Source organism: Rhodococcus sp. IEGM 1409 (assembly GCF_030056735.1).
Taxonomy (GTDB): Bacteria; Actinomycetota; Actinomycetes; order Mycobacteriales; family Mycobacteriaceae; genus Rhodococcus_F.
In genome coordinates this window covers 458954-515989 of sequence record NZ_JASHKN010000001.1, presented here as the reverse complement: position 1 = coordinate 515989, position 57036 = coordinate 458954, and the positions used below count along the sequence as shown (strand labels likewise).

At 61.8% G+C, this 57036-nt stretch carries 53 protein-coding genes and 3 pseudogenes (2 of these 56 only partly in view); 34 read left to right on the top strand and 22 right to left on the bottom strand.

The genetic code is table 11. The annotated features are described in order from the left end of the window. Both QM716_RS02550 and QM716_RS02545 read left to right on the top strand, forming a co-directional pair. Positions 1 to 174, top strand: the end of a protein-coding gene (locus QM716_RS02550; RefSeq protein WP_283302185.1) for an LLM class F420-dependent oxidoreductase. 807 nt of this gene lie to the left of the window's left edge; the window shows 174 of its 981 coding nt (coding positions 808-981); its start codon lies beyond the left edge, outside the window; the stop codon is at positions 172 to 174. A 65-nt stretch (positions 175 to 239) separates the two neighbouring features. Then, positions 240 to 1040, top strand: coding sequence for a crotonase/enoyl-CoA hydratase family protein (locus QM716_RS02545; protein ID WP_283302184.1), 801 nt, complete (start codon positions 240 to 242; stop codon positions 1038 to 1040). A gap of 194 nt (positions 1041 to 1234) precedes the next feature. On the opposite strand, the gene QM716_RS02540 is transcribed toward QM716_RS02545, so the two are convergent. Next, the gene (locus QM716_RS02540) at positions 1235 to 2422 is read right to left on the bottom strand and encodes an ROK family transcriptional regulator (protein WP_283302183.1); all 1188 of its coding nucleotides are present in this window, start codon (positions 2420 to 2422) and stop codon (positions 1235 to 1237) included. 194 nt (positions 2423 to 2616) lie between these two features. Between QM716_RS02540 and QM716_RS02535 the strand changes: the two genes are divergently transcribed. The 4 genes from QM716_RS02535 to QM716_RS02520 are packed head-to-tail and all read left to right on the top strand — an operon-like array spanning position 2617 to position 6183. Next, positions 2617 to 2871 carry a DUF3263 domain-containing protein gene (locus QM716_RS02535; RefSeq protein ID WP_283302182.1) on the top strand — a complete coding sequence of 85 codons (255 nt, stop codon included), beginning with the start codon at positions 2617 to 2619 and terminating at the stop codon, positions 2869 to 2871. 53 nt (positions 2872 to 2924) lie between these two features. Beyond that, positions 2925 to 3242, top strand: coding sequence for a WhiB family transcriptional regulator (locus QM716_RS02530; protein WP_230814392.1), 318 nt, complete (start codon positions 2925 to 2927; stop codon positions 3240 to 3242). Between the two features lie 24 nt (positions 3243 to 3266). Further along, positions 3267 to 4664 carry a xylulokinase gene (xylB, locus tag QM716_RS02525; RefSeq protein WP_283302180.1) on the top strand — a complete coding sequence of 466 codons (1398 nt, stop codon included), beginning with the start codon at positions 3267 to 3269 and terminating at the stop codon, positions 4662 to 4664. 40 nt (positions 4665 to 4704) lie between these two features. Further along, positions 4705 to 6183 (top strand): FGGY-family carbohydrate kinase, encoded by a 1479-nt coding sequence (locus QM716_RS02520; protein WP_283302179.1) that lies wholly within the window; start codon positions 4705 to 4707, stop codon positions 6181 to 6183. Between the two features lie 22 nt (positions 6184 to 6205). Here QM716_RS02520 and QM716_RS02515 read toward each other — a convergent pair whose 3' ends face one another. Together QM716_RS02515 and QM716_RS02510 are read right to left on the bottom strand one after the other, a co-directional pair. Beyond that, a complete protein-coding gene (locus QM716_RS02515) occupies positions 6206 to 6976 on the bottom strand; it encodes an SDR family NAD(P)-dependent oxidoreductase (RefSeq protein WP_283302178.1) in 771 nt (256 codons plus the stop codon). A 17-nt stretch (positions 6977 to 6993) separates the two neighbouring features. Beyond that, positions 6994 to 7992: a sugar-binding transcriptional regulator gene (locus QM716_RS02510; protein WP_283303028.1), complete on the bottom strand. Its 999-nt coding sequence runs from the start codon at positions 7990 to 7992 to the stop codon at positions 6994 to 6996. Between the two features lie 201 nt (positions 7993 to 8193). Here QM716_RS02510 and eltD point away from each other — a divergent pair, with 201 nt between their 5' ends. The 8 genes from eltD (at position 8194) to QM716_RS02470 (ending at position 17204) form a co-directional block, all read left to right on the top strand. Then, entirely contained in the window at positions 8194 to 9267 is a 1074-nt protein-coding gene (eltD, locus tag QM716_RS02505) for an erythritol/L-threitol dehyrogenase (protein WP_283302177.1), read from the top strand. A 130-nt stretch (positions 9268 to 9397) separates the two neighbouring features. Further along, the gene (locus QM716_RS02500; protein ID WP_283303026.1) at positions 9398 to 10777 is read left to right on the top strand and encodes an ABC transporter substrate-binding protein; all 1380 of its coding nucleotides are present in this window, start codon (positions 9398 to 9400) and stop codon (positions 10775 to 10777) included. Positions 10778 to 10814: 37 nt separating this feature from the next. Continuing rightward, on the top strand, positions 10815 to 11780 hold the full coding sequence (locus QM716_RS02495) for a carbohydrate ABC transporter permease (RefSeq protein WP_283302176.1): 966 nt from the start codon (positions 10815 to 10817) through the stop codon (positions 11778 to 11780). Between the two features lie 4 nt (positions 11781 to 11784). After that, complete coding sequence (locus tag QM716_RS02490) at positions 11785 to 12651, top strand: carbohydrate ABC transporter permease (RefSeq protein ID WP_283302175.1); 867 nt, start codon at positions 11785 to 11787, stop codon at positions 12649 to 12651. Then, complete coding sequence (locus QM716_RS02485; protein WP_283302174.1) at positions 12651 to 13826, top strand: ABC transporter ATP-binding protein; 1176 nt, start codon at positions 12651 to 12653, stop codon at positions 13824 to 13826. The genes QM716_RS02490 and QM716_RS02485 overlap by 1 nt, the downstream gene beginning before the upstream one ends. Further along, positions 13823 to 14971 (top strand): ABC transporter ATP-binding protein, encoded by a 1149-nt coding sequence (locus QM716_RS02480; RefSeq protein WP_283302173.1) that lies wholly within the window; start codon positions 13823 to 13825, stop codon positions 14969 to 14971. Before QM716_RS02485 ends, QM716_RS02480 begins: the two co-directional genes overlap by 4 nt. A gap of 12 nt (positions 14972 to 14983) precedes the next feature. After that, positions 14984 to 16732 carry a dihydroxyacetone kinase family protein gene (locus QM716_RS02475; protein WP_283302172.1) on the top strand — a complete coding sequence of 583 codons (1749 nt, stop codon included), beginning with the start codon at positions 14984 to 14986 and terminating at the stop codon, positions 16730 to 16732. Next, positions 16725 to 17204, top strand: coding sequence for a ribose-5-phosphate isomerase (locus QM716_RS02470; RefSeq protein WP_283302171.1), 480 nt, complete (start codon positions 16725 to 16727; stop codon positions 17202 to 17204). Before QM716_RS02475 ends, QM716_RS02470 begins: the two co-directional genes overlap by 8 nt. Positions 17205 to 17208: 4 nt before the next feature. Here QM716_RS02470 and QM716_RS02465 read toward each other — a convergent pair whose 3' ends face one another. Beyond that, positions 17209 to 17925 carry an HAD family hydrolase gene (locus tag QM716_RS02465; protein ID WP_283302170.1) on the bottom strand — a complete coding sequence of 239 codons (717 nt, stop codon included), beginning with the start codon at positions 17923 to 17925 and terminating at the stop codon, positions 17209 to 17211. Positions 17926 to 18067: 142 nt separating this feature from the next. Here QM716_RS02465 and cycA point away from each other — a divergent pair, with 142 nt between their 5' ends. The 7 genes from cycA to QM716_RS02430 all read left to right on the top strand — a co-directional run bounded on the left by cycA (position 18068) and on the right by QM716_RS02430 (position 26266). After that, on the top strand, positions 18068 to 19531 hold the full coding sequence (gene cycA, locus QM716_RS02460) for a D-serine/D-alanine/glycine transporter (RefSeq protein ID WP_283302169.1): 1464 nt from the start codon (positions 18068 to 18070) through the stop codon (positions 19529 to 19531). A gap of 122 nt (positions 19532 to 19653) precedes the next feature. Beyond that, positions 19654 to 20415 carry a M23 family metallopeptidase gene (locus QM716_RS02455; protein ID WP_283302168.1) on the top strand — a complete coding sequence of 254 codons (762 nt, stop codon included), beginning with the start codon at positions 19654 to 19656 and terminating at the stop codon, positions 20413 to 20415. A gap of 125 nt (positions 20416 to 20540) precedes the next feature. Continuing rightward, the gene (locus QM716_RS02450; protein WP_283302167.1) at positions 20541 to 22046 is read left to right on the top strand and encodes a glutamate-cysteine ligase family protein; all 1506 of its coding nucleotides are present in this window, start codon (positions 20541 to 20543) and stop codon (positions 22044 to 22046) included. A gap of 141 nt (positions 22047 to 22187) precedes the next feature. Then, positions 22188 to 23081, top strand: coding sequence for a universal stress protein (locus QM716_RS02445; protein WP_283302166.1), 894 nt, complete (start codon positions 22188 to 22190; stop codon positions 23079 to 23081). 176 nt (positions 23082 to 23257) lie between these two features. Then, positions 23258 to 24298, top strand: a complete 1041-nt coding sequence (locus QM716_RS02440; protein WP_283303024.1) for an LLM class F420-dependent oxidoreductase — start codon at positions 23258 to 23260, stop codon at positions 24296 to 24298. Between the two features lie 359 nt (positions 24299 to 24657). Next, entirely contained in the window at positions 24658 to 25551 is an 894-nt protein-coding gene (locus QM716_RS02435; RefSeq protein WP_283302165.1) for a universal stress protein, read from the top strand. Positions 25552 to 25627: 76 nt separating this feature from the next. Further along, a complete protein-coding gene (locus tag QM716_RS02430) occupies positions 25628 to 26266 on the top strand; it encodes a response regulator (protein WP_019744786.1) in 639 nt (212 codons plus the stop codon). Positions 26267 to 26268: 2 nt separating this feature from the next. On the opposite strand, the gene QM716_RS02425 is transcribed toward QM716_RS02430, so the two are convergent. From QM716_RS02425 to QM716_RS02405, 5 genes are all read right to left on the bottom strand, one after another. After that, positions 26269 to 27960, bottom strand: a complete 1692-nt coding sequence (locus QM716_RS02425; protein ID WP_283302164.1) for a sensor histidine kinase — start codon at positions 27958 to 27960, stop codon at positions 26269 to 26271. 27 nt (positions 27961 to 27987) lie between these two features. After that, entirely contained in the window at positions 27988 to 28683 is a 696-nt protein-coding gene (locus QM716_RS02420) for an SRPBCC family protein (protein ID WP_283302163.1), read from the bottom strand. A gap of 19 nt (positions 28684 to 28702) precedes the next feature. Next, positions 28703 to 29035 carry a cupin domain-containing protein gene (locus QM716_RS02415; protein ID WP_230814377.1) on the bottom strand — a complete coding sequence of 111 codons (333 nt, stop codon included), beginning with the start codon at positions 29033 to 29035 and terminating at the stop codon, positions 28703 to 28705. Positions 29036 to 29119: 84 nt separating this feature from the next. Continuing rightward, a complete protein-coding gene (locus QM716_RS02410) occupies positions 29120 to 29611 on the bottom strand; it encodes a dihydrofolate reductase (RefSeq protein ID WP_283302162.1) in 492 nt (163 codons plus the stop codon). Positions 29612 to 29613: 2 nt separating this feature from the next. Continuing rightward, positions 29614 to 30414: a thymidylate synthase gene (locus QM716_RS02405; protein WP_283302161.1), complete on the bottom strand. Its 801-nt coding sequence runs from the start codon at positions 30412 to 30414 to the stop codon at positions 29614 to 29616. An 86-nt stretch (positions 30415 to 30500) separates the two neighbouring features. Between QM716_RS02405 and cobF the strand changes: the two genes are divergently transcribed. The 4 genes from cobF to QM716_RS02385 all read left to right on the top strand — a co-directional run bounded on the left by cobF (position 30501) and on the right by QM716_RS02385 (position 34609). Continuing rightward, the gene (gene cobF / locus QM716_RS02400; protein ID WP_283302160.1) at positions 30501 to 31241 is read left to right on the top strand and encodes a precorrin-6A synthase (deacetylating); all 741 of its coding nucleotides are present in this window, start codon (positions 30501 to 30503) and stop codon (positions 31239 to 31241) included. 75 nt (positions 31242 to 31316) lie between these two features. Further along, entirely contained in the window at positions 31317 to 32483 is a 1167-nt protein-coding gene (locus QM716_RS02395; protein ID WP_283302159.1) for a GGDEF domain-containing protein, read from the top strand. Positions 32484 to 32526: 43 nt separating this feature from the next. Then, positions 32527 to 33702, top strand: a complete 1176-nt coding sequence (locus QM716_RS02390; RefSeq protein WP_283302157.1) for a GGDEF domain-containing protein — start codon at positions 32527 to 32529, stop codon at positions 33700 to 33702. Between the two features lie 40 nt (positions 33703 to 33742). After that, positions 33743 to 34609, top strand: a complete 867-nt coding sequence (locus QM716_RS02385; RefSeq protein ID WP_283302155.1) for an Fpg/Nei family DNA glycosylase — start codon at positions 33743 to 33745, stop codon at positions 34607 to 34609. Here the strand turns inward: QM716_RS02385 and QM716_RS02380 are convergent. Continuing rightward, on the bottom strand, positions 34602 to 35477 hold the full coding sequence (locus QM716_RS02380) for a LysR family transcriptional regulator (protein WP_283302152.1): 876 nt from the start codon (positions 35475 to 35477) through the stop codon (positions 34602 to 34604). The genes QM716_RS02385 and QM716_RS02380 overlap by 8 nt on opposite strands. Positions 35478 to 35549: 72 nt before the next feature. Here QM716_RS02380 and QM716_RS02375 point away from each other — a divergent pair, with 72 nt between their 5' ends. Then, positions 35550 to 36782: an MFS transporter gene (locus tag QM716_RS02375; RefSeq protein ID WP_283302150.1), complete on the top strand. Its 1233-nt coding sequence runs from the start codon at positions 35550 to 35552 to the stop codon at positions 36780 to 36782. Between the two features lie 12 nt (positions 36783 to 36794). On the opposite strand, the gene QM716_RS02370 is transcribed toward QM716_RS02375, so the two are convergent. From QM716_RS02370 to QM716_RS02345, 6 genes and pseudogenes are all read right to left on the bottom strand, one after another. Beyond that, entirely contained in the window at positions 36795 to 37592 is a 798-nt protein-coding gene (locus tag QM716_RS02370) for a DUF427 domain-containing protein (protein ID WP_283302147.1), read from the bottom strand. A 90-nt stretch (positions 37593 to 37682) separates the two neighbouring features. Continuing rightward, positions 37683 to 37799, bottom strand: a pseudogene (locus tag QM716_RS02365) (nitroreductase/quinone reductase family protein); the annotation flags it as partial. Between the two features lie 282 nt (positions 37800 to 38081). Then, positions 38082 to 39860 carry a DEAD/DEAH box helicase gene (locus tag QM716_RS02360; RefSeq protein WP_283302145.1) on the bottom strand — a complete coding sequence of 593 codons (1779 nt, stop codon included), beginning with the start codon at positions 39858 to 39860 and terminating at the stop codon, positions 38082 to 38084. After that, on the bottom strand, positions 39860 to 40726 hold the full coding sequence (locus QM716_RS02355; protein WP_283302143.1) for an SDR family oxidoreductase: 867 nt from the start codon (positions 40724 to 40726) through the stop codon (positions 39860 to 39862). Before QM716_RS02355 ends, QM716_RS02360 begins: the two co-directional genes overlap by 1 nt. Positions 40727 to 40785: 59 nt before the next feature. After that, positions 40786 to 41688 carry a dihydrodipicolinate synthase family protein gene (locus tag QM716_RS02350; protein WP_283302142.1) on the bottom strand — a complete coding sequence of 301 codons (903 nt, stop codon included), beginning with the start codon at positions 41686 to 41688 and terminating at the stop codon, positions 40786 to 40788. A 33-nt stretch (positions 41689 to 41721) separates the two neighbouring features. Further along, a complete protein-coding gene (locus tag QM716_RS02345; protein ID WP_283302140.1) occupies positions 41722 to 42507 on the bottom strand; it encodes an aldolase in 786 nt (261 codons plus the stop codon). Between the two features lie 165 nt (positions 42508 to 42672). On the opposite strand from QM716_RS02345, the gene QM716_RS02340 reads away from it, so the two are divergent. Together QM716_RS02340 and QM716_RS02335 are read left to right on the top strand one after the other, a co-directional pair. Beyond that, on the top strand, positions 42673 to 43263 hold the full coding sequence (locus QM716_RS02340; RefSeq protein WP_283302138.1) for a helix-turn-helix domain-containing protein: 591 nt from the start codon (positions 42673 to 42675) through the stop codon (positions 43261 to 43263). Continuing rightward, on the top strand, positions 43260 to 43685 hold the full coding sequence (locus QM716_RS02335; RefSeq protein WP_283302136.1) for a hypothetical protein: 426 nt from the start codon (positions 43260 to 43262) through the stop codon (positions 43683 to 43685). The genes QM716_RS02340 and QM716_RS02335 overlap by 4 nt, the downstream gene beginning before the upstream one ends. Positions 43686 to 43692: 7 nt before the next feature. On the opposite strand, the gene QM716_RS02330 is transcribed toward QM716_RS02335, so the two are convergent. Genes QM716_RS02330 through QM716_RS02320 form a run of 3 tightly spaced genes read right to left on the bottom strand, consistent with a single transcriptional unit; the run spans position 43693 to position 48130 of the window. Next, entirely contained in the window at positions 43693 to 45165 is a 1473-nt protein-coding gene (locus QM716_RS02330) for a carboxylesterase/lipase family protein (RefSeq protein WP_283302135.1), read from the bottom strand. Further along, positions 45162 to 46691: a carboxylesterase/lipase family protein gene (locus QM716_RS02325; RefSeq protein WP_283302133.1), complete on the bottom strand. Its 1530-nt coding sequence runs from the start codon at positions 46689 to 46691 to the stop codon at positions 45162 to 45164. Before QM716_RS02325 ends, QM716_RS02330 begins: the two co-directional genes overlap by 4 nt. A 29-nt stretch (positions 46692 to 46720) precedes the next feature. Then, positions 46721 to 48130, bottom strand: a complete 1410-nt coding sequence (locus QM716_RS02320; RefSeq protein WP_283302131.1) for a dihydrolipoyl dehydrogenase family protein — start codon at positions 48128 to 48130, stop codon at positions 46721 to 46723. 82 nt (positions 48131 to 48212) lie between these two features. Here QM716_RS02320 and QM716_RS02315 point away from each other — a divergent pair, with 82 nt between their 5' ends. Both QM716_RS02315 and QM716_RS02310 read left to right on the top strand, forming a co-directional pair. Continuing rightward, positions 48213 to 48965: an SDR family oxidoreductase gene (locus tag QM716_RS02315; protein ID WP_283302129.1), complete on the top strand. Its 753-nt coding sequence runs from the start codon at positions 48213 to 48215 to the stop codon at positions 48963 to 48965. Then, positions 48965 to 50287, top strand: coding sequence for an NAD(P)/FAD-dependent oxidoreductase (locus QM716_RS02310; protein WP_283302126.1), 1323 nt, complete (start codon positions 48965 to 48967; stop codon positions 50285 to 50287). Before QM716_RS02315 ends, QM716_RS02310 begins: the two co-directional genes overlap by 1 nt. A 3-nt stretch (positions 50288 to 50290) precedes the next feature. On the opposite strand, the gene QM716_RS02305 is transcribed toward QM716_RS02310, so the two are convergent. Continuing rightward, positions 50291 to 50794, bottom strand: a complete 504-nt coding sequence (locus QM716_RS02305) for a COG4315 family predicted lipoprotein (RefSeq protein ID WP_283302124.1) — start codon at positions 50792 to 50794, stop codon at positions 50291 to 50293. A gap of 350 nt (positions 50795 to 51144) precedes the next feature. On the opposite strand from QM716_RS02305, the pseudogene QM716_RS02300 reads away from it, so the two are divergent. After that, positions 51145 to 51522: pseudogene (locus QM716_RS02300) on the top strand (ATP-binding cassette domain-containing protein); the annotation flags it as partial. After that, positions 51515 to 51841, top strand: a pseudogene (locus tag QM716_RS02295) (ABC transporter permease); the annotation flags it as partial. The pseudogenes QM716_RS02300 and QM716_RS02295, both read left to right, overlap by 8 nt. Here QM716_RS02295 and QM716_RS02290 read toward each other — a convergent pair. Next, complete coding sequence (locus tag QM716_RS02290) at positions 51804 to 52298, bottom strand: helix-turn-helix domain-containing protein (RefSeq protein ID WP_283302122.1); 495 nt, start codon at positions 52296 to 52298, stop codon at positions 51804 to 51806. The pseudogene QM716_RS02295 and the gene QM716_RS02290 sit on opposite strands and share 38 nt — an antisense overlap. Positions 52299 to 53239: 941 nt before the next feature. On the opposite strand from QM716_RS02290, the gene QM716_RS02285 reads away from it, so the two are divergent. After that, positions 53240 to 54052 (top strand): FAD:protein FMN transferase, encoded by an 813-nt coding sequence (locus QM716_RS02285; RefSeq protein WP_283302120.1) that lies wholly within the window; start codon positions 53240 to 53242, stop codon positions 54050 to 54052. 2 nt (positions 54053 to 54054) lie between these two features. On the opposite strand, the gene pgi is transcribed toward QM716_RS02285, so the two are convergent. Beyond that, positions 54055 to 55710 carry a glucose-6-phosphate isomerase gene (gene pgi / locus QM716_RS02280; RefSeq protein WP_283302118.1) on the bottom strand — a complete coding sequence of 552 codons (1656 nt, stop codon included), beginning with the start codon at positions 55708 to 55710 and terminating at the stop codon, positions 54055 to 54057. Positions 55711 to 55802: 92 nt separating this feature from the next. Between pgi and QM716_RS02275 the strand changes: the two genes are divergently transcribed. Next, a protein-coding gene (locus QM716_RS02275; protein WP_283302116.1) for an NAD-dependent succinate-semialdehyde dehydrogenase crosses the window boundary here: on the top strand, positions 55803 to 57036 show its 5' portion. 221 nt of this gene lie beyond the right edge of the window; 1234 of the gene's 1455 nt are visible here — the first part of the coding sequence; it begins with the start codon at positions 55803 to 55805; the stop codon falls past the right edge of the window.

Sequence of the window (57036 nt, the reverse complement as noted above, 5' to 3'; positions counted from 1 at the left end):
GTCTCCGACGCCATGGTGGCGACGGTGGGAATCGTGGGAACTGTGGCCGATGCTCGCGAGCAACTCGAGGCGTACCGAGCGGTGGGGGTGGACACCGTCGTAGCCGTGCCTTCATCCACTGATTCGGACCCGGCCGGGCAAGTGACCATGGAACTTCTTGCCGAGATGGCATGACGAATCCTCGACGAACTTACTCTCAGGTAAGTTCGTCGGGGATATGTCGAGTCGGAGGAGTTGCCGTGAGTGATCGTGTTCGTGTCGAGGTAGTGCAGTCGGTGGCGTACGTGACGCTGAACCGACCGGAGAAACTCAACGGTCTCGATCTGGACATGCTCGACGCGCTGGTGAATGCCGCTCGAACGATCGAAACTGATCGTTCGATTCGGGGCGTAGTTCTGCAAGGCGCGGGTGACGCATTCTCTGCCGGGTTGGACTTCGCTTCTGCGGGCAAGCAGCCGAGTCGGATGGCAAGGGCATTTGCGAAATTTCCCGGTCAGAAGACCAACCTGTTTCAACGCGCGTGCTGGGTGTGGCGTGAATTGCCCGTGCCGGTCATCGCGGTCGTTCACGGCCACTGTTTCGGCGGGGGACTGCAATTGGCGCTCGCCGCAGACTTTCGGTTCGCCACCCCCGATTGCACGTTCTCGGTGATGGAGGCGAAGTGGGGACTGATTCCCGACATGACCGGGACGGTCACGATGCGTGAACTCGCGGCAATGGACGTCGTGAAACGCCTCGCCATGACGGCCGAACTGTTCGATGGAAATCAGGCTCTCGAGTGGGGTTTCGTGAGCGGAGTCAGCGACAATCCGCTCGAGCCGGCACAGGAACTGCTGTCGCAGATCATGACTCGCTCGCCGGACGCCGTCGCAGCAACGAAGACGTTGTTGCACAAGACTTGGAACCGATCGCCTCGCTGGGCATTTTGGATTGAATCGCGGATCCAACTGGCTTTGATGAGGGGTAAAAACCACAAGATCGTGCGCACCGCGAACGGTGCGAAGAAGTTGCCGGAGTTCGCCATTCGAAAGTTCGGCTGACGAAACCCCGGCATCGCGGCGCCGTGCGGCGTCCACCTCGAGGTCGATCACAGCATCAGATCTCGTCCTGATCGGTCTTTGATGAGCATCGTTGCGACGAAGGACACCGCGGCCAACAGGGCTAGATAGATCGAGATGGCCAGAGTGCCACAAGAGATGATTATCCGGTGCGAAGCGTGCGAGAAATCAGTCGCTCAGTTTTGGGGCGACGCGGCAATGCGCAGGTCGATTTCCCGGGCGCTGAGGAGGTGGTCGAGGACAAGAACCGCGCAGCCGAGAATGCCTGACTGTGCGCCGTGGCTGACCGATGCGATCTGCAGCTTTCGAGTGGCAAGCGCCGTTGCATTGCCGTACACAGACTCTCGAAGCCCGGCGAGGAAGAGTTCGTCCGCCTCGGCCATGTCGCCGCCGATGATCAGGACCTCGGGATTGAGGAGGTTGACCGCGCCGGAAATGACGTCGCCGATCAGTCGACCGCTGCTTCTGATGAGTCGGCGTGCTTCGCTGTCGCCGTCCAGAGCGAGGCGGACAACGTCCCGCACGTGCCCGACGCTCCGGCCCTGATCTCGGAGGGCGTGCACGAGAGCCCAACCGCTGGCGACGGTTTCGACGCAGCCGACGTCGCCGCACCGACATTTCATGCCCCGTGCCGCAGCGGTCTTCGTGTGCCCGATCTCGCCGGAGGCTCCGAGTGAACCGCGTTGGAGGACTCCGCCCAAGACGATTCCCGCGCCCAGGCCGGTCGATGCCTTGATCATCAGGAGGTTGGGCGCGCTCTCGCGGCGTTCGCTCAGTTCGGCCAGAGCCATCACGTTGGCATCGTTGTCGGCAAACAGTGGTGCCATCGTCACCGATGCCAAGTAGGGGGCGAGGGCAACTCCGTCCCATCCCGCCATCATCGGAGAATCGAGGCTGGCTCCTGCGGCGACGTCGACGGTTCCCGGAATGCTCAGTCCTACCCCGATGACTTCGGTGGACTTCCGCTGGACCCGGGCCAGCAGTGACGAGAGATGCTCGGCAATTTCGGGCATCAGTTCGTCCGGGCCGACTCCGACCGACTTGTCGATGTCTTCCGCGGCGAGGATCGTGCCCGCCAGGTCGGTGACGGCAAGTTGTGCCCGCGATCGACCGATCGCCACGACGAGAACCACGCCGGACGAATTCGCGAACGTGAGAGTGGACGGCGGCCGGCCGCCCGTCGACGGACCCTCGTCGTCATCGGCGATCAAACCAAGCGATTGAAGTGCGGCAACCCTGGCCGATACTGCTGTCCTGGACAGGCCGGTGAGCTTCCCGATCTCGCTGCGAGTGGTCGCTGAACCGCTGCGTATCAGCGTGAATACCTCTCCTGCGGTAGCCGGAGTCGTGGACGGTCGGGTCATTGTCCTATTCAAGCATTCCTCGTCAGTAACTTCAGCGTGCGAAAGTTCGCTCACTTTGTACACAAAAAGACGTAAGTAAGTCTTGTGAAAAAGCAGAAGTAGGCATACTCTGTGTCTTGACTCACTGCCACGGGCGTCCGAGGAGACGAGTCGCAGTTTCTGTGAAGCAGGGCGCACAAACAGGGGAGAACCTGATGAGCCGCACCGATACACAAGAGATCGTCGAGTTCGCACTCAAGTGGCAGCATTTCGACGGTGGACCTGACGAAGAGATCTTTGTAACTTTCGGCCTCGCCCCGGACGAGTATTTCCGCAGGCTGCAGGCGATTCTCGACGACGGCGTCGCAGCGCTGACTCCGCCGGTCGCCGGCGAAATCGCTTCGGTCTGCGCACATCGGCTCGGCCGATCGGCGAATCGGCCAGGCGTCGACAAGTCCGCCGCCGCGTAACTCCCGAGTCACCCGAACACGTTTCACCCGAGTAAGGAATTGAGGTCGCCATCATGCACAAGCACCTTCCGATGCCGTACCCGACCGCCGAAGTGTGGGACTGGCAATTGCAGGGAGCATGCCGTGGGCACGACTCCGCGGTGTACTTCCACCCGGACGGCGAGCGTGGACACGCCCGCGAGAACCGTGAACGTAACGCCAAGAAGGTCTGCGGGACGTGCCCTGTACTCCAGCAGTGCCGCGAACACGCCCTGTCCGTCCACGAGCCTTACGGCATCTGGGGTGGAATGACGGAGACCGAGCGCGCAGAATATGTGCGATCGCTGCGTAAGCGCAGCAACCGGATGCCCGCGGTCGCCAACGCGAGCTGACGGTCCTTCGGAAAGGACTCCAGTGTGACGCTCGTTGCCGGTATCGATTCGTCTACCCAGTCGTGCAAAGTCATTGTCCGTGATGCCGATTCAGGTGAACTGGTTCGAGAAGGGCGAGCGGCTCATCCCGTTGGTACCGAAATAGATCCGGCACGTTGGCTCGAGGCGATGGACAATGCAATCGCAGCGGCGGGTGGGCTGGACGACGTTGCAGCCGTTTCGGTCGGAGCTCAACAGCACGGCATGGTGTGTCTGGACAACGGTGGCGAAGTCGTCAGGCCGGCGTTGCTGTGGAACGACACTCGTTCGGCGAAAGCTGCCTCCGATCTGGTCGAAGAACTCGGCGGATCGAAGGAATGGGCCGACGCCGTCGGAGTCGTTCCGGTCGCCGCGGTCACGGCAAGCAAGCTTCGATGGCTGGCAGATCACGAGCCGGCCAACGCCGATCGCACTGCTGCGGTGTGTCTTCCGCACGACTGGCTGTCCTGGAAATTGGGTGGGTCAGAGTCGTTGAAGGAGCTTGCGACAGATGCGGGCGACGCCAGTGGAACCGGCTATTACGCTGCCTCGACGCGCGAATACCGTACCGATATGTTGGCGTTGGCATTTCGCGATCGAACCCCACAGGTTCCTCGAGTTGCAGCGCCGAACGAAAAGATCGGGAGCACTCATTCCGGGGGAGTCATCGGACCGGGCACGGGTGACAATGCTGCAGCCGCACTGGGTTTGGGCGCAGTCCCCGGTGACGTGATCATCTCGATCGGAACTTCCGGCGTCGTTTCCGCTGTATCAGTCACTCCCACACACGATCCCAGTGGAAACGTGGCAGGATTCGCGGACGCAACCGGACTGCACCTGCCGCTGGTGTGCACTCTCAACGGCGCTCGCATTCTTGATGCGACGGCATCCATTCTCGGCGTCGATCACGCCGAACTGTCCAGGTTGGCGCTGACCGCGCCCCTCGGAAACGACGGTCTGGTCATGATTCCGTACTTCGAGGGTGAACGGACGCCCAACCGGCCCGATGCCACGGGATCCATGCACGGTTTCCGTTTGCAGAACTCGACGCCTGCGCACTTTGCACGAGCCGCAGTCGAAGGTCTCCTGTGCGGCTTGGCCGATGGCGTCGACGATCTGGTTCGTCAGGGTGTCGAGGTGAAGCGAGTTCTCCTCGTGGGAGGCGGAGCGAAGTCTCGTGCTCTCTGTGAGATAGCGCCGGCAATTCTCGGGGTGCCGGTCGTGATCCCCGCTCCCGGTGAGTACGTCGCCGAGGGGGCCTGCAGGCAAGCAGCATGGGCACTGTCAGGGGACGCGCAGCCGCCGGTGTGGCCGAAACCGGAAGAGCGGCGATTCGACGCCGAACCAGCTCCCCACGTGCGTGAGCGTTACGCGTCGCTGCGCGAACTCACCGAAGGCGTGTAACCACAGAGCCTGACACCGTTCGCTCGGTTAGGGTGACTCCGTGGACTTGTTGGTAGGTATAGACATGGGGACGGGCAGCAGCAAAGGGGTTCTAGTGACCCCTGACGGCGTGGTCCTGGCAACCGAGCAGATCGATCACCAGATCTCGATGCCCCGGCCCGGGTGGGCCGAGGTGGACGCCGAGAAGATGTGGTGGTCCGAGGTGTGTGAGATCTCGAAACGTCTTGTGGCGCAGGTTCCCACGAGTGCCAAGGTGGCCGGCGTATGTGTCAGCGGCGTCGGTCCGGCACTGGTGTTGTGCGACAGTGAACTTCGTCCTGTTCGTCCGGCTATCCTCTACGGAATCGACAGTCGAGCCTCAGCAGAAGTGGCCTCGCTGACCGAATTGTTCAGCGAGGAGGCAATACTCGATTGTGGTGGCAAACTCCTGTCGAGTCAGGCCGTCGGACCGAAGATCGAGTGGGTGCGCATCCATGAACCAGATATTTTTGCCGCGGCGACGCGATGGTTCGGTTCGAATTCGTACATCGCCGCAAAGCTGACCGGCGAGTACATTCAGGATCATCACACGGCCAGTCAGTGTGATCCGCTTTATTCGGTTCGAGACTTCAGCTGGAAATCCGATTGGCTCGATCGCATTCTGGGACATCTGGAATGTCCACGTTTGGTATGGCCGAGTGATGTTGTCGGACTTGTGCACGCTCGTGCAGCCGAGCAGACCGGACTACCGGCCGGAACTCCTGTTGTCGCGGGTACCGTCGACGCCTTTTCCGAAGGGTTCAGTGTGGGTGCCCGTCATCCCGGGGATCTCATGCTCATGTACGGGTCGACGATGTTCCTTGTGCAGGTGCTCGACAAGTTTCACAGCAACCCGGCATTGTGGACAACCGCAGGCGTTCAGAAGAATACTCTGGCACTTGCGGCCGGCACGTCCACCGCCGGAAGCTTGACCGGATGGCTTCAAAAGCTCACCGGTGATGCACCATTCGAACAGTTGCTCGCCGAAGCTGAGGCGGTGCCGGCCGGCGCCGAAGGGTTGTTGATCCTGCCGTACTTTGCCGGCGAACGTAGCCCCGTGTTCGACCCCAAAGCCAGAGGTGTTGTCGCAGGACTCTCATTGCGCCATGGCCGGGGGCATCTGTTTCGAGCTGCCTACGAGGGCATTGCCTTCGGAATCCGTCAGATACTCGAAATGTTCAGTGACACAGATGAACCCGTCCGACGCACGATCGCTGTGGGAGGTGGGGTCAAGAGTCGGGTCTGGACACAGGCGATCAGCGACATCAGCGGACACACACAGTTGGTTCCCGCTCAGACCATCGGCGCCAGCTACGGCGACGCGCTGTTGGCTGCGATCGGGACCGGACTTGTTGCGCCGGATACTGATTGGACGACTCTGTCGCACGAAGTAGTGCCGAATGCAGCCAACAGTGCGATGTACGAGGATTTGTATCAAACGTGGTTGACGCTGTATCCGTCGACGAAGGAACAAATCCACACCCTCGCTGAATTCGGCTGAACGGCCTGATGGCTGCGGCCGTTCAGCTTACGAGGTAACCGCCGTCGATGGGAAGATCGGTTCCGTTCACCATGGCGGCGGCGTCCGACGCCAGCCAGACGACGGCCTCGGACACCTCGTCCGGCATGGCAAAGCGGCCACTCGGGATACGATTCAACATAGGTGCAGCCTTGTCGTGCTCACCCCATACCGTCTGGCCCATCTCGGTGAGTACAACCGTCGGACAGACCGAGTTTGCCCGGACGCCGCGGCTACCCAGCTCCAAGGCAAGCACTTTGGTGGCCATCACCAAACCAGCCTTTGCGATGCAGTACGAATAGTGCTCGGGCAACGCGCGCAAGGCTGCTGCTGAAGCAACCGTCACGATGGCTCCGCCACCCGCATCGGCCATGGCTGAGCCGATCTTCGCGGCGAGCAAGGCCGGGGCACGGAGGTTGACGTTCAGAACCGCGTCGAAGTTGGGTTCGGTTATGTCGGTGACAAATTCGGGATACGAGATTCCAGCGTTGTTGACCAGCACATCGAGTCCACCGAATACCGCGAGAGACTCTTGTGCGACCTGGGTCGGTGCGTCGGGGGATGCGAGATCTGCAACGAGAATCTCGGCGCGCACGGCAAAATTGCCGCGGAGTCGGTCGGCCAGCGCTGTCAGTTCGGAACGGCTACGACCGGAGACGATTACGTCCGCGCCGGCTTGGGCAAAGGCGTGTGCGATTTGCGCGCCGATGCCTTTCGACGCTCCGGTGACAAGAGCGCGTTTTCCGCCGAGCGGGCGAGCTGACGCAGTAGGCATGACAAAGCCTTTCGAAGTTACTCGACCGCAAGTATCTGTTGTGCGGTGGTTGGGTCGGTGACAAGTTGATTGAAGTACCGGCTGCGTGCCCCGGCGATGATGGGAGCGACTTTCTCGGCGCCGACAGCCACGGCGATGCCCACCGGGATATCTTGCAGTGCAGACAGTTCGAGCGCAATAAGGCGTTCGCTACCGGGGAAGTCGACGGTGTTGCCGTCTCGATCGTAGAATCGAGAGCAGATGTCGCCCACGGCTTCCCGAAGCGATGACGACGTTATCGGAACGAACTGCGGAATGTCGGCGCGCAGTAGAGGTGGAGCGCCGATGCCCATGAGGATAGCCCGAGCTCGTGGCCACAGGCCGAGAACTCGCTGTATGGCCGGATCCTTGGTGAGGGTCGGATACAGATCGGGTCCTGGAAGCGCCGGCGCAAAAAGATAATTCGGGCGCCCGCCGATCTTGTTCGAGATCAAGCGGGTGATCTCGTTGGTCTGGTACCACTCTTCCGGTTGGTCGTTGCCACCAACAGTGGGAGCGACGAGGACTCCTGGAATGGGTGTCAGATCGTATTGCGCGACTTCGTATACCGTCCGCCCGGAGGACACGAGCAGTACGTCACCCGGCACGAGGCCGGCGCCGGCGAGGGCCTCGGCCGTCGCCGGGGCGAGTACCGAACCCATGACGTCGACCGTGCCCTTCTGCTGTGCCGGAGTGGGTAGAGGTCCAGACAGGTACACGCGATGTAGTCCGAGCTTGACGCGCAACCGCTCGGCCAGGCTTCCATGTGCTTCTTCCTGAGGCGGCACAACGTGGATGCGGACTATGCCCTGCCTTCGCGCCTCGGAAAGCATGCGACTGACGGTGGCGCGGCTGGTGCCGAGGGCTTTCGCCACTTCGGCCTGAGTGGCGTCTTCGTCGTAGTAGAGCTTGGCCGCGGTGTAGAGCAACGCGCGCGTGAATGTGCTGTTTGTGCTGGTCGGTACCGAACCAGCAGGCGTGGATGCAGGTCGTGGCATCGCGTCTGAGCTGCTGATCGGCATGACTGAAAGGTACCGCATGAACAGATGCTCACGCACCTAGTTCAGATGAACAATTGTGCTGGACATATGTAAATCGATCCGATACTGTGACCGCCGACACATGAAATTGTGTTCATATGCAGCTACTGGACCAGCGCATTGCGCCCCATCCAGACCTGATCCCAAGAGGAGACAAAGATGTCCGAGACGATGAAGGCGGTCATCTGCCACGGTCCGCGCGACTATCGACTCGAAGAAGTGCCGAAGCCTGTACCGGGCCCTGGTGAAGCGCTGGTTCGGGTCGAAGCAGTCGGAATCTGTGCGAGTGACCTGAAGTGCTACCACGGTGCAGCAAAATTTTGGGGCGACGAAAACCGTCCGGCTTGGGCCGAGACCGAGGTCATTCCGGGGCACGAATTTGTCGGTGAGGTTGTCTCGATCGATGCGGTTGGGTCGAAGCGCTGGGGGATCCAGGTGGGCGACCGTGTGGTCTCCGAACAGATCGTTCCGTGTTGGGAATGCCGTTACTGCAAGCGCGGGCAGTATCACATGTGCCAACCGCACAACCTGTACGGATTCAAGCGAGTCACCCCTGGCGCGATGGCCGAATTCATGGTCTATCCAGTGGAAGCTTTGGTGCACAAGGTATCCAAGGATCTGCCGGCAGCACATGCTGCGTTTGCCGAGCCACTGTCGTGCTCACTGCACGCCGTGGAACGAGCTGGAATTACCTTTGACGACGTTGTCGTCGTTGCGGGCTGCGGGCCGATCGGGCTGGGGATGGTTGCCGGGGCGCGGGCAAAAAGCCCGGCGCACGTGATCGCTCTCGACATGGCACCGGAAAAGCTCGAGCTCGCCAAACTGTGCGGAGCCGACATCGTCATCAACATCGCCGACGACGATGCCGTGCAGATCGTCAAGGATCTCACCGATGGTTATGGAGCCGATGTCTATCTCGAGGGGACAGGCCATCCGTCTGCAGTTCCCCAGGGCCTCAACATCTTGCGTAAGCTCGGCACCTACGTCGAATACGGGGTGTTCAAAGACGACGTCAGCGTCGACTGGAGCATTATCAGCGACGACAAGGAACTTGACGTCCTCGGGGCGCACCTGGGGCCCGACTGCTGGCCGGCCGCAATCCGGATGATCGAGTCAGGCCTGCTGCCGATGGACAAGATCTGCACGCATCAGCTTCCGTTGGAAGACTTCCAGAAGGGACTCGATCTGGTGGCCAGTGGCACCGAGTCCGTAAAGGTTTCACTGATTCCCTGACGGTTCGCACACCCGACCTGTGCCGCAGGTCGTTCGAGATCCCCACTCATCCATTCAGCGGAGAATCAACATGAGTCGTTTCACACCCCGCGTCCCATTCAGCGGTGGTCCACAGCTCTCGCGTCGAGAGATGCTGCGGGCGTTCGGTATCGCGGGGATGGCTGCCGCGAGCGTGCCCATACTTTCCGCCTGTGGCGTCGGTGGTGGTGAGAAGCCGACCAACGGAGCGTCGGAGGTGACAGGCGGATTCAATTGGCGGGCGCTCGAAGGTACGAGCATAAATATCCTGCAAACCCCGCACCCGTATCAGCAGGCGTTGCAGCCACTGCTCGCTGATTTCACCGAATTGACCGGTATCACAGTCAAAGCCGATCTGGTGCCGGAGGCCGACTATTTCACCAAGCTCAACACCGAACTTGCTGGTGGTACCGGCAAGCACGATGTATTCATGCTCGGTGCGTACTTCATCTGGCAGTACGGGCCGCCGGCCTGGCTCGAGGATCTGCAGCCGTGGCTCGAGAACACATCGGCCACCAGCGACGAGTACGACTTCGAAGATATCTACGAGGGGCTGCGAACCTCTACCCGTTGGGATTTCGAACTGGGATCTCCACTCGGAACCGGTGGGCAATGGGCACTGCCGCTCGGATTCGAGAACAACGTCGTCACGTACAACAAGAGGATCTTCGACGGCAAGGGCATTACGCTTCCCGACACATTCGACGGATTGATCCAACTTGCAACGGATCTCACGGATCGAAGTGAGAACGTCTACGGAATCGCCACACGAGGCTCGAAGTCCTGGGCGACGATTCACCCGGGGTTCATGACACAGTTCACCCGCGAGGGTGCGAAGGACTACGAATTTCGGGGTGGCGAGTTGGTGGCGACCATGGATTCGGACAAGGCTGTCGCCTTCACCGAGAAGTGGATCGACATGATGCACGCTGCCGGACCGACCTCGTGGACAACGTACGACTATCCGCAGGCAACAGGCGATCTCGGTGACGGCAAGGCAATGATGGTCTACGACGCGGACAGTGCGACGTACCCGAAGAACAAAGCCGGAGCCAGTCGCGAAGCGGGTAACCTCGCTTGGTACCCGGGTCCAGCGGGCCCGGACGGGAGTTACGCGACCAACCTGTGGACGTGGTCGTTGGCCATGAATGCGCGTTCCGAGAAAAAGCATGCGGCATGGCTTTTCCTGCAGTGGGCCACCAGTAAGGGAACTCTCAACGACGCGGTCAAATCAGGCATCTTCGCGAACCCCGTGCGCAAGTCCGTGTTCGACGAAACTTTCAAACAGGAAGTCGGCGAAGGTATGCCGGGCTATCTCGAAACATTCGAGACGGTGATCGGCAGTTCCAAGATCCAGTTCACGCCTCAGAAGAAGTTCTTCGACACCACCGAGGACTGGGCTGTCGCGCTGCAGGACATCTACGGAGGCAAGGACGCGAAATCGGCACTGTCCTCGCTCGCCAAGACCAACACATCCAAGGTAAACCTCTGATCCGCGGCGGATCACCGGAGCAAGGGAGTAAGGAAAAGTGACTACCCAATCCACCCGTCCGCCGTCGGAGGCTCACTCCGCGAAACCGGCAGGCGCACCGTCCCGCAACGTCGAGCCTCCCGAAGTGCCGATGTGGCGACGTAAGTTGCGCCCCTACATCCTCTCGATTCCGGCTGTGGTGATCGTTGTCGGAATTCTCTATCCGTTTGTGATCGGCGCGTACTACTCGTTCTTGAATTACGCGGCAGTGAACCCGGATCCGCAGTTCGTGTGGTTCAAGAACTTCGCGAGTGTCCTGGGCGACTCGAGTTTCTGGACCAGCGTGCGTGTGACCGGAGTCTTCGCCATTGTCGCCACGGCGGTCGAGACGGTGATCGGTGTCGGCATCGCGTTACTGCTCAACCGTTCGAGCTTGATCGGGAAGATCTTCGAGAAAGTGCTGATCCTTCCGTTGATGATCGCACCGGTCATCGCCGGCGTGATCTGGAAGCTGATGTTCAACCCGCAGTTCGGAATTCTGAATCACGTTCTGGGGCTCGGTAACACATTCGACTGGTTGAGCAGTCAGAACGCCCTGTGGTCCGTTATTCTGGTGGACCTGTGGATCTTCACTCCCTTCGTGGCGATTCTTGTTCTCGCCGGCATGCGTTCGTTACCGAAGGAGCCGTTCGAAGCGTCCGAGGTAGACGGTGCCAGTTGGTTCTACATGTTCCGCAGGCTCATGCTGCCCATGTTGTGGCCCTACATCCTGGTCGCCGTGATCTTCCGATTCATGGACAACCTCAAAGTGTTCGACGCGGTGTACGTCCTGACTGCGGGTGGACCAGGACTGTCCACCCGAACGCTCCAGATCGGTGCGTTCGAGGATTCGATCATCAATCTCGACTATTCCCGCGGCAGCACCTACATGTTCTTGCTGTGGATCATCGTGTTCGTCACCGCGCGCTATCTGGTGAGCGTGTTGGGCAAGGCGCAGCGTCGTGCTGCCGGAGCGGAGTCGTAAAGTCATGGCCAGTGAATTGATGCCAGGCCAGAAGAGGTTCACGGTGGGTGCCGTAGCCGCGGACATCGTGTTGGTCGGGTGGTTCGTCTTCTCGCTCTTTCCCATCCTGTGGATGTTTCTGCTGGCGCTGAAGACTCCGGCCGAGCAGACCACCACATACTTCAAGTTCAGTCCCACGTTCGAGAACTTCGGAACCGTGCTGAGTCAGAAGGGCACGGATCTGACGAGTGTCGACTTCAAGTCGGCTCTGCTGACCAGCTTGATCAATTGTGGTGGTGCTGTTCTGGTTTCGTTGGCTATCGGCATTCCGGCTGCGTATGCTGCCGGACGTTGGAAGTACAAGGGATCCAACGATTTGATGTTCAACATGCTTTCCTTCCGCTTTGCGCCGGAGCTGATGGTGATCGTCCCGCTGTTCGTCATCTACAACCAGATCGGGTTGTTCGACACCAAGCTCGGGATGGTGTGGGTTCTTCAATTGGTGACGATGCCTCTGGTGGTCTGGATCTTGCGATCGTATTTCGAAGATCTGCCTGAAGATCTCGAACAGGCGGCCCTCCTGGACGGGTACACGCGCAAGCGCGCCTTCGTCATGGTGGCGCTTCCACTTGTTCGTCCGGGAATTGCCGCAGCAGCGCTACTTTCGTTCATCTTCGCGTGGAACAACTACGTTTTCCCTCTCATCCTCGCCGACAGCAACGCCGGAACGGTCACCGTCGCAGTGACCAAGTTCCTCGGTGGTGGCGGACAGGCCTACTACAACCTGACAGCTGCGGCTGCGGTGATCGCTGCTCTACCGCCGCTGATTCTGGCGTTGACGATCCAGCGATACCTTGTCCGCGGACTGTCGTTCGGGGCGGTGAAATCCTGATGGTCGCACTTACTGTCAAAGCATTGACCAAACACTACGGAAAGACCGTGGGCATCGACGGCATCGACCTCGACGTGGCAGACGGTGAATTCCTCGTCATTCTGGGACCTTCGGGCGCAGGCAAGACCACGACGCTCAAGTCGATAGCCGGACTCGTCGAAGTCGACGATGGCACGGTCGACATCGGGGGAGTGGACATGACGCTGGTCGAGCCCTACCACCGTAACGTCGCCATGGCCTTCGAGAGCTACGCACTGTACCCGCAAAAGACAGTGTCCGAGAATCTTGCGTCACCACTCAAGTCCGGTCGAACCGGAAAATACTCGGAGGTCGAGCAGAAGCGCCGTATCGACACCGTCACCAAGACCTTGGGAATCAACCACCTTCTCGAGCGCTTCCCACGGGAACTCTCGAACGGGCAGCGGCAGCGAGTTGCTCTCGGGCGAGTGTTGGTACGGCCGGCCGACGTGTACCTTCTCGACGAACCGCTCTCACATCTCGATGCCAAACTGCGTGCGGCGATGCGTGCCGAATTGCGCCAACTCGGTCAGATGTCCAACACCACAACGGTATACGTGACACACGACTATCAAGAAGCGCTGGCGTTGGGTGATCGTATCGCGATCCTGCGGGAGGGGCGGCTGGTCCAGATCGACACACCGGCGAACATCTGGCATGCGCCCGCTGACACCTTCGTTGCGCGCTCGCTCGGCCAACCCGAGATCAACGTGTTCGAGGCAGTAGTCGACGGGGCAGCGCTCCGGGTGCTCGGAACCGATCTGGAGGTCGGGATTCCGTCGGACATCACGATATCTACGTCGGCTGGAGCTCGAATCGGTATCCGACCGTGTGACATCGAGATTCGGGCAGATTTTTCGCGGAACTCCGGTTCGGTGGCCGTACGCGGCCGTATCCAACTGGTGGAGCGCCTCGGCCGCAATGTCGAACTCTCGATAGATCTCGGCGGCGGGGTCACGATGATCGGTCTGTCGTCGGGTGGTTCGCTCGCGGTCGAAGGTGCCGAGATCGTTGTGGAAGTGGCTCGCCAGAACATTCACCTGTTCGAGGGAGCACCCGAGGGAACAGACAGTCGACGACTCGGCAGCGCGATCGCCGGCACCGGTAGGACCGGCGACAGTGTAACGACCCACGCAGCACAGGAGGACAGGCGATGACCACTACCGCCGATAGCCGTCGCGTCACGAAGGTCGCGCAATCACTCACCCTGGACAACCTGGAGAAGACCTACTCTTCACGCGGGCGGGCAACATTCCATGCGGTCAAAGGAATCGACCTGCACATCGAACCGGGTGAGTTGGTCGCCCTGCTCGGTCCTTCGGGATGCGGCAAGACGACAACCCTTCGGATGATCGCCGGACTGGAGACCGTCTCGAGCGGGGAGATCTTGATCGGTGACCGGAAGATAAGTCAGCTGGCACCCGGGAAACGAGGCGTGGGGGTTGGATTCGAGAGCTATGCTTTGTATCCGCCGCTCTCGGTGCGCGACAACCTCTCGTACGGATTGAAAGCCCGAAAAGTAGCGGGCGCAGACGAACTGGTGTCCACCATTGCCCGTCGTCTCGAGATGGAGGACATACTCGACTTGCGTCCGGCAGGATTGTCGAGCGGGCAGAAGCAGCGGGTTGCACTCGCTCGGGCGCTTGTGCGCAATCCGCCGGTGCTGCTCCTCGACGAACCGCTCTCGCACCTCGACGCGTCGGCGCGGCAACGGGTTCGGCGTGAACTGAAGATGCTGCAACGCGAATTCGGCTACACCACAATCGTGGTCACCCACGACCAGGTCGAAGCGCTGAGCTTGGCAGACCGGCTTGCGGTGATGGACGGTGGCATCATCCAGCAGTACGGCACTCCTGACGAGGTGTTCGACGATCCGGCCAACATCTTCGTGGCGGAGTTCGTGGGCGAACCGCAGATCAACATGTTCGACGGAAGTGTGCGCCTCGAGAACGGATCTGCGGTTGTTGCCATAGGCTCGGCTGGTACCTTACCGGTCTCGACACGCAATGTCGTTGAGGGTCAGTCGGTTCGGGTCGGAGTTCGCCCCCAGGACATGACTATGGTGCCGGGACCTGCCGGGCATCGGCAGATCACGGTGCACGTGAAGCATTTCGAGCACCTGATGGAGTTCGGGTTGGTACAGGTGAACGCAGCGGGAACCGAGTCGACTGGCTCGGGATCAACGCTGATGGTTCAGACGCCGGCCCACGAGAGGTTTGCAGCAGGTGACGAGTGCGCTGCGACTGCTCTTCCTGAACGTGTCTATCTATTCGACCCCGAAACCGGAAATCGACTGCGTTAGAGGTATTTTGTCATGACTCGGCTATTCAACGATCCCGCGACATTTACGGAAGACATGCTCGAGGGTTTCCTCGACGCCAACTCCGACTATGTTGTCGGTGTGCCAGGCGGTGTAGTACGGGCACAGGAGACACGACCGGGCAAGGTTGCGGTCGTCGTAGGTGGCGGTTCCGGTCACTATCCCGCGTTCTGTGGTGTTGTCGGGCCGGGGTTCGCCGACGGTGCAGTGGTGGGAAATATCTTCACGTCTCCCTCCGCAGCGGAGGCGACCTCCGTCGCTCGCGCTGTCGACAGCGGTGCCGGGGTGCTTCTGACCACCGGAAATTACGCGGGTGACGTGATGAACTTCTCGCTCGCAGTGAAAGCTTTGGCGCACGAGGGAATTGATGCTCGATACCTGCCGGTCACCGACGATATTGCGAGTGCATCGGCGGAGGACATCACGAAGCGGCGGGGAATCGCCGGTGATTTCACGGTGTTCAAGATCGCGTCGGCTGCTGCGGAAGCGGGGTACAACCTCGACGAGGTGCAGCGAGTAGGTCGCGCGGCGAACGACAACACTCGAACACTCGGTGTTGCTTTCGGCGGATGCACCCTGCCGGGCGCGGATCACCCACTGTTCACGGTGGAAACCGGAATGATGGATCTGGGGCTGGGTATTCACGGAGAACCGGGTGTATCCACGCACGAGATGCCAAGTGCCGCAGAACTGGCGCGACTATTGGTCGACGGCGTGCTTGCCGAACGACCGGACGGTACCGGGACACGCGTCGGTGCGATCCTCAACGGGCTCGGGCGTACCAAGTACGAGGAATTGTTCGTGGTCTGGGGAACCGCGTCGAAGCTGTTGCGGGAGGCCGGATACACGATTGTCTCGCCGGAGGTCGGAGAGTTGGTGACCAGTCTGGACATGGCCGGTTGTTCACTGACGCTCATGTGGCTGGACGAGGAACTCGAATCGTTCTGGACCGCAGCCGCGGACACTCCGGCATTTCGGCGCGGAACATTGGGTGTGGCAACACGATCAGGGGAGCGTCGTACGACCACTTCCGTGCAAGAGACGTCCGGTGTGAGCGCTGCGGGCGACGACCAGGGGCGGTTGTGCGGAGAAACTGTGGCTACGGCGATCGAGGCTCTCGCTCGGGTGATGGCGGTCAACGAAGAAGAACTGGGCCGCATCGATGCGGTGGCAGGCGATGGAGACCACGGGCGCGGGATGGTTCGGGGAACCGAATACGCGACGCTGGCAGCGCAGGCCGCAGCCGCGCAGGGTGGCGGTCCACAAGGAGTTCTGACTGCAGCGGGTGAAGCCTGGGCAGCAAAGGCAGGCGGGACGTCCGGCGTGCTGTGGGGTGCCGCGCTTACGGCGATGGGAACCAGGCTGGGTGACAAGGGACAACCAGGCGCCCATGACCTGGCTGACGGTGTACGGGCGGGCTATGACGCGATAGTGGCGCTCGGTGGAGCAAAACCAGGCGACAAGACGATGCTCGACGCTCTGTGGCCGTTCGTGGAAACCTTAAGTGCCGCAGTCGGAAACGGGGTCCCCACGGCGCAGGCGTGGGACGAAGCCGCCGTCGTTGCCCAGACCGCAGCCGACGCCACGGCGCAATTGCGCCCGCTGGTGGGTCGGGCACGACCGCTGGCAGAACGGAGCGTCGGGACCCCGGATGCCGGCGCGATATCGATGGCGATGTGTGTCCGTACCGTCGCTGATTTCTTGAACACGAACTCTGAACGCAAGGAGCACGATCATGGCTGAGCGACTTCGTATCGTCGTCGGTTGCGACGACGCCGGCTTGGAGTACAAGCAGGCACTCAAGGCCGACCTCGAAGCCGACGACCGCGTGGAGGTGGTGACCGATGTCGGCGTCGGGAACGACGAGCACACTGCGTACCCGCACGTTGCTGTCACCGCCGCCAAGTTGGTGGCCGAGGGCAAAGCCGACCGGGCGCTCCTCGTGTGTGGAACAGGATTGGGCGTCGCTATCAGTGCCAACAAGGTGCCGGGGATCCGGGCGGTGACTGCCCACGACAGTTTCTCGGTGGAGAGATCGGTTCTCAGCAACAACGCACAGGTCTTGTGTTTCGGGCAGCGAGTGGTCGGACTCGAACTCGCCAGACGACTGGCGAAGGAGTGGTTGGGCTACCACTTCGACACTCGGAGCGCCTCTGCCGAGAAGGTTGCTGCGATCGGCGAATACGAGACTGCGGGTAAGCCCCGCGACTGCTGATCGCTCAGAGCAGGCCGAACTTCCGGACCGCGTCGAGTAGTGCGTGCGGGCGTTCGGTCGTCGGCAGGGGATCGACGAGTGCGAACTGGCAACCGATGTCTCGGGCAGCGCCGTCGGCCACGTCGCTGTCGCCGACCATCAATGTCTGCGCCGCATCCACATCGAGTTGCGCCAGTGCGTATTCGAAGATTGCGGGCTCCGGTTTGACGGCGCCCACCTCGAACGAGAGGACGAACTCGTCGACCCAGACATCCCAGCCTCGGTCGACGAACGCCGGACGGATGTCGAAGGCGATGTTGCTCAGAACCGCGGTTCGTATGCCCTTCTCCGACAATGACTTCAGGACCTCGCCGGTGTCCGGGTAAGGCGACCACTGGTCCGGATCTACCAGCAGGGCGTAGAAAGCCTCGGCGCGAACCGGATCGGGCACTCCGGACTTGCTCAACACGTCGAGGTATGCCTGACGATGCAACTTAGGATCCCGGTCGCGGTTCTCCCACGCGTAGATCCCGGCTTCGTCCATCTCGACGGTTCTACCCACCGGCGCGGTCATCCGGCGCATCAGCTCGGCTTGAGCATGCACGTCGAGCGGATCACCTTGGTGATCGACGAGGTGCTCGTTCCAATCGTCGCTCTCCTCCAAACGGAAGAGGGTTCCGGAGAAATCGAACAGCGTCGCGGCGATATGTCCGTCTTGATGGGCCGTGCTGTCAGTGTTCACCTCGACAGGTTATCGGCGTCCGCTTTCCGATGCGCGATGTGAGCCAGTGCACGCGTACTTTGAGAGGGCACATTTTCCGAGGTTCCCCCGACGGGCGTGATTTCGACGCCCCGGATGAACCGAATGACGAGGGGGATCCTCCGTGTCCGACCACGCGAATACACCAGACCTGACGAAGCCGTCCGGCGAAGACCCCCACCTCTCACGTCAGCTGTCCAACCGGCATATCCAGCTGATCGCCATCGGTGGGGCCATCGGCACCGGACTCTTCATGGGATCGGGCAAGACGATCTCTCTCGCCGGGCCTTCCGTGATCTTCGTGTACATGATCATCGGCTTCATGCTCTTCTTTGTCATGCGTGCGATGGGGGAGTTGCTGCTCTCGAACATGGCGTACAAGTCGTTCTCGGACTTCGCCGCTGATCTGCTGGGACCCTGGGCGGGATTTTTCACCGGCTGGACGTACTGGTTCTGTTGGATCGTCACCGGCATCGCCGACGTCATCGCGATTTCCGGCTACTTCAAATACTGGTGGCCAGGTCTCGCGGCGTGGATTCCCGCTTTGCTGACGATCGCGGCACTACTCCTCCTGAACTTGCCGACGGTGAAGGCCTTCGGTGAAACCGAGTTCTGGTTCGCGCTGATCAAGATCATCGCCATCGTCAGCCTGATCATCGTCGGCATCGTCATGGTCGTCTCCGGGTTCACGGCGCCGAACGGTGCCACCTCCGGTATCGACAATCTCTGGAACGACGGCGGCATGTTCCCGACCGGATTCATGGGATTCGTGGCCGGCTTCCAGATCGCCGTGTTCGCATTCGTGGGTATCGAACTGGTCGGCACGACAGCAGCCGAGGCGAAGGACCCGGAGAAGAACCTGCCGAAGGCCATCAACTCCATCCCCATTCGTGTGCTGCTGTTCTACGTCATTGCGCTGACCGTGATCATCGCGGTGACTCCGTGGCGTGAAATCAGCGCAGACAAGAGTCCGTTCGTCGCCATGTTCACCCTCGCCGGCCTCGGCATCGCTGCATCGGCCATCAACTTCGTCGTGCTGACCTCCGCCGCATCTTCGGCGAACTCGGGTATCTACTCCACCTCGCGCATGGTGTTCGGCCTTGCACAAGAGGGCGACGCACCGAGGGCTCTCGGCAAGCTGAACTCACGCAAGGTTCCCGCGAACGCCCTGATGTTCTCCTGCATCTTCCTGCTGGCGTCGCTGATCCTGCTGTTCTCGGGCGATTCCGTGATCGAGGCCTTCACCGTCGTCACGACCATCTCGGCGCTGCTGTTCATGTTCGTGTGGACGATCATCCTGGCGAGCTACATGGTGTACCGGAAGCGACGTCCGCACTTGCACGAGACGTCGAAGTTCAAGATGCCCGGCGGCATCGTGATGTGCTGGGTCGTGCTCGCGTTCTTCGTCTTCATCCTCTGGGCACTGACAACCAAGGACGACACCCTGCAGGCACTTGTCGTCACGCCGATCTGGTTCGTCGTTCTGGGTATCGCGTGGGCGATCATCCGGCGCCGACCCGCTCACCGGGCACGATACGAGGCTTTCAAGTCAGAACTGGACGCCAGCCGACAGAACGGCGAGAAATAGTTTCGGTCAAGATCGGGTAACGGTGGCGGCCGCCTTGATCAAACTGTTACATTCTTCGGCAGACAGAGGAGCGGGCTTCATCAGAAGGACGCTGCACGCCGACGACTGACGGAGTACTCACTGTGGGAAACCACCACCGCACGGGCAATGACGATGTTGTCTTCGAGATCGATCCCGAGGCAGCAAGCGGCCGCCACCGCACCCCGTCGTCTGGCCCTGGTGCTGGTGTCAAGGCAGGTGTCGTAGCTGCGGCTACCGGTGCACTCCTCGTCGGTGCAGGCCAGATGGGTGCAGGAACCGCTGCTGCGGCGCCGGCAACACAGACCATCGCGGGCTTCGAAATCCCGCAGGGTCTGCTTCCCGAGGGCGTTGTCGTTCCGGCTGAATTGGCGGCTCTTCCGGCTCCCGAGCTTCCCGATTTTGCAGCTGACCTCAACACGCAGGCACAGCAGTTCCTCGCGGGTATCAATCCCGGCACGTCCGCTCGCACGGTGCAGCCGGTGTCCGGAACGCTGACCTCCACCTTCGGTTCGCGCTGGGGCGCACACCACGGCGGTCTCGACATCGCAGCCCCGATCGGTACGCCGATCCTGGCTGCAGCCGACGGCCAGGTCATCGACGCCGGCCCGGCGTCAGGTTTCGGCCTCTGGGTCCGCGTCCAGCACGACGACGGCACGGTCACCACGTACGGCCACGTCAACGACTACCAGGTCAACGTCGGCCAGCGCGTCAACGCCGGCCAGCAGATCGCCACCGTCGGTAACCGTGGTCAGTCCACCGGCCCGCACCTGCACTTCGAGGTCGCCGAGAACGGCGCAAAGGTCGATCCGGCAGCGTGGCTGCAGGCCCGCGGCGTTGCTGTCACCTGGGTCGACAACTCGTAAGAAAATTTCTGCCAGAACTGCGGTGGCGCCGGGAAATTCTTCCTGGTGCCACCGCAGTTCTCGTTCGTGGGTGACATCGGCCGGATAGCCTTCAGTGACGTTGATCGTCGAAGGGGGAAGGCGCGATGGGTGCAGAGGTCACGGCGAGAGAATTCACCAGAGCCGACCGCAGGCTCTTTCGTAAGAAGGTGCGCTCGTGTGTCGACGCCATGAAGCAGATGCTCGACGGTGGTGACTTTCGGGACGCCGTCGACAAGCCGGCGCCGCTGCTGGGTATGGAGATCGAATTCAACCTGGTGAACGGGGACATGGCTCCTGCGATGTCGAATCGTGAAGTACTCGAATCCATCGACGACGCTGCGGTTTTCCAAACCGAGCTCGGACAGTTCAACGTCGAGATGAACGTCGAACCCGGCCCACTCACCGGTGACGCGACTTTCGAATTGGAGAAGAAACTGCGGGCATCCCTCGATGTCGCTGACGCGCGAATCCACGCGCACGACGCCGAGATGGTGATGATCGGGATGCTGCCGACGCTGCAGCTCGAGCATCTCGATCGAGAGTGGATCACCGCCAACCCGCGCTACGAATTGCTCAACGAGCAGATTTTTGCCGCGCGAGGAGAGGACATCGAACTCGACGTCGAAGGTGTCGCGCTGCCTGGCGGCGACGTGGAAATTCTTCGGGCCGATACCAATTCGGTGGTGCCGGAGGCGGCGTGTACGTCCATGCAGTTGCATCTGCGCGTGGCGCCGGAAGAGTTTGCCGCGCACTGGAATGCCGCGCAGTGTCTGGCCGGAGTGCAAGTGGCGTTGGCGGCCAATTCTCCTTTCCTGGCAGGCAAGGCACTCTGGCACGAATCGCGCATTCCGATCTTCGAACAGGCTACGGACACGCGAACTTTCGAGCTCAAGAACCAAGGTGTGCGTCCGCGGGTGTGGTTCGGTGAGCGGTGGATCCATTCGGTGCTCGACCTGTTCGAGGAGAACTCGCGGTATTTCCCGGCCTTGCTGCCAGATGTGTCGGACACCGATCCACTGGAAGTGCTCGCGGCGGGCGGGGTTCCGGAGTTGAGCGAGCTTCAGATGCACAACGGCACGGTCTACCGGTGGAACCGACCGGTGTACGACTGCTCGGATGGCAAGCCGCACTTGCGTATCGAGAATCGGGTGCTGCCGGCCGGACCGACCGTCGTCGACATCATGGCCAATGCAGCCTTCTACTACGGAACCGTTCGGGCACTGGTTAACGCGGAGCGGCCACTGTGGTCGCACATGTCTTTTCACGCGGCGGAAGAGAACCTGCACATCGGCGCCAAGTACGGACTCGACGCGACCCTGTACTGGCCGGAGATCGGCTGGGTCGGTGCCGACGAGTTGATATTGCGAAGGCTGCTGCCGTTGGCGCACGAGGGCTTGGCGGACTTCGGATTGTCCGCCGCCGCCCGCGATCGGTACCTCGGCGTCATCGAAGGGCGATGCATGAATCGGCAGACCGGTGCGGCCTGGCAACGAGAGCATGTTGCACGGGCGGAGGCTTCGGGCGCGGACCGCTCGACTGCGCTCACCGGAATGCTCCGCGGTTACGTGGAGAACATGCGCACGGGAGATCCTGTTCACACCTGGTCCTGATTGCTCTGCTAATTCCCCTATCCGTCAACAGTTTCGGGGACTTAAGTCCCCGAAATGCAGAGGGGGTGACCCCAAAAAAGCCGGACAAGTGGGATGGTTAGAGTGAAAGTTGCTCGGTTACTTCTTCAGGAAGGTGGGCACATGAGTTCACGCGAACATAACAGTGTTGTTGTCGGAGTCGAGGGTTCGGACACTGCGTCCACCGCGCTCCGCGAAGCCGCGAAAATCGCCGCCCAGCGCGAATTGCGACTCGACATCATCCACGCTCTCGACTTCGCGCCGTACGGTTTCGGTGGACCGTACGTCGACGCGGGTGGGGTGTACGAATGGGTCGAAGAGGCCGGAAAAGCGATCTTGGCTGAGGCGGAACAGTTCGCCCGTGAGATCGATCCGAAACTCGAAGTTCACACCGAAATCGCCATCGGCAGCGCAACCCAGTGGTTGATCGAGAGTTCGGCACAGGCCAGGCGGGTAGTTGTCGGAGCTTCTGCATCAGGCAAAGCGGCAACGGCAGTACTCGGCAATACCGCAGTCGGGGTGGCCAGTCACGGCAAGTGCCCGGTGATCGTCGTCCGAGACCGCGACGGCGCGGTCCCCTCGGAGGGGCCGGTCGTGGTCGGCGTCGACGGCAGCGCGCTCAGTGCGCAGGCCGTAGGTGCCGCATTCGAGGAAGCGGCCTTCCGCGGCGCCGAGTTGGTGGCGCTGCACGTGTGGAGCGACCTCGGGAGCGCGGCATTCGAAGATCCGAGGGCCGCTGCACTTGCACCGCAGTCTCTCGAGGAGGAAGAGCACGCAATTCTCAGCGAGAGCTTGGCGGGTTGGTCCGAGCAGTACCCGGACGTGAAGGTCCGGCGCGAGGTCTACCTCGACAACCCACGTGGACGGCTGCTGGACTGGTCGGCAAAAGCGCAGCTCGTGGTCGTCGGAAGCCGTGGCCGCGGTGGATTCCGCGGCATGCTGCTCGGCTCGACCAGCAACACTCTGATCGCTTCGGCCAAGTGCCCCGTCATGGTGGTTCGCCCCGAAGAATCCTGACCCTCTTCAACCTCTCCCGCTACCCCGTTCATTTCGGTCATCGAATATGAACGGGGTAGTCACATGAATGCGGACTCAGGTTCCGTAGTGTTCGATGTGAGTAAGTGTTCGATGGGAGTACCACTGCCCGTGTGCGCGTCGCACACGGCAGCAATCGTCAGGATTGGGGTTACAACGTGCGTATCGGTATGGGTTTGAACTACAGCGGCGGGTTCGCCGAAACCGTCGAAGAGGTCGGTGACCTGGAGAAGGCGGGCCTGGACATCGCTTTCGTTCCGGAAGCGTATTCCTTCGACGCGGTCAGCCAGCTCGGCTACCTGGCGGCCAAGACGTCGACCATCGAACTCGCATCGGGAATCTTCCAGATCTACACCCGTACGCCCTCGTTGACCGCGATGACGGCAGCGGGCCTGGACTTCGTCTCCAACGGCCGCTTCGTGATGGGCCTCGGTGCTTCCGGACCGCAGGTTATCGAGGGATTCCACGGCGTCAAGTACGACGCTCCGCTGGGACGCACCCGTGAGGTCGTCGAGATCTGCCGCCAGGTGTGGCGCCGCGAGAAGGTCGAATACCAGGGCAAGTATTACCAGGTTCCGCTCCCCGCCGAGAAGGGCACCGGGCTGGGTAAGCCGCTCAAGCTGATCAATCATCCTGTGCGTGAGCGCATCCCGATCCTGATCGCTTCGCTCGGACCCAAGAACGTCGAGCTGACGGCCGAGATCGCCGAAGGTTGGGAGCCGATCTTCTTCCATCCGGAGAAGGCGGCAAGTGTCTGGGGTGAGCCGATCGCCAAGGGCAAGGCCAAGCGCGATCCGAGCCTCGGCGAGCTTCAGGTTTACGCGTCGCCGGCGCTCGCCATCGGTGACGACGTCGACCACATGCTCGACTGGGTACGCCCGAGCCTTGCGCTCTACATCGGCGGCATGGGCGCCAAGGGCAAGAACTTCTACAACGATCTCGCTGTGCGTTACGGCTACGAAGAGGCAGCCGAGAAGATCCAGGATCTCTACCTCGCGGGCAAGAAGGACGAAGCCGCAGCAGCAGTCCCGGACGAACTGGTTCGTGCCGTGTCGTTGATCGGTCCCGAGAGCTACGTCAGGGAACGCGTCGCAGCCTTCGCCGAAGCCGGTGTCACGACGCTCAACGTCTCGCCGTTGGCGGCCGATCGCAACGGCCGTGTCCAGCTGATCGAGAAGTTCCGCAAGATTTGTGACTGACCGTGCCGTGCGCCTTTATTAACCGCCGGCGGTTAATAAAGGCGCACAGCAGAGCGGGTGATTCGGGATCTCTTGCGCACGAAACCCGATTTTGGGCGCTTGTTGACAGGACTTTCTGCACTTCTGACCGGTCGGGTTCTTCACCTAACGTGGATTGGGTAGCCAGGGTTCGCGTGCGAATCCGGCACCGGTGGCCTCGTTGACGCCCGAAAAGGGATGTTGGCGGGGCCGTTGCCGCAGTCCACCCGAACACCCAATGTCCGATTCGGGACTCGCGTCGGCTGATGAATCCTTTTTGCCGTCATTGGGCAATAGTGTGAGGGCGAAGAGATTCTGTGGTCGATAGTGGAGGGACGAACATGAGTGCAACCAAACCCGTCGTCGTAGCAGTGGACGGTTCGGAATCGGCGTCGTCGGCTGTCGTCTGGGCGGCTCGAACGGCAGTGGCGCTCGGTCGTCCTCTCCACATCGCGACGGTGGTGCATATCCCCGCCTTCTACTACTCCGAGCCGTACCTCGCCGAGAGCTTCAAGGACGAACTGCGCCGCACTGCCACCGCTCGTCTGGACAGCGCACAGATCCTCGCGCGCCAGAGCATCGACGACGACCTCGAGATCGTCGCCGAACTTCTCGACGGCAGTGTCTCCGATCGGCTGATCGAATTGTCCAAGAGTGCGTACATCATTGCGCTCGGACCCCGCGGACACGGTGAATTCACCGGACTGGTTGTCGGTTCCGCGACGGTGTCCGTGGTCTCGCACGGCGAATCACCGGTTGCGGTTGTCAGAGGGCGGACGCTCGACGGGCGACCGCCGACCGAAGGCCCCGTCGTCGTCGGCGTCGATGGATCCGAGAGCAGCATCGAGGCAGTCGAGCATGCTTTCGAGCAGGCTTCCGCGAGGGGCGCCACCTTGATTGCGGTCAACGTGTGGAGTGACGTGAGTGTGCAGCCCTCGCTGGGCGCCACCCCGGAGGACCCACTGTGGAGCAGCATCCAGACGGGTGAGGAAGTTGTGCTCGCCGAGCAACTGGCCGGATTCACCGAGCGTTACCCGGACGTCGTCGTCGAGAGGGTCGTCGCGCGTGACCGTCCAGTCCGGGTTCTGAGCGAATACGCGGAGACGGCGCAATTGATAGTCGTCGGCAGCCGTGGGCGCGGCGGATTCGCGGGAATGCTCCTCGGATCGACCAGTCGGGCGCTCCTGCACACTGCCGATTGCCCGGTTCTCATCGTCCGACACGTCAACAAGTGAAGAGAATGCATTCAATGAGTTCTGAGTCCACCATCTCCGGTACCGTTCGACACGAGATGTCTTTTGGAGGGGTTCGATGACAACGCGGATATTCCTGGTCGACGATCACGAGATCGTCCGACGCGGTTTGTTCGACCTACTCGGCGGGGTCGAAGACTTCGTGGTGGTGGGCGAGGCCGCATCCGTGGGAGAAGCATTGGCTGCGGTACCGCAAAGCAATGCCGACGTCGCGGTTCTGGACGTACGGCTGCCTGACGGCAACGGCGTCGAACTGTGCCGCGAACTGCGCTCGATGCTGCCCAACCTGCGCTGCCTGATGCTCACCTCGTACGCCGACGACGAGGCGTTGCTCGACGCGATCATGGCCGGCGCCTCGGGGTTCGTCCTCAAACAGATTCTGGGAACCGATCTGGTCGCTGCGGTCCGCACAGTCGGGCGCGGCGGTTCACTGCTCGACAGTCGGGCGACGGAGGCGCTGATGCAGCGGATCCGTAGCGACCGCACAGCCGATCCGTTGGCCGAACTTTCCGATCAGGAGCGAGCAGTCTTCGACCTCATCGGAGAGGGGCTCACCAACCGGGAGATCGGCGCGCGATTGTTCCTCGCGGAGAAGACAGTCAAGAACTACGTGACGCGTCTGCTGTCGAAGCTGGGTATGCAGCGTCGAACTCAGGCTGCGGTGCTGGCCACCGAAATCCGCAGCGGCAGTCGATAGGTCTACCGACCGGACTTCGGTCGATTCGAGTTGGTGCGGCCGAGCGGCACTCGCCAGAGCAGACGTGCACCGCTCGGATCGTGGTTGACGATTGTGCATGTACCGCCACAATGTTCGGCTCGGCGCTCGAGATTGTGAAGCCCACTCTTGTGGAAGTCGGAGGGGAGTCCGACGCCGTCGTCCTCGATTGTGATCGCGAATTCGACATCCGCGGTGACTGCGATGGTGATGTGGCGTGCGTGTGCATGCCGAAGGACGTTGCTCAGTCCTTCTCGCAGTACAGCTTCGGCGTGCTGGTGGATCCCGGGATACACGAGAGTGTCGATGGCGCCGGAGAATTGGACGCTGGGGGTCACGGCGGATTGTGCGGTGGCGTCGCCGATGACGTCGAGGAGGCGTCGGCGCAGGCTCGACGAATCGGTGGCCGTGGGAGTCTGCAGATCGAAGATGGTAGTCCGGATCTCGCGGACGGTCTTGTCCAATTGTTCGAGAGATCGTTTGACAATTGCGCGCGCCGACTCGGGGAGGGTCTCGTCCGGAAGCGTGCTCTGCAGGCTCATTCCACTCGCGAACAGTCGCTGGATGACGTTGTCGTGCAAGTCTCGTGCGATGCGATCGCGGTCGGCGAGGACCGACAACAGGCGTTGCGCCTTCTGTTTCTCGTCGAACTCGATTGCAACGGAGCCGAGTTCGGCCATCGACTCGATCCGGGTCAGCTCGTCGTGATCCCAGTGTGTGTTGGTGGAATTCGACGCCACGATGACCGCGCCGACTACACCCGAGGCGACGCACATCGGTGCCACGACCGCACTCCCGGCCGACGGCACCAGCTCTGTGAGTGCACCTAAATTGGTGAGTACCTGTAGCTTTCGAGTGCTCCGCACCACGTCGAACGGATAGGTCGTCGCTGGAATTCTGACTCCACGCGACGTGGTTCGAGCGCTGGCCGCAGCGTGAACCTGTGCGTATCCGTTCTCGCAGATCACCACGATCACGTCGTCGACGCCGGTCAGGTCCCGAACGCGACTGGCAAGAAGTTGTAGGCCGTCCTCGAGCGAGTCACCGGCCAGCAACCGCGAGCGAACGGCAGATGTTGCGGTGAGCCATCTTTCACGAGTTCGTGACTGCTCGAACAGCCGGGCGTTTTCCACAGCGATACCGGCTGCGATGGCGAGGGCCTCGAGAATGACCTCGTCTTCCTGGGTGAACTCGGCTTTTCCTCGCTTCTCGGTCAGGTAGATGCTGCCGAACACCTTTCCTCGCATCATGATCGGCGCTCCGAGGAAGCTCTCCATCGGTGGGTGATTTGCGGGGAATCCGACCGATTCGGGATGGTCGCCGAGATGCGCCACGCGCAAAGTCTGCGGATGATTCATCAGAACACCCAGAACGCCATGCCCTTCGGGGAAATGTCCCATGATCGCGCGTTGGGACCCGGGGATTCCCTCGTAGACGAATTCCGAGAGCCCGCCCCCTGGCGCCGCAACCCCCAGGGCGCCGTAGCGACAATCCAGAACCGTTGTCGCAGAAGTAATGATCCGTTGAAGTGTCAGGTCCAGATCAAGGCCTGAACCGACGACCAGGACCGCCTCGAGCAGACGGTGGAGGGTCGGGATGTCTGCGTTGGAATCGCCCAGTCGGTCGAGCAACTCGCCGAACGTGCGTGCCGGACTGTGACCCGAAGCTTCGACCATGGTCGAAGCATATCGCCTCGCGGAACGTCAGCCCTCTTGACGGCGACCTTCCCACCACGAAGACCAGTGATGCTTGATTTCGTCGAACTCGGCATCGCTCAGGTTGTAGGTGGTCAGCAGGATCGACATACCCCCATCGGGCCGCTGGGCAGTCACGGACTGCGAGGCGACGGACAGCAGGCCAGGACCGAGATCTTCGACTGTCAACCCGAATTGGTGGTCGGTGACGAAGTCGACGACGCCCTCGAAATAGTCGCCGGGAGCGATCGTCGCCGCGTACCGACTTCCCGCTGCCAGTTCGATTTCGGTGATCCCGAGGACAGTCGCCACGTTCTCGCCGGGGAGCAGAAGGCCGTCGAGATAGATGGTTCTTCGCTCGGCCAGCCCGTGGTGCTCCACAGCGAATCTGAGCAACTGGAGGAACGTCGTCCATCCCTCGGTGACGTCGTCGTACCAATCGTCTTCCGCGGACTTGGCCGGTCGATCGATGCGGACGACCGTCTTGCCTTCTCGTTCTAGTAGAGAGAAACGGTCACCGTTTCCGAGTCTCAGCGTCAATGCTTCGGGGTCGGCCTCAGCGGTGGAGTAGATCTGGGTGATTTCGTCGTCGAGTCCGTCGTACTCCCAGCCGAACCAACGACGAATCAGTGACGGGTCACGCAGCGCGGGCCAGAGCACGGACGGGGCTGCGACGATCGACACTTCGATCACGGTTTCGCTCATCCGGAAGACGCTACCGACTTCAGCCCTTCATGGCGACGGTCAGCAGAAATGCGACGTCTTCGAGCGCTTCGACACTGTGCCGGTCGGCCGGAACGGCGAGGAAATCACCGGTGGATCCTTTCCACTGGTCGCTCCCACACACAAGATTCAGCTTCCCGCTCAGAACCAACAGCGTGGCTTCGCCCGGACTGTCGTGTTCGGCGAGGCTCTTGCCGGCGCTCAGCGCGATCACCGTCTGTCGCAGGCTGCGCTGGTGGCCGCCGTACACGGTTTGTGAACTGCGACCGCTGGTCGCCGAGCCCGCCAGTTTCAACTGTTGGCGAGCGAGAGCGGTCAGTGACTTCTTGTCCATCGAAGACCTCTCGAAAGCGGTGAATGTCGTTCTTGGAGTATGACCGACTCACTCGCAAGGTGCCTCGTTATCGGCGGAAGTCGGTCAGCGAGTGTATTCCAGCCAGCGGAAGCGCAGCCCGCTCTTCTCCGAGGTCTGCCAGGGCTCGTCGGACTTCAGGTTCCATTCGGAGCCGATCTCGGGAGCGAAGGCATCACCGGCGATGTCGATGTCGATCTCGGTCACCAGTAGGTGCGTCGCGAATGGCAGTGCAGCCGAATAAATCTGCCCGCCACCGACGACGAAGACGTCACCGTCCGGCAACGCCAGGGCGTCGTCCAGGCTGTGGACTACCTCGGCGCCTTCGGCGTGCCACTCCGGATCGCGGGTGACGACGATGTTCCGGCGCCCGCTGAACGGCCGGAACTTGAGTGGAATCGAGTCCCAGGTGCGTCGCCCCATGATCACCGGATGCCCCATGGTGACGCGTTTGAAGTAGGCCATGTCTTCGGACACGCGCCACGGGATCGTGTTGTCGGCGCCGATGACGCCGTCATGGGCCTGTGCCCAGACGAGGGTGACTGTGCGATCGGCCATCGTCAGACCGCAACCGGCGCTTTGATCGCGGGGTGGTGCTGATAGTCGACGATCTCCACGTCCTCGAAGGTGTAGTCGAAGATGGAGTCGCGCTTGTTCAGCTTCAGCGTCGGCAGCGAAAGGGGCTCGCGACTGAGCTGCTCGGTGACCTGATCGACGTGATTGTCGTAGATGTGGCAGTCGCCGCCGGTCCAGACGAACTCACCGACGTCGAGTCCGGCCTGCTGGGCCATCATGTGAGTGAGTAGCGCGTAGCTGGCGATGTTGAACGGAACGCCGAGGAACATGTCGGCGCTGCGCTGGTACAGCTGGCACGAGAGCTTGCCGTCGGCGACGTAGAACTGGAAGAAAGCGTGGCAGGGCGCCAGCGCCATCTGTGGAATGTCGGCCACGTTCCACGCCGAGACGATGATTCTCCGCGAATCGGGGTTCGAGCGCAGGGTCTCGACGGTCTGCGTGATCTGGTCGATGTGCTCGCCCGAAGGGGTGGGCCAGCTACGCCACTGGACGCCGTAGACGGGGCCGAGTTCGCCGTTCTCGTCGGCCCACTCGTCCCAGATGGAGACGCCGTGCTCGTGCAGCCACGCCACGTTGGAGTCGCCGCGCAGGAACCACAGGAGCTCGTTGACGATCGACTTGAGGTGGACCTTCTTGGTGGTGACGAGCGGAAAGCCGTCGGCAAGATCGAAGCGCATCTGGTGACCGAAGATGCTGCGGGTGCCGGTTCCGGTGCGATCGGATTTGGCGGTACCCGTCTCCATGACGAGCCGGAGGAGATCTTCGTAAGCAGTGGAGACAGTCACGGGAATCAGTCTAGGGCCTAGCCTGCCGTGCGCCTTTGTCAACCTCCGGCGGTTGATAAAGGCGCACGGCAATATAGCCTCGGCGCATGCGCGAACTCTTGGTGATCGGTATCGGTGCGGGTGATCCCGACCAGGTGACGGTTCAGGCGATCAAGGCCATGAACAGGGCCGATACCTTCTTCATCATCGGAAAGGGTGACGAGAAGCAGGCTCTGGTCGACCTGCGAACCGGCATCCTTACCGAGCACGTTCACCACGAGCACAAGGTGGTCGACATTACCGACCCACCGCGGGACCGAACCCCGACCGATTACGAAGGTGTCGTCGAGGACTGGCACGAGCGTCGGGCAGCGAAATTCGAAGCGGAATTCGCGGCCGAACCCGGAGTCGGCGCGATTCTCGTCTGGGGTGACCCTTCCCTCTACGACAGCACTCTGCGGATCGTCGAGCGCGTGCTCGCTCGCGGGAGAGTGTCGTTCGACTACTCCGTCATCCCGGGGATCACGAGCGTGCAGTCGCTGGCTGCACAACACCGGATCGTCCTGAACCGAATCGGCGAACCCATCCACATCACGACCGGCCGCAAACTGGCCGAGGGATTACCTGACGGAGTGGACAACGCCGTCGTGATGCTCGACGCGCATTGCACGTTCACTCAGATGACCGAAGACGACGCCGAGATCTGGTGGGGTGCGTACCTCGGGACCCCGGACGAGGAGTTGATTTCCGGCAAACTGCGCGACGTCGAAAATCTGATCGTCTCGCGACGGGCAGAGCTGCGTGAGAAGCACGGCTGGATCATGGATACGTACCTTCTTCGACGCTGACAACCGGCCACAGATTGCACTGTCGATCCTGCGCTCGCGATCCCGAATGGCGGTCTGCGCACCTATGATCTGCGCATGACATCGTTCGGACAGGACCGACTGCAGTCGATTCTGCCCGCACCGCGTGGCCGTGAAAAATCGGCTGTGAAGTCGGCTTTCGACCTTCTCGTTCAGTGGTATCGGCGTCCTGATCAATTCGACAGCTTCAATCGATACCTCGCCACGAAGGGATTAGAACTAGCCGTCCGATTGCTGGTCATCGGTTCCTTGACGACGGTCGTCATCGCGATGACTCTGTTGCGCTTCAGCGACGCGGGCGTTCACAACCATGTCACCAGTGTCGTCAACGCCCTGATCATCGCTGTCACGGTCGCGGTGATCTTGCTCTTCTGTCTTCTGCCCGAAATCACGCGTCGGTGGTCGTACTTTTTTGTCGCCTACTGCGAGGTCGGCGTAGTTGTCGGCGTGTTTCTGAACAGCGATCCGTTCATCGGGTTGATCCAGTGTGTGCTCTTCCTGTTGATCGGCGGCTACATCGCCTACTTCCACAACGCGAGACTCCAGGCGCTGCACATGGCGTTGTCGATCGTGGTTCTTGCAGTCGTCGGTCGAAAGGTCGCGATCTATGCGGATCCTGCGCTGGCCACTGCATTGTGTCTGATAATCGCCACCGGGATCGTGGTCATCCCGTTTGCCTGCCAGTTCGTCCTCTCACTTCTCGGATCCGACGCCGACAGTTCGGATGTCGATCCGTTGACCGGCCTTCTGAACCGGCGCGGGCTGCAGCGAGCTGTTGTCGAAATGGGGGCAACGGGACGTGCGTCGAGCAAATCGTCGTATGTCGTTGCGATTGTCGATGTCGATTCGTTCAAGAGCGTCAACGACTCGCGCGGGCACGAAGAGGGAGATCTTGTACTTCGACAGATTGCTGATCGACTGCGGTGGTGCGGCAGTGAGAACGCGCTCTTCGCCAGGTTCGGTGGGGACGAGTTCGTCTTGGTCGACACGATAGACGTCGGTGCAGCGTCTGCATTCGAAGGCAATCTGCGAAGGCACTTGCGAATCGATGATCATGATCCGGCAGTGACGACCAGCGTCGGAGTCGCGATCACCTCTGCCGAATGGTCAGCGATCATTTCCGACGAGGAGTTGACGGAACTGTTTCGAGTAGCCGATGCCTCGATGTATCGAGCGAAAGCTGCCGGCGGCAATCAGGTTGTGATCTGGGACGGAAAACAGTGAGAATTGTCTGATTGCGGGGAGTTGACTGGATTACCCTGACCTCATGGGATCAACCGGGAATGTGGAGCGTTCGGACGCCGTCGCGCCGCAACGACCGCTCTCGGGTTTTGCTTTCCGGCTGATTTCTTCTCACCTGGCCGATTGGTATCGCCGGCCGGACCAATTCGACCCCTTCAACCGCTATCTCGCGGACAAAGGGTTGACCGTTGCTTCGCGATTTCTTGTCGTCTGCTCGTTGGTGCTGGTCACCGTCATCATGCTCCTGACACGCTTCAGTCCGCAGGGACCGACCAGTCCCCACGCGCGCACCGCGAATGCCGTCATCATTGTCGTAACCGTGATGATGGCCGTCGTTCTCTCGACGAGGCGCAGTCTGTCCCGCTCCTGGTCATACGCTTTTGTGCTCTACTCGGAAACGGGAATAGCGGCCGCAATGCTGTTGTATTCCAATCCGCTTGCGGCATTGGCGCATGCCGTGATGTTCTCCGTGATCGGCGGCTACATCGCGTTTTTTCACAATGCACGATTGCAGAGCCTGCATATGTTGTGGGTATTCATTGTCGTCATCGGCATCGTGACACGCATTTCCGTAGTCGAAAACTATTCGGATGTTCCGGTTCTGGTCGCCTTGGTAGTTCTGGTCGGCGCGGCGATCTATGTGATTCCCTTTGCCAGCCAGTTTATTTTCTCCATCCTCGGCACCGACGCGTTGAAATCGCAATTGGACCCTCTGACCGGACTGCTCAACAGGAGGGGACTGGCCGACGAGGTGCGACTGTTGCTGGAGCGGTCGCACACGCACTCGACGCTCTTGGTCGTCGCTGCTGTCGACATCAATCGATTCAAAGCCATCAACGACGAGTACGGACACTCCGTCGGCGACGCTGTGATCGAAAAAGTCGGATCGCGACTGGTCGAATGTGCCGGCCCGACAGCGTTGATCGCACGGATAGGCGGCGACGAGTTCGTCATCGTCGATTCGGTCGATCAACGCTCGTTCGATCGACTCGAACATGACCTTCTGCGGTCGACGATCACCTCGCCCGATCTTCCCGAGGTGGCCATGAGCATCGGAATCGCAAAGATCGCAGGGCCTTTCGCGTCAGCGGACGATGCGCTGGTCGCCTACCCGACCCTGATGCGGCGAGCGGATCGGGCGATGTATTCGGCGAAGGCGCGCGGTGGGCACTCGGTGGTTCTGCAGACGGAAACGGACTGAGCGCACTGTGAGTGTCCGTGGTCGGCGCTAGTCTGTTGCCATGCCTGAACTACCCGAGGTGGAAGCGCTGGCAGGGTTCCTTCGTCAGCACGCGGTCGGCGCAGTGGTGGGACGCGTCGACATCGCAGCACTGAGTGTGCTCAAGACCTTCGATCCGCCGATCACGGCTTTGCAAGGGCATGACGTGACGGGCGCCGCCCGCTTCGGAAAGCATCTGGCGCTGGACTGCGACGGGTTGTGGTTGGTCACGCATCTCTCGCGTGCCGGTTGGATGCGTTGGCTCGACAATCCGTCGGCAACACCGCCGAAGCCGGGCAAGGGGCCGTTGGCGCTGCGCGTCCATTTCTTCACACCCGAAGGGTTGACGCCGGCATTCGATCTCACCGAGGCGGGTACCAAGAAGCGCCTTGCAGTCTGGGTGGTCCACGATCCGCAGGAGGTTCCAGGCATCGCCCGATTGGGGCCGGACGCGATGGCTGTGACGGAAGCTGAGTTCGCAGAGATTCTGGGCGGCACGTCGGCGCGGATCAAGAACTCGATAGTTGATCAGTCGCTGATCGCCGGTATCGGGAACGCCTACTCGGACGAGATCCTCCACACCGCGAAACTCTCGCCGTTCGCGACCTCGTCGCGCCTGACACCGGAGCAGATTTCGACGCTGTACGCCGTGATGCGATCCACGCTGGCCGACGCGATCGAGCGTTTGGAGGGCCAGGACGCGGCCCGACTCAAAGGTGAGAAACGCTCGGGGATGCGAGTACACGCGCGTACCGGACTTCCCTGCCCGGTGTGTGGTGACGTCGTACGCGAAGTGTCGTTCGCAGAACGCTCTTTTCAGTACTGCGCAACGTGCCAGACCGGTGGTAAACCGTTGGCAGACAGGCGAATGTCAAAACTACTCAAGTAGCGAACTGCGCCGCGAGCAGTTCGACGAACTCTCGGGCGAGGGCAGACGAATGGGTGGGTTCGGTAATTGCGTGGACGATCCGATGTGGTGCATCGGTGATCGGAATGCAGATCAGTTCGGGATGTAGGGCGCTCATGGATCGGGGGAGCAGGCCGACGCCCAAACCGTTGGCGGTCAGTGAACAGATCAGGTCCACGGAGTTGGCTTCGAGGGTTTTTCCGCGAGGGACCTGTGATTCGGCGAAGGCCTGGTCGGTTTGGACACGAGCCTCGCTGCCCGAGGCGAAGTCCACGAGAGTGTGATCTCGTAGGTCTTCGAGCCTGATCGACGAGGCCTGGGCAAAGGGATGGCCGGGAGCGACAAACGCTGCGGTCGGTTCACTCCACAACGGTGCCGCGGCAAAGCTCTTGGGTAGGCGGCCGGCGGCCAATCCGACTATGCCGACGTCGATCGCGCCGGACCGAACTCCCTCGATCACCACCTCACTGCCGTACGGCCGCGCGGTGATGTTGATTGCAGGGTGTCGGCGTGTCAGATCTGCCAGCGCGCGGCCGACGTCGACGCGTCCTGCCGAGGTGATGGTGCCGACCGTCAGCCGCACCTGCTCGTTGCTCCGAGCCGAGACATCGCTGACCAGCCTCGACACGGCGCCGAGTACCTCACGGGAGCGTGCAACAAAAACCTCGCCGGCAGCAGTCAGGCCGACGTTGCGACTGTTTCGGTTGAACAGTTCCACTCCCAGCTCCTTTTCGAGGTCTCTGATCTGGGTGCTCAGGGCGGACTGGGAAACGTGCAACCGCGCTGCTGCCCGGCTGAAGTGCCTGTCTTCCGCAACGGCAAGGGCGTAGCGAATGTGACGTAGTTCCATTGCATCAATCTATCGTTCTCGGCGATAGATCATGCGTATTCATCTATTGGACGCACGCCGGTGCGGAGGGTCATGCTTGGCGACATGATTTCAAGCGACGCGCGTCCGAGGCTCGGACTACCGATAGTGCTGCTCATGGCCGCGGCGACAGGGCTGTGTGCAGGCGGTAACTATTTCAATCAGCCACTCCTCGATTCCATCTCGGATCACCTGAATGTGTCCGCCTCGACCGCGGCGGCGACGGTGACCATTGCACAGGTCGCGTATGCACTCGGATTGATACTCCTGGTTCCGGTAGGCGACATGGTGGACCGACGCAAGCTGACGGTAGGGCTCATGCTGCTGGCGGCGACCGGTCAAGCGGTCAGCGGATTTGCGCCGAACTTTGCCACGCTGGCAGTGGGAATCGCAGTGGCAGGCATCTTTTCGGTCGCCGCGCAGGTACTGATTCCGTTTGCCGCCTCACTGGCTGAACCCGAGAGGTCGGGTCAGGTGGTCGGTACGATCATGAGTGGACTACTGATCGGAATCCTGTTGGCGCGCAGCGTTGCCGGTGTGCTCTCCGGACTGGGAGGTTGGTCGACGGTGTACAAGGTGGCGGCGGTGCTGATGGTGGCGATGGCCGTGGCTTTGTGGCGATCTCTGCCTTCCGATTCGGCAGATCGTCCGAAGGCCGGTTACGGCGCAACGCTTGCGTCGGTAGGGAGGTTGGCTGCTACGTTGCCGCGCCTGAGGACTCGATCGGCTATGGGCGGGTTGGCCTTTGCTGCTGTCAGCACTGTTTTCACAACCATGGCCTTTCTGCTCTCCGACGAATTCGGCTACAGCGACACCCAAATCGGCCTGGTTGGACTACTCGGTGTGGCGGGAGCGTTGATGGCGACAGTGGCAGGCAGACTGGCCGATCGGGGATTGGGTCAGGTGGCAACCGGCGGGGCCATTGCGATTCTGTTGGTCTCGTGGCTTCCCTTTTTCGCCGGTGCCGCGCATATAGTGTGGTTTCTTGTCGCCATCGTTCTTGCCGACCTCGCGCTGCAGGGAGTGCACGTCAGCAACCAGAACGTGATCTACGCCCTTGTCCCCGAAGCACGTTCGCGTGTGAACTCCGTGTACATGACTACCTACTTCGTCGGTGCAGCCGTGGGCTCGGCAGTGGGATCAGTGGTGTGGAAGTCGTTCGGCTGGAATGGAGTATGCATCGCCGGGTTGGTCTTCTCCCTCGCAACGGTGTTGGTGTGGATGCACGATCGCCGACTGGAGACGGCTGAACTACGAATCCCGGAATCCCCTGTCGCGGTGGGATAGGCACCGCACCTTTCAGATGCCTGCACCTTCTTGGATTTCGGCGCCGTCCACCAGGATCTTGCCGACGCGTTCGGGATAGAACGACGCATGGTCGTCGATTCCGGACGCTTCGGCGGTGGTGAACGGATAGAACCACGCCAGATCGTCGATCGGTGCGAGTTCGGGTGTGCCGGTGAAGGACAGATACGACGCGGTGCCCTTGTACGGGCAGGCGGTAGTGGTCGGGGATGCGGCAAAGTACTCGCTGCGAACGTCGATTCTCGGAATGTAGTACCGGGTGGGCAGGCCGGTTTCGAAGAGCAGTCGGGGTCGTGTCGTCTCGGCGACCAGCACGTCGCCGACAAAAACCTGGACGTGCCGGGACGAGGGGAGTGCGTCGATACGTACGTATGGATCGCGGGCGTGGACAAAGACTTGTTGATCCTCCTCGAACCAGGCGTCCATGCGATCCCAGTAGAACGCGACGTACTCACTCAGGTCCAGAGCTTTGTCGAACTGTTCGGGATATGACCAGACAGCGTCCTCGGCGCGGCGATCCCCGATCTCGATCGTCCAATACGTGGCGTCACCCTTCCATGGGCAATGGGTGGTCGTCGACGTCGGAACGAGGAAGTCGGTGCGAACGTCGGCGAGGGGGATGTAGTACATCGGCAGGCGGCCGCGTTCGAACAGGTAGACCGAACGAATGGTGTCCGCGACGGCGTGACCAGCGAAGAATGCTCGAATTCGGCGGGGGTTCGGCTCGAGTGCGATCCGCCCGTTGGAAGCTTTGATCTGTGTGTCTTCTGCATGAGTCAGTGCTGTGGACATTCGCGAATGCTCCTGAGATTCGGCAGGTTGGTCCTTGCCATCCTGCGCCCGGCAGCAGCTATTTGACAGGGTGGAGCCGAAATACGCGGATCTGGCGCCCTCCGCCAGGGTTGCACCGACCGGTATTTCGACGCCCTTCACTGTCACGATTGCGGTGGGGTTTGCCATCAAATTGAGCGTCCAGGCTGGATGCGTATCCTGCCCCAGTTGGATCCGACGACGAACGCATCGCCGTCGGGCGCGTACAGCAGTGGCGTGGTGCGAGAACTAGCCGGTCTTACGGCCCGTCGTGGTGAGCAGTAGCTGAGTCAAGGTGTTCTCCCCGACAAGGGAGAGTTTGCCACCCGAAACCTTCTGCACCGCTCGATCGAGCGTAGATATTGCGCATCGAACTCCTCGCTTTCTCGGCGCCGTTCGGTTTTAGTGGAACAGAATTGGGGCAAATCTCCGAACCCGTTCGTTTGTGGCCGTTGGACGTTTACAGGAAGGTCAGGCTTCCGAAGTCAAGACGTCGGGCTCGAGCCATTCGACACCGAGCAATTCGGACAGCGACCGCAGACCGGATCGATCGCCGCCCTTCAGGCCGGTCACGGAATTAAGATTGCGCAGCATGACCGTGGCAACGTCCTCTTCCTTGGTGCCCACGCCGAAGGGGATGACCCACGGACACGTCTGGTAGTCGCGGTGTGAGCGACCGAATGTCTGTTCTGCCGCGATTCCCGAGTATCGCGGTTGATGAAAGATCCCCGTCCGTGGCAGCGAGGATGCGTGAGTGCCGTCGGGGAGCGCTTCGTTGGCATGGAGCGAAATCGAGGTCGTGACATTGAGGACGATGACGGGTGCGTCCCCGCGTTGAAATCGCAGACGCTGGCCCTCCTTGTCCGGTACCGCGCCGAACAGTTTCGCGACCGAGATCCCGGCGTCTTCGATCATCTCGACCAGCGGATCGCCTGCTGTGGAGACGAACTCGACGGCCACCAACACCTGCTTGCCTGCCTTGACCTGGGCTTGCGCCCACTGAGCTGTCGACTCGGCACGAATCATTCCCGCCTTCTGGCGATAGCGGAGAACCAGCGCACGACCCCTGGCAATGTTGCGGCTCTTACGGGCCAAGCCCATCTCGTACGCGTACTGGGCCCACTCCGTCTCGTATTCGGCGCGCTGGGCATGCGTGAGGTCGATCGGCATACCGTCCAGTGGAACGGGTCCCCACGGCGTCGGGCGATGAATCATCAAGGGTGGATTGTTGTTCGACATCCACCCCCGTACGGTCTCGAGCGCCTGGGATTGCAGTGTCGGTGATTCTTTCGCCTCAGCGCTCCACGTCCACTTCCCGTAGGACTTGTCCAGCGGAAGACCGGACTCGGCAAGCCTGGCACCGAGGTCCGACCAGTATTCGGAGGGCTCCGAATGCAGCTGCGCAAAAAGAGGTGCCAGGTAACGCTGATCGGCTGGAGTATGTCCCGGAGTTGCTGTCACGGACAGGACGAAGGGCGCCTGCTCGTGCGCATTCGAAAAGCGCGCAACCTTCTCGAAAGCAGTGGTGCGCTGTGTGTCGTTGCTGTACAGCTGGGCTTCGTCCGCAATCACCACACCGAACGTGTATTTGGGACGCCCGTTTCGTGCGATCAGTTTCTTCAATTGGTCAGGCGACATGATCAGCCAACGGAAGCCGCCGTCGCCCACCGAGGCGATGGAATAGCGCCAATGCGGAATGGTGATCTGTGCCGGTCGATCGACGAGGGCGAGGATGTTGGTTTCGCCGCGCTCTTCGGCAATCGTCTTGGCAGACATCACCGCGATGAGCGTTTTACCCAGGCCCGCATTGTCTGCCAACAGAAATCCGCGTTTGCCGGCGCGAGCAGCGTCGACGACGGCTGCCGCCCCCGAAACCTGCTCGGGCCGCGGAATTTTGGGCGCGGCCACTGGACGTTCGCCGGTGCTGTCATTGATGTCGTCCTCGACCCACTGCTGATACGAGAAGGGGAGTGCCTTGAACGGAGCGAGTTCTACGGGCAAATCCGTACCAACCCACGCGTAGCTCTTCCATTTCTTGACGAACTGCGCACCAGGCGCCGGCGTCCGAAAGGGTACGTCGAGAAGCCAGACTCGTTCGCCCGGACCGGCTGTCGGAACGTCGGGCATCACAGCGCGTGATCTTTTCTTTGCGACAGTTTTCTTTGCGGCGGTCTTCTTGGGAGCAGCCTTCTTGGGAGCAGCCTTCTTTGCGGCCGCCTTGCGCGCCGTGGTTGCTTTGCGTGGCGGCATCAGGCGGTATCGACCTGCGCCGTGAGGAATTCGCGCAGCGTGAGTGCAGGCCGGCCGACAAGTTCTTCGACAGTGCCCGTGATCAGCGCCAACTCACCCTGCGCGATTGCGGTGTACGTCGACACCCATGCGTCGAGTTCCCAGGCCGGTGCGTTGTACGACGCCCGTGAGTCGTAGGCTTCCTCGACAGTTTCCTCGACGTACGTGGTCTGCTTGCCGGTGACTTCGGTGATGATGCTCGCAGCCTCGGAGAGCGTCAGTGCCTCGCGTCCGGTCAGGTTGTACGTCTGTCCGACATGGGAATCCAGATCCTGCAGGACCGAGACAGCGACCGCGGCAATGTCGGACCGCGCTACAGCGCCGACGAGACCGTCCCCGGCGGGGCCTCGGATCACACCGTTTTCGCCGGCGAGAGCGGGTAGGAAATCGAGGTAGAAGCTGTCGCGCAGGAAGGTGAATGCGAGTCCGGAAGCACGGATGTGTTCTTCGGTGACCCAGTGATCGCGAGCCAGCGTGAACGTTGCGTCCGGAGCGGCGCCGAGGAAAGACGTGTACACGATGTGCCTGACCCCGGCCGCCGCTGCGGCGTCGATGAAGGTTCGGTGCTGATCCAGGCGATCTGCGCTTTCGGCCGCCGAGACCATGAAGAGGGTGTCGATTCCGGCCAGAGCCGCGAGAGCGCGCTCCTGATCCCCGTACGTGGTCTCGGCTGAATCGGTACCGGGGAGCTGCGGTAGTCGATTGACCGAACGTGCGATCAGCCGCTGCGGGACACCGGCAACGGCCAACGACGCGGCCACCAGTCCGCCGATATGACCGGTAGCGCCGGTGACGGCGATCCTCGCAGACCGTGAATCTACGGACATGGTGCCCCTCCTTCGGTCGGTGTGCATCCCATCTTGCCGGAACCCACTCCGACGTCAGGTCACGACGCGACGATTACACCGCGAGCCACCGACAGAGCGTCGGACAAAGCAGTCTTGGTGTTGTCGTCGAGGGGAAGGAGCGGCCGACGGGGAAGGCCGGCGTCGACGCCGAGAACATCCAACCCGGCCTTGACCGTCGACGGCAGTCCGCGACTGACGAGGACCTTCAGTAGTGGCTCGATCTGTTCGAATACAGCGCCGGCATCCGACCGATCACCGGATTCGAGTAGACGCCAGAAATGCACCACCTGTTCGGGCACCAGACACGGAGCTGCCGTGCACCATCCGCTTGCGCCTGCAGAGAAAGATTGCAGTGCAAGAGGATTGCTGCCGTTGAAGAAGGGGATAGTGCCACCGCTCAGTTCGTTGATGCGGTTCATCCGGGTGATGTCGCCGGTGGATTCCTTGATCATCGTGATGCCGTCGACGGTGGAGACGAGGTCGAAGAGAAACTCCGGCGACATGTCGATACCGGTGGTGGCCGGATTGTTGTAGATCATCGTGGGAATGTCGACGGAATCGGCTACCGCAGTGACGTGTTCACGAATCTCCTGCTCACCCAGATGCCAGTACGATGTGGGAAGGATCATGACTGCGTCGGCGCCGGCGTCTGCCGCGATCGATGCTCGGCGAAGTGCTCCCGCCGTCGTCAGGTCCGATACTCCGACGACGGTGGGGACTCGGCGGTCGACGTAGGCGAGGGTCTCGCGGGCGACTGTCTCCCATTCCGCGTCGTCGAGATAGGCGCTCTCGCCGGTGCTGCCGAGTGGGGCTATCGCGTCGACACCACTGCTGATCATGCTGTCGAGGAGCGTGTGTAGCGGATTGGGATCGAATGCTCCGGTGTCGCGGTCGAACGGGGTGATGGGATAGGCGACGATTCCCTTGATAGTGCTGCTCATGAGGCTCTCTGTTCTGTTGGTGAGAAACGAAATTCAGTTGGCCAGTGCGTCGGGATGATTGCGGAGAGCGCGACGGGCGTAGTACGCGAAGTTCGCCTCGCTGCGCCGAGGAGTCAGTGTCCAATCGTGTGCCTCCTTCGCCAGGCGAGGCGGTAGCGGCTTGATGTCGCCGGCAGCCATCGCCAGCAACTGCAGTCGGGCCGCTCGCTCGATCAGATGCCCGAGGGAGCAGGCCTCTTCGACCGTGTTGCCGACGACGAGTTGGCCGTGGTGGGCGAGCAGAATTGCCCGCTTGTCACCGAGCGCGGCCGAAATGATCTCGCCCTCCTCGTTTCCCACGGGAATTCCGGGCCAGTCGGCGAGAAATGCGCAGTCGTCGTAGAGGGGCGCGATGTCCATTTGGGATACGACGAGGGGAATCTCGAGCATCGACAACGCGGTCGCGTGTAATGGGTGCGTGTGGACGATGCAGTTGACGTCGGGTCGGGCGCGGTAGATCCAGCTGTGGAACCTGTTGGCGGGGTTCGGCATTCCCTCGCCGTCGAGGACTTCGAGATCCTCGTTGACAAGCAGGAGGTTGTCCTCGGTGATCTCGTCGAACCCGAGGCCGAGTCGCTGGGTGACGAACGTGCCGGGCTGCTCGCCGCGGGCGGAGATCTGGCCGGCAAGGCCGGAATCGTGGCCGGCGTCCGACAGTGCCCTGCAGGTCAGAGCGATCTTCTGTCGAACGGTCCAACTACCTGTGGTTACTTCGGTGAGCATCTTCGTCTCGGCGGTGGCCATGAGTTCTTGCTTGCTCGCATGCATCGAGTCGGTCATGGGTGTGCCTTTCTCTGGACTGAGGAGTAGATGACATTCAGTCACCTATAAGACACAAAGTGTCATATAGGACGGAAATGTGCAACGCCAGGTCCGTATGGCGATCATCGCCGCAGTTCAATGGGTGGGTAGGGTTAGGACACAAAGTCTCGTGAGAGGAATCGAATGGCAGCGTTTCTGCGAACACATCGGCGTCGCGCCGGTCTGACGCTCGAGGGCCTGGCCGAGCAGACCGGTCTGACGAAGAGTTACCTCTCGAAGGTCGAGCGGGGTATCAGCACGCCGTCGATCGCGGTAGCGCTCAAGATTGCGCGGGTGCTCGATGCTGATGTGGGACAACTGTTCTCGGACAGCATGGAGGGCAACGTCATGACGATCGTGCGCGCTAAAGACCGGGTGATCGACCCGGCGTCCTCGGTCGAGTCTTCTGTCTACGATCCGATCGCGCCCGCTCTGGTCGGAAAGGCCATGCAGCCGTTCGTGGTTCACCCGGCCTCGGTGATGGGCCCCAAGTTCATGGATCACACGGGGGAGGAGTTCGTGTTCGTGCACTCCGGTTCCGTCGAATTCGAAATCCCCGGGCAGACGATGCATCTCGACACCGGCGACAGCCTGTACTTCGACGCGAATACGCCGCATCGGATGCGGTCGGTCTCGGCAGATCGTGCGGTGGTGCTGGTTGTCGTCTACGACAGGCCTTCGACTGGATCGCCCAGCGGTGACTCGCTGGAAGCGCACTGCGGGTTGAGCAGATGACGCTCGGGATCGACACGACACTGACGCTGCTCGCGGCCGGTCTGATCTTCCTTCTTTCCCTGTGCCTGGGCATCTGGAAGTACCGTCAGATGGCCACCTCGGAGAATCACCTCGCCCATCCATATGTCGACATCGCCCACCGGGCTGCCCTGATGTACTCGTTCGCAACGCTGTTGATCGCGGTGTTCGTCGAACTGAGCGCGTGGCCGACGTGGATCAACCTGACCAGTGCCGCAGTGGTCGTGTTCTTCTTTCTCGCAGCGATATTGAGCTACATCGCTCGCGGTGCGATGAAAGACACCGACAACCAGTTCGAGTCCGCCGGTCCGCCCCTGCATCTCGGAATGTTCCTGCTGATTCTCGGAGAGATCGGCGGATTCGCGGCCCTACTCGCAGGATTCGTGAAAGGCCAGTTCTTCTGATCGGGCTTCAGCGCCTGTGCTCGTAGCCGATCCAGGCCCGTCGACGCTCACCCATCGGGTCGTCTTCCACCCGGGACGTCTCGTCGAAGATCATCGTTTGCCGCTCCGGGACGGAATAGGCGGGCCAATCCCGGTCCGGCACTCCGTGTCGGGCGAAATGGATCCAGTGGCGCTGCATGGTGGAGGTCACCGCGGTCAGTCCGCGGCGTCCTCCTACCGCGGTCAAGGCCGCGGTGAGTGCATCCGAACGCCCGAAGACCGCAAGCAATTCGGTGGCATGGGTAGCGCCCATGCCGACGAGTCGGAGCAGGCGAGGCGCAAAATCGTAGCGGTAACTGTAGGTCGGAGCTACCTGGCAATGGCCCTGGGCGCACAGTATTGCCGGTTCCCAGAAAGTGATGTCGCCGCCGAGATCTGCGGCAGCGAACCGGTGTGGATACGTGGGATAGGCCGCAAGCGCGCGTTCTTTCACGTCCGGCGGGGTGTGGGAGAACATCTTCTCGATCCGAACCGGATTTGTAGGCAAGATGTCGAGAACGCGCGGAAAGATCCGCCCCTCATGGAGATTCGAACCGACCAGCAACGGAACTGGGTGGGCTTTCCCTGCGGCGAACACGTCGAGCGGGTGTTCGGGAAGGACGTCGTCACCTACCACAGGAGCAAATGCCCGCGTTCCGGGTTCCTCGTCCGCGCCGCGGCGCGCAAGTTCTTCTCCGGCATCGACCAGTTCCTTCACCGAAGCGGAGCGCAGCCACGATGCCGGATCGGTATCCGGAGCATGTGCGATCTCGAGGAACTCGCGCGCCCAGCGATGCGCTCGCTGCTTTCCGTACGCCGAAGCAGCCGGCGGACTTTGAGCGATGGCCCGAGCAAACAACCCTTCGGCCGTCGGCGTTGCCATCAGGGTTGTCACCGCGTTGGCGCCGGACGATTCACCGAAGACGGTGACGGCGTTCGGGTCACCACCGAAAGCGGCGATGTTGCGCTGGACCCACGTCAGCGCGGCGATCTGATCCCGCAATCCGAGGTTCGTCTCGAATGATTGTTCCGCAGTCGAATATTCACTGAAATCGAGGTAGCCCAACGCGCCGAGACGATATTGGATCGAGACGTAGACGATGTCGCCACGTTCGACCAGGCTCGTTCCGCGGTACATGGGCGTCGACGGGTTCCCGCCGCTGTACGCGCCGCCGTGAATGAAGACCATGACCGGTCGCAACGACTCCGACGGTACCTGCGGAGCCACGACGTTGACGAAGAGTGAGTTCTCGTCGAAGTTGCTCTTGCGCTGCGGAGACGGAGAGCCGAATGCCCCCGCCGGGCGGACACCATTCCAAGCCTCTACCGCCTGTGGTGCGCGAAATCTCCAAGGGCCGGTCGGGGCCGCTGCGTAGGGGATTGATCGCCAGGTGCGCACTCCTCGATCGAGGCGCCCGCGCACGACTCCGGAATCGAGAGTGATCTCGAGATCGCTCGTCACGGTAGGGAAATGTCGGTGCCGTGGCTACGGTAACCGCTGTATCCGGCCCAGGCCAAGCGTTGTTCGCGCCGAGGGTCGTTCTCGACGCGGACGATCTGGTCGAAGATCATGGTCCGACGCTCCTGCACGTCGTAACGCGGCCACGATCCGCGCGGCGAGCCGTGCTTGGCGAAGTGAAGCCAGTGTCCCTGAACGGATTCGGTGACCGCGCGCAGTCCGCGTCGACCGCCGGGAAGGGTGAGGCCGCGCCCGACAAGGGTGTCGCCGATGCCGAATACCGCGAACATCTCGAAACCGTGAGTGGCGTCGAGGCCGAGCCAACGCATCATCGTCGGCGCAAAGTCGAATCGGTAGGCGTACGTCGGCGCCGATTGTGCGTGCGCTTGCATCAACTCCACGGAAGGGTGCCAGAACGTGACGTCGCCGCCGACATCGATGGCGGACTGCTCGTCGGGATAGCCGGGGTAGGTTGCGAGGATGCGCTTCCCGGCTTCGGGATCGGTGAGGGCGAACATGGTGTCGATGCGCGACGGGTTGGTCGGGAGTGCGTCGAGCACTTTCGGGAACAGCGTTCCCTCCCATCTGTTGGTTCCGATGATCATCGGAACCTGGTGTACCGATCCTTCTTTGAATGCGTCCAAGGGGGAGCGCGGAAGGAAGTCGCCGTCGACGACCGGCCCGAAGGGGTGTAGTCCAGGTGTGTTCGCGAGTACCTCGGCGCCGAGTCTGCTTCCGGCTCGGCCCAATTCGACAGCTGTCGCCGAGGTCAGAGCCTTCGCGGGCGGTAGGCCGGAATTGAGGATCTCGACGAAACGCGCACCCCAGGCATGCGATCGCTGCGTGCTCGAGACCAGATCCGGAGCTGAACTCTCGGCAATCGCACCAGCGAAGAGGCCCTTGGCGGCCGGAGTAGCCATCAGGGTGGTGACGGCAGTGGCTCCGGCGGATTCACCGAAAATCGTGACTTTGTCGGGATCCCCACCGAAGGCGGCGATGTTGCGCTGCACCCACTGCAGGGCCGCGACCTGATCGCGCAGTCCGAGGTTGGAGTCGAATACGCGCTCGGATGTGGAGAACGGGGTGAAATCGAGGTAGCCCAGAGCGCCGAGCCGGTAGTTGATCGAGACGTAGACGACGTCGCCGCGTTCGACGAGGGACACACCGGAGTACAGGCCGGTGGCCGAGGTCCCGATGGTGTTCGCCCCACCGTGGATGAAGACCATGACTGGACGCGGGGTGTTACCGGTGTTCGCTGGAGCGAGCACGTTGAGTGTCAGGCAGTCCTCGCTGCTCGGCTGGTACTTCCCGGGCGAAAGCAGCAGCCCCTTCTTGTGTTGCACCGAGGCGTCGCCGAACCTGGTCGCGTCGCGTTCGCCGGACCATGGTGTGACCGGCTGTGGCCGAGTCAGACGCAGTGTTCCGACCGGCGGACGGGCGTAGGGAATTCCGCGCCAGGCATGAAGTTTTCCCACCCGGCGGCCGCGCAGGGTGCCGTCGGCCGTGGTCACAAGTATGTCGGACGCCATGTCGCGACTATACGTACTTCGGGATCGCGTCAGCGGCGAGCCTCCAGCAATCGAAGCCAGACCTCACTGACCGTCGGATACGAGGGCACCGCATGCCACAGAGTTTCCAGTGGTACGGCGCCGACCACTGCGATTGTCGCCGCATGCACCAGTTCGGATACTTCGGGCCCGGCGAAGGTAGCGCCGAGGATCACGTCGGTGGCCTTGTCGATCACCAACTTCGCGCGTCCCGAGTAGTCGTCACGCAGCAGCGAGGATCCTGCGACGGCCAGTTCGATCTCCACCACTTCGACGTCGTAACCGTCGTCGCGAGCTTTCTTCTCGGTGCGTCCCACCCAGGCGATCTCGGGTGATGTGAACACGACCTGGGGAACCTGCCCGTTGTCCGCCGACGCCGTGTATCGAGGCCCCCGCAGTCCCCGACTCTCGGCCCGCGCCGCGATGACGTCTCCGCACACTCTCGCCTGATACTTGCCCATGTGGGTGAGCGGTGAACGGCCGTTGATGTCGCCGACTGCGTAGAGCCACTCACCTTGGGCGCAGAGATGAGCGTCGGTAGTGACGTACTTGCCGTCCTCGAGGCCGATGGCGGACAAGCCGAGATCGGCAGACGTCGGACCGCGGCCCGCCGCGACGATGACCTCGTCGACCTCGATCACGCCGGAAGTTGTCTCGAGAGTGACGGGTCCTCCGTGGATGTGGCCTTCGCCGGTGTCTTTGGCATCGGGTCGTGACACCGAGTTGACGGCAGTGCTCAGTCGAACGTCCACACCTCGGGCGCCGAGTGCTTCGGCCACCATCGTTCCGGCAAACGGTTCTGCTGATTTCAACAGAGCATCACCTCTCACGAGCAGCGTCACGTGAGCGCCGAACGACGACAACCACGTTGCGCACTCCGTTGCGACGACTCCGCCGCCGATGACCGCCACTCGCGACGGAACCTCGTGCAGGTTGGTCGCGTCGCGCGAGGTCCACGGGAGTGCCTCGCGCAATCCCGGTGTCTTCGGGACGGTGGCAGTTGTGCCCGTGGCGAGTACGACTGCCTGGCGGGCGCGGAGCTTACGGGTCCCGTCGACGGTCACTGCTCGCTCGCCGTCGATGACCCCGTGGCCTCTGATCACGGTGATGCCCACGGAGGCGGCCCAGTCGACCTGGGACGAATCGTCGTGGTTGTGGGTGAACGAGTCGCGCCGTTTCAGGACGGCCTCGACGTCCAGCGGTCCGGCCGGGACCCCGGGCAAGGCGTCGGCCGCTTCGAGGACCTGCCCTGGACGCAGTAACGCCTTGCTGGGCATGCAAGCCCAATACGAGCATTCACCGCCGACCAGTTCGTGTTCCACGATTGCGGCAGTGCGATTGCTCCCGGCGATGGCGTATGCGGCGGCGTTCTCACCAGCGGGCCCACCGCCGATCACGATGACATCGAATTCGTCGGTCATGGCTCCACGGTATGCCGGATCGGTCCGAGTTCGCTCGGTTACTGTCGGGTACGAGAGCTCGATGGTGGCTACAGTTGCACCCATGATTCGGCAGAAGATTTTGATCACGGGTGCCAGTTCGGGTCTCGGGGAGGAGATGGCCAGGAGATTTGCCGCGGCAGGTCGCGATCTCGCGCTGTGTGCCCGGCGGACGGATCGCCTCGACACACTGCGCGAGGAGTTGGTGGCGCAGTACCCGTCGATCAGCGTTGCAGTGCGCGAACTCGATGTGACCGAACACGATTCCGTCGTCCGAGTTTTCGGCGAGCTTCGCGAAGAGCTGGGCGGTCTGGACCGGGTGATCGTCAACGCCGGGCTCGGCAAGGGTGCGAAGATCGGTACCGGCAAAGCGCACGCGAATCTCGCAACAGCGCAGACGAATTTTGTCGGTGCGCTTTCGCAGTGTGAAGCTGCGCTCGAGATCTTCCGCGCGCAGGACGCCGGACACCTGGTTCTCGTGTCCTCGATCAGCGCGGATCGGGGGCTACCCGGTCCGAAGGCGGCCTACTCGGCGAGCAAGGCCGGGGTAGCGGCTCTGGGTGAGGCGCTCAGTATCGAGTTGTCGCGCACACCCATTCGGGTCACCACGCTGCTGCCAGGCTTCATCAAGACCGACATGTCCGCCGGCGCCGGCGACGATGCTGCGCTCATGGCCAGTTTGGACGAAGGCGTCAGCGCGATGGTCGACGCCATCGAGAAGGAAACCACTCGGGCGGCGCTACCCGGCCTCAAGTGGCAGGGGATAGATGCTGCGCTACGATTCCTGCCCAACTCCGTGACAGCGAGGTTTGTCTGATGAGCATCCACATCTCGAACGGTAAGCCCCGGGTAGTGATCGTCGGTGGCGGCTTCGGTGGGCTGTACGCGGCGAGACGACTCAAGAAGGCCGACGTCGAGGTAGTTCTGATCGACCGGGGAACCAGCCACGTCTTCCAGCCGCTGCTCTACCAGTGCGCCACCGGTCTGCTCTCCGAAGGGCAGATCGCAAGTCCGCTGCGTCATCTACTCGAGGACAACAAGAACACGAACGTCGTTCTGGGCGAGGCAAAGTCGGTGGACGCGGACGCCGGGATACTGACTGCCAGCCGCTTCGACGGGTCGACCTTCGAATTGCCGTACGACTACCTGATCGTGGCGGCTGGAATGCGTCAGTCGTACCACGGTCAGGACGAGTTCATCAAATGGGCGCCGGGGATGAAAACCCTCGACGACGCTCTCGCGATCAGACGCAGTCTCATTGCCGCGTTCGAGATGGCCGAGTCGCTCCCGACGGCGGAGGAGCGTCGACCGTGGCTGACCTTCGCCGTGGCGGGCGGCGGGCCCACCGGCGTCGAATTAGCCGGACAGATCCGTGAATTGGCGATGCACGCGCTGACCAACGAGTTCCGGTCCATCGACCCGGACGAGGCGCGGGTGCTGCTTTTCCACGGCGACGATCGTGTGTTGCCGTCGTTCAGCCGCAAGCTCTCGGCTGCAGCCAAACGCACTCTCGACGGGATAGGCGTCGAGACTCACCTCGGTGTGCACGTCACCGACGTGTGCGAGACCAGCATCGAGACGACGGACAAGAAGACAAAAGAGAAGCGGCAGTACGAGACACGGACGATTCTGTGGACTGCGGGCGTCGAAGCAGTGCCGTTCGCCGAGGCCTTGGCGACGGCGCTGGGTGTGAAGCAGGTCGGCGGTGGCCGCATCGAAGTGGAAGCCGATCTGACCGTCCCCGGTCACCCGAACGTCTACGTGGTTGGCGACCTCATGTCTCGAGACAAGCTTGCCGGGGTGGCCGAGGTTGCGATGCAGGGTGGCCGGCACGCCGGGGCCAGGATCGCGGCCACAGTCGAAAACGGTGCACCCAACCGAAAGCCTTTCAAGTACCGCGATCTTGGAACTGCGGCCTACATTTCGCGTCGCCACGCGTTGCTTCAGGCAGGGCCGGTTCAGTTGTCCGGGTTCATCGGATGGGTGTCCTGGGGAATCATCCACATCGCGTTTCTCGCCGGGTTCCGCAACCGCGCCAGCACGGTGCTGAACTGGGGTGCAACCTTGGCGTCGAAAACTCGTCGGGAACGGGCAATCACGTACGGTGACCCGGAAACCGCTCGGCAGCCGTACAACTGACGACTACTCCGTTTCGAACACGGGGTTACCGGCGGCGTTGATCATCCACCACAGGCTGCCGACACTCTGCCCGAGCGTGTCGCCGGGAACCTTGTCGTCGAGGTACCGATAGACGGGCTTGCCGTTGACGGTGATCTGGAACGATCCCTCGGGTCCGTCGACGGTGCCGATCACCGCGTCGATTCCTTCGACGATCGGTGAATCGGTGACCGAGGTGACCGCGGGCCAGTAACGCAGGCACGCATCGTCACACGAACCGGCTTGGGAGTTCTCCTCGTCCGGGTTGTAGACGTAGACCGTCATGCCCTCGCCGTCGACGGCGATCGTCCCGAGCGGGGAGTCGGCGGTCTTCAGCAGGGGTGCATCGGCAGCGGCAGGTGGTGACAGCGACGTCGAGATGGCGGTGACGTTGTCCGCGCTGTCCCCGGAATCGAGGGCGTCGGGCGAGCAACCGGTGAGGATGAGGGCGGTACTCGCAACCGTCGCGAACAACCACTGTCTGCGCATGACATCTCCGTTCTGGGCGGGAGTGCTCGGGACGAGCAATCGGGGATACCCGTTGCGGACGAGCTGAAAACGCTGGGCGATCGATCCCTCGAAAATAGCTCTGTTACAGAGCTATTGTGAGGTACGGATGAAATCGGAGCTGGCCTTGCAGATGACGTCCAGGAAACTCTCGGTCAATTGCGCCGGGGCACCAGGAAGGCATCGGGGCGGCCGTTTGCAGTACAACCGCTCGGCGGCGCCCAGATCGAACTCGTCACGTTGCTACGACGCAACCCGGGCCTGTCCGTGGCCGAGGCTGCCGGGCGATTGGGTGTCGCGGCAAATACGGTGTCCACCTTGGTTCCTGCTGTCTCGGGTACGTGCCACAGCTTTCGATCGAAGGCGCATTGACCGCACGCGAGAACGTGACCTGGTTCGCGCGACTGTACGACGTACCGAGGTCCGAACGACGCGAGCGCGTCGACCAGGCGCTCGAGATGGTGGATCTGCTTGATTCGGCGGATCGTCTCGCGTCTAGCTTCTCCGGCGGTATGGTGCGACGGCTCGAACTTGCGCAGGCCATGGTGAACCGACCGTCGCTGCTGGTGCTCGACGAACCGACGGTGGGGTTGGATCCCATTGCCCGCGAATCCGTCTGGCAGCGAGTGGTGGAGATATAGAAGCAGTGCGGCATGACCGTCCTGTTCACTGCGCACTACATGGAAGAAGCCGACGAGTTGTGTGATCGTCCTGGGCGCAGCGTTTTTTGCCTGCCTGTCGGTCGCGATCGCGGGAATCGTGCTCAAACGAGATCGATTGATGGGCATCGGGCAGGCAATCACCATGCCACTGTTCTTTGCGTCCAACGCGGTGTACCCGGTCGAACTCATGCCGACGTGGGTTCAGTGGCTCAGCAGCATCAACCCGCTGAGCTACGAGGTATCAGCGCTGCGCGGTCTACTCATCGGAATGCCGACCAATTACGCCGTCGACTTCGGCGTGCTGATCGGGGCAGCGATGCTCGGAATCGTTACCGCCTCGGCACTATTAGACCGGTTGACTCGCTGACGTTCACCCTGGACTCGTCGCGCGTGAACGGTGGGGTGTACGTGCTGCAATCCGGGGGGACGGCCGGGAGTCCTTCGGACGAGCGAAGTTTCTCCGCAATGGACGAGAGCAAATCTTGCGATTCGAGGGAGAGATCGACCGCTTTGATGGCCAGAGAACGTAATTCGCTGTCGTGGAATTCTTCGACAACCGAACGGTCTTCTTCCGGAATCAGTTCGGGATCTTGCCGAGGCGTCGGACCGAAGAAGTACTCGGCGGCAACGCCGAAGTAATCGGCCAATGCCAAAACGACCTGCTCGGACGGATTTGTGCGCACACCACTTCGGAGTTGCGAGAGGTACGGCGTCGAAATCTTGCATCCTCGTTGTGAAAGAGCTTCCACAACTTGTGCGTTGGTGAGTCTAGGGGCTGTGGCCGGGTACAAGGCGTTCAAGCGGTCCTTGAATGAATCGGTCACAATTCCTCCCTCGAGCGTGACCCGGCGTCACAGCTACTTCGCAGTTTTCACATAGTAGACGACACGGTTATCCGGGACTCTGGTCGAAAGTCGTTTCACCTGCGGATATTTGGTGCTGCGACATTCCAAAGATTTTGCAAAGTATGTGATTTACGCCGCGTACTGACCGTTCGTTTTGCCAAGCGGCGTGGGGGTGGCGTATAACCAAAATGGCGGTGGTTACCCCGTTGTGCTGCAGGTTCTTTCGGCCGGTCCTGTGTGTCACGGTCGATGCATGTCGACCCTGTCTGTAACGTGCGAGAACTGCCGGCGAGCGACGGCCGCTGTGTTCCGCGGGAGTTGGCACGCCGTCCTTACTTGGTGATCGACTCGATGCCCGCGAGCAGTAACAGGCGCGTACTTTTCGTCATTCGCGAGTGGACGGTCAGGCGCGTCGACCTGTCGGTCAGGTGTTCCTCAGTGGCTCCGATCGACATCGACGCGTTCCGAAAAGCGGCCGATTGGTATGTCGCCGATGTTGGAGCGCAGTACATCTCGTCGCTCGCCACTATTTCATACTGTGCTGTCGGCGCCGTCGGCCTGTACCCCGACAGATTCGGCATCCTTCGGCGACGACACACTGGTCTCGTGGCGCAGCATCCCGGCAAGGCTTGTCGAGTGTCGCCTCTGCATCTTTCGAGTCGGAATTGCCTGTTGCGTCAGTAGTGGTCTGCGTCTTTGCAGTAAGACGCCAGTCAGTGCGGTAAAGAGGGTGACAGTGACAGGCGGCAATTCTGTCGCACAGATCTTCCGATTCGTCCCTGTCCCGTCCCAGTCTCGGCTGTCGAAATGCTGCACACCGTGCACCATGCCTTCCCCGACCCTGATCAGCGGCTTATGGCACGGGGCTTGCTGACCGGCGCATACTGGTTACAACGCGGTGTTTGAAGGGCAGGACTGGCATGGTCAGTGTCGAGAAGTGGGCGATGTGGGATTCCGCCGTGGAGGTGGATGTCACCGAAGGCGCTGCGCTGCCCACCGCGCACGCGTTGATCGCAGCTGCCATCGACGAAACCGAGACGGTATGCGACCTTCGCCGGGGCGACGCCGAGATACACGCCGTGAATCTCGCTCAGGGAACTCCGGTCAAGGTGACACGACGTATGTCGGCTCTGCTGCGGTCGGCGCTGTGGGCGGCCCGTATGACCGGCGGTGCAGTCAATCCGCTTGCCGACAACTACTCCGAGGACGAGTCCATCCCACCGGTCCACCCGACCCCGACGTTCGAGGACGTACAACTCGACGGTGACGTGGTGTACGCGCCGTGGGGTGCGTCGTTCGACATCACCGGAGTTGCCAAGGCGGACACCGTCGATCGCGCCGCGCAGATCGTCGCTGCCGAACTGCAATGTGGTGTTGCCGTCCGGATCGGCGACGTGATCGCCACTGCCGGCCATGCACCGGCCGGTGGCTGGCAGATTCCGGTGCCCGGCAGCGAAGAAGTCGAGCTGATCAACGGAACCGCGATGGCGACGGCGCGGGCGGTAGAGTTGCCCTCCTGGGAACCCAACCAAGAGCGGCCCTCCACGGAATGGGCACAGGTCTCGGTGATCGCGGACGACGCGGTGTGGGCGTACGCCGCGAGCGAAGCAGCGTTGATCCGAGGCATCAGCGCCATCAAATGGGTTGAACAGCAAGCGCTTCGCGCTCGGCTCGTCGACCGATCCGGACGTGTGTACACAACGGAGAGTTGGTTCGGCCCAGCCGCCGCGTGAAGTCAGGCCCTTCCGCGCTCCCTGCGGTACCACTGCACCAGAGCATCTGTAGATGTGTCGCCGAGGTCGCTGGGTGCTGCTTCGGAAGAGAGCGCAGGCCCCAGTTCCAGTGCCTGTGTCTTGCCGAGTTCGACGCCCCACTGATCGAACGGATTGACACCCCACACAGCACCTTCGACAAATACCTGATGCTCGTAGAGTGCGATCAACTGACCGACGACCGAGGGTGTCAATTCCTTCGCCAAGATGGTGCTCGAGGGCCGGTTGCCCGGCATCACCTTGTGCGGCACCAACTCCGGTGCCGTGCCCTCTGACGCGATCTCTTCGGCCGTCTTGCCGAACGCGAGAACCTTGGTCTGAGCGAAGAAGTTACTCATGAGCAGATCGTGCATGGATCCCGTGCCGTCCGCCGTCGGCAGATCGTCGGTGGATTCCGCGAACCCGATGAAATCGGCAGGCACGAGCCAGGTGCCTTGATGCAGGAGCTGATAGAACGCGTGCTGCCCGTTGGTTCCAGGCTCGCCCCAGAAGATCTCACCGGTGGACGTGGTTACCGGTGAGCCGTCGGCGCGCACCGACTTGCCGTTGGATTCCATGGTCAGCTGCTGCAGGTACGCGGGAAAGCGCAACAAGTCGTTGGAGTACGGCAGAACTGCGCGGGATTGAGCGCCGAAGAAGTTGGAGTACCAGAGCCCGATGAGGCCGAGGAGGACCGGCGCGTTCTGCTTGAGGGGTTGGTTTCGGAAATGCGTGTCCATCTGGTGGAAACCGTCGAGGAACTCCGCAAAACGAACGGGTCCGACGGCGCACATGACCGACAAGCCGATCGCCGAGTCGACCGAGTAGCGCCCGCCGACCCAATCCCAGAATCCGAACATGTTCGCGGTATCGATGCCGAACTCCGCCACGCGATCGCCATGGGTGGAGACGGCGACGAAATGCTTGGCTACGGCAGAGACGTCTTCGCTGCCCAGACCGGCGAACAGCCAACGCTTTGCCGCGGTCGCGTTGGTGAGTGTCTCGAGGGTGGAGAAGGTCTTGGACGCGACGATGAAGAGCGTCGTCTCCGGATCGAGGTCGTCGAGTTGCCCGACCAGATCGGCAGGGTCGATGTTGGAGACGAACCGGACGCTGATTCCGGCGTCGGCGTAATGCCGTAGCGCGCGATAGACCATCACGGGCCCGAGGTCGGAACCACCGATGCCGATGTTGACGATGGTGCGGATGCGCTTGCCGGTGGCGCCGGTCCACTCGCCACTGCGCACGCGATCCGCGAAAGCTCCCATCGCGTCCAGAACCTCGTGAACGTCCGCGACGACGTCCTGACCGTCGACAGTCAGAGCAGAATCCTTCGGCAGACGCAGCGCTGTGTGCAGCACGGCGCGGTCTTCCGAAGTGTTGATGTGATCGCCCGCGAACATCGCGTCGCGTCGTGCCTCGACGCCGGCCTCGCGGGCAAGGTCGACGAGCAGCGCGAGAGTCTCGCGGCTGACACGATGCTTGCTGTAGTCGATGTGAAGATCACCGGCGTCGATCGTCAGCTCTCGCCCTCGGGCTGGATCGTCCTGGAAGAGTTCTCGCAGGTGAACGCCTTCGATGTCGGCGTAATGAGCGCGCAGTTTCTGCCAGGCTGAGGTTCCGGTGATATCAGTGCTCACGATCATCGACTTTAGTGGCACCGGCTGGAAACTTCCTCGCGAGTCTTACTCGCCCGCAGACGTACGCGGCTCCAACGAGCATCATGGAAGCCATGGACACATTCGAATTCATTCGATCAGTTCCCACCCAGTTGTTCCTCGGCGGCCGGTTCGTCCCCGCGGAGAACAACGCGACCTTTCCGGTATCCGATCCGGCGACCGGGAAATCGTTGACCGACGTCGCCGATGCGAGCCCGGCGGATGCGCTGCGCGCGCTGGACGAAGCCGTTGCGGTCTCGTCGAAGTGGGCGAGCACTCCTGCCCGCGAGCGCGGGGAGATCTTGCGCGCCGTCTACGAGAAGATCACCGAGCGCGCCGAGGACGTGGCGCTGCTGATGACCCTCGAGATGGGCAAGGCACTCGCCGAAAGTCGCGCCGAGGTGAAGTACGGGGCGGAGTTCTTCCGGTGGTTCAGCGAGGAGGCAGTTCGCATCGGCGGGCGCTACACGCCGGCGCCGGCGGGCAATGGCCGGATCCTCGTCACCAAGGCGCCGGTGGGACCTTGTCTGGCCATCACACCGTGGAACTTCCCGTTGGCGATGGGCACCAGGAAGATCGGACCGGCCTTGGCTGCCGGATGCACGATCATCGTCAAGCCCGCCTCGGAGACCCCGTTGACGATGCTGCTGCTCGCCCAGCTCATGGCCGAGGCAGGGCTGCCCGACGGTGTCCTCTCGGTGTTGCCGACGTCGAAATCCGGTGAAGTGACCGGCCCGCTCATCGACGACCCTCGGCTGCGCAAGCTCACCTTCACCGGGTCCACCGGCGTCGGCAAGATGCTCGTGGAGAAGTCCGCGAAGCGGTTGCTCCGTACGTCGATGGAACTGGGCGGCAACGCCCCCTTCGTGGTGTTCGACGACGCCGATGTCGACAAGGCCGTCGAGGGCGCGGTCCTGGCGAAACTCCGCAATGGCGGCGAAGCATGCACCGCCGCCAACCGGTTCCACGTCGCCAACGCGGTGCGTGAAGAGTTCACCACCAAACTGACCGAGAAGATGGCGACTTTCACGATGGGACCGGGGACCGACCCGGAGACCAAGCTCGGGCCGTTGATCAACCAGAATCAGCTCGACACCGTCGCGGAACTGGTCGCAGATGCGGTGGACGCCGGGGCGAAGGTGCGACTGGGCGGCGAAGTACCAGGTGGTGAAGGGTACTTCTATCCCGCCACGGTCCTGGCCGACGTTCCGGCGAGCGCACGGATTCTGAAGGAAGAAGTGTTCGGACCTGTCGCCGCAATCACCGGCTTCGACACCGAGGCCGAGGGAATCGCGGCCGCCAACGACA

What these genes read in the sequence shown, in the direction of transcription:
- QM716_RS02475 (WP_283302172.1), top strand. Translation starts at nt 14,984, where the DNA reads ATGACTCGGCTATTCAACGATCCCGCGACATTTACGGAAGACATGCTC.
- QM716_RS02435 (WP_283302165.1), top strand. Translation starts at nt 24,658, where the DNA reads ATGAGTGCAACCAAACCCGTCGTCGTAGCAGTGGACGGTTCGGAATCG.
- QM716_RS02315 (WP_283302129.1), top strand. Translation starts at nt 48,213, where the DNA reads ATGATTCGGCAGAAGATTTTGATCACGGGTGCCAGTTCGGGTCTCGGG.
- QM716_RS02530 (WP_230814392.1), top strand. Translation starts at nt 2,925, where the DNA reads ATGCACAAGCACCTTCCGATGCCGTACCCGACCGCCGAAGTGTGGGAC.
- QM716_RS02415 (WP_230814377.1), bottom strand. Translation starts at nt 29,035, where the DNA reads ATGGACAAGAAGTCACTGACCGCTCTCGCTCGCCAACAGTTGAAACTG.
- QM716_RS02470 (WP_283302171.1), top strand. Translation starts at nt 16,725, where the DNA reads ATGGCTGAGCGACTTCGTATCGTCGTCGGTTGCGACGACGCCGGCTTG.
- QM716_RS02360 (WP_283302145.1), bottom strand. Translation starts at nt 39,860, where the DNA reads ATGCCGCCACGCAAAGCAACCACGGCGCGCAAGGCGGCCGCAAAGAAG.
- QM716_RS02380 (WP_283302152.1), bottom strand. Translation starts at nt 35,477, where the DNA reads ATGGAACTACGTCACATTCGCTACGCCCTTGCCGTTGCGGAAGACAGG.
- QM716_RS02390 (WP_283302157.1), top strand. Translation starts at nt 32,527, where the DNA reads ATGGGATCAACCGGGAATGTGGAGCGTTCGGACGCCGTCGCGCCGCAA.
- QM716_RS02410 (WP_283302162.1), bottom strand. Translation starts at nt 29,611, where the DNA reads ATGGCCGATCGCACAGTCACCCTCGTCTGGGCACAGGCCCATGACGGC.
- QM716_RS02500 (WP_283303026.1), top strand. Translation starts at nt 9,398, where the DNA reads ATGCTGCGGGCGTTCGGTATCGCGGGGATGGCTGCCGCGAGCGTGCCC.
- QM716_RS02335 (WP_283302136.1), top strand. Translation starts at nt 43,260, where the DNA reads ATGACGCTCGGGATCGACACGACACTGACGCTGCTCGCGGCCGGTCTG.
- QM716_RS02310 (WP_283302126.1), top strand. Translation starts at nt 48,965, where the DNA reads ATGAGCATCCACATCTCGAACGGTAAGCCCCGGGTAGTGATCGTCGGT.
- QM716_RS02540 (WP_283302183.1), bottom strand. Translation starts at nt 2,422, where the DNA reads ATGACCCGACCGTCCACGACTCCGGCTACCGCAGGAGAGGTATTCACG.
- QM716_RS02355 (WP_283302143.1), bottom strand. Translation starts at nt 40,726, where the DNA reads ATGTCCGTAGATTCACGGTCTGCGAGGATCGCCGTCACCGGCGCTACC.
- QM716_RS02420 (WP_283302163.1), bottom strand. Translation starts at nt 28,683, where the DNA reads ATGAGCGAAACCGTGATCGAAGTGTCGATCGTCGCAGCCCCGTCCGTG.
- QM716_RS02535 (WP_283302182.1), top strand. Translation starts at nt 2,617, where the DNA reads ATGAGCCGCACCGATACACAAGAGATCGTCGAGTTCGCACTCAAGTGG.
- cobF (WP_283302160.1), top strand. Translation starts at nt 30,501, where the DNA reads ATGCGCGAACTCTTGGTGATCGGTATCGGTGCGGGTGATCCCGACCAG.
- QM716_RS02480 (WP_283302173.1), top strand. Translation starts at nt 13,823, where the DNA reads ATGACCACTACCGCCGATAGCCGTCGCGTCACGAAGGTCGCGCAATCA.
- QM716_RS02450 (WP_283302167.1), top strand. Translation starts at nt 20,541, where the DNA reads ATGGGTGCAGAGGTCACGGCGAGAGAATTCACCAGAGCCGACCGCAGG.
- QM716_RS02395 (WP_283302159.1), top strand. Translation starts at nt 31,317, where the DNA reads ATGACATCGTTCGGACAGGACCGACTGCAGTCGATTCTGCCCGCACCG.
- QM716_RS02425 (WP_283302164.1), bottom strand. Translation starts at nt 27,960, where the DNA reads ATGGTCGAAGCTTCGGGTCACAGTCCGGCACGCACGTTCGGCGAGTTG.
- QM716_RS02350 (WP_283302142.1), bottom strand. Translation starts at nt 41,688, where the DNA reads ATGAGCAGCACTATCAAGGGAATCGTCGCCTATCCCATCACCCCGTTC.
- QM716_RS02515 (WP_283302178.1), bottom strand. Translation starts at nt 6,976, where the DNA reads ATGCCTACTGCGTCAGCTCGCCCGCTCGGCGGAAAACGCGCTCTTGTC.
- QM716_RS02385 (WP_283302155.1), top strand. Translation starts at nt 33,743, where the DNA reads ATGCCTGAACTACCCGAGGTGGAAGCGCTGGCAGGGTTCCTTCGTCAG.
- QM716_RS02305 (WP_283302124.1), bottom strand. Translation starts at nt 50,794, where the DNA reads ATGCGCAGACAGTGGTTGTTCGCGACGGTTGCGAGTACCGCCCTCATC.
- QM716_RS02430 (WP_019744786.1), top strand. Translation starts at nt 25,628, where the DNA reads ATGACAACGCGGATATTCCTGGTCGACGATCACGAGATCGTCCGACGC.
- QM716_RS02445 (WP_283302166.1), top strand. Translation starts at nt 22,188, where the DNA reads ATGAGTTCACGCGAACATAACAGTGTTGTTGTCGGAGTCGAGGGTTCG.
- QM716_RS02370 (WP_283302147.1), bottom strand. Translation starts at nt 37,592, where the DNA reads ATGTCCACAGCACTGACTCATGCAGAAGACACACAGATCAAAGCTTCC.
- QM716_RS02510 (WP_283303028.1), bottom strand. Translation starts at nt 7,992, where the DNA reads ATGCCACGACCTGCATCCACGCCTGCTGGTTCGGTACCGACCAGCACA.
- QM716_RS02485 (WP_283302174.1), top strand. Translation starts at nt 12,651, where the DNA reads ATGGTCGCACTTACTGTCAAAGCATTGACCAAACACTACGGAAAGACC.
- QM716_RS02320 (WP_283302131.1), bottom strand. Translation starts at nt 48,130, where the DNA reads ATGACCGACGAATTCGATGTCATCGTGATCGGCGGTGGGCCCGCTGGT.
- QM716_RS02490 (WP_283302175.1), top strand. Translation starts at nt 11,785, where the DNA reads ATGGCCAGTGAATTGATGCCAGGCCAGAAGAGGTTCACGGTGGGTGCC.
- QM716_RS02340 (WP_283302138.1), top strand. Translation starts at nt 42,673, where the DNA reads ATGGCAGCGTTTCTGCGAACACATCGGCGTCGCGCCGGTCTGACGCTC.
- eltD (WP_283302177.1), top strand. Translation starts at nt 8,194, where the DNA reads ATGTCCGAGACGATGAAGGCGGTCATCTGCCACGGTCCGCGCGACTAT.
- QM716_RS02325 (WP_283302133.1), bottom strand. Translation starts at nt 46,691, where the DNA reads ATGGCGTCCGACATACTTGTGACCACGGCCGACGGCACCCTGCGCGGC.
- QM716_RS02375 (WP_283302150.1), top strand. Translation starts at nt 35,550, where the DNA reads ATGCTTGGCGACATGATTTCAAGCGACGCGCGTCCGAGGCTCGGACTA.
- QM716_RS02285 (WP_283302120.1), top strand. Translation starts at nt 53,240, where the DNA reads ATGGTCAGTGTCGAGAAGTGGGCGATGTGGGATTCCGCCGTGGAGGTG.
- QM716_RS02345 (WP_283302140.1), bottom strand. Translation starts at nt 42,507, where the DNA reads ATGACCGACTCGATGCATGCGAGCAAGCAAGAACTCATGGCCACCGCC.